The organism is Bradyrhizobium sp. GCM10028915 (assembly GCF_042666195.1).
GTDB lineage: Bacteria > Pseudomonadota > Alphaproteobacteria > Rhizobiales > Xanthobacteraceae > Bradyrhizobium > Bradyrhizobium canariense_D.
Map to the genome: position 1 here is coordinate 196,203 of NZ_JBHTFN010000043.1, position 57,386 is coordinate 253,588.

General features: G+C 65.1%; 48 protein-coding genes (2 of these 48 cut by a window edge). 28 read left to right on the plus strand and 20 right to left on the minus strand.

Annotation, left to right across the window (positions count from 1 at the left end):
• A protein-coding gene (gene moaB, locus ACFQX9_RS19175; RefSeq protein ID WP_018454917.1) for a molybdenum cofactor biosynthesis protein B crosses the window boundary here: on the plus strand, positions 1-218 show its final stretch. It extends 346 nt beyond the left edge of the window; 218 of the gene's 564 nt are visible here — the last part of the coding sequence; the start codon falls outside the window, past its left edge; the stop codon is at positions 216-218.
• Positions 219-462: 244 nt separating this feature from the next.
• On the opposite strand, the gene ACFQX9_RS19180 is transcribed toward moaB, so the two are convergent.
• The 4 genes from ACFQX9_RS19180 to ACFQX9_RS19195 form a co-directional block, all read right to left on the minus strand.
• On the minus strand, positions 463-1,389 hold the full coding sequence (locus ACFQX9_RS19180) for a GNAT family N-acetyltransferase (protein ID WP_377790079.1): 927 nt from the start codon (positions 1,387-1,389) through the stop codon (positions 463-465).
• 63 nt (positions 1,390-1,452) lie between these two features.
• Positions 1,453-2,028: a glycosyl transferase gene (locus ACFQX9_RS19185; protein ID WP_204513849.1), complete on the minus strand. Its 576-nt coding sequence runs from the start codon at positions 2,026-2,028 to the stop codon at positions 1,453-1,455.
• 338 nt (positions 2,029-2,366) lie between these two features.
• A complete protein-coding gene (locus tag ACFQX9_RS19190; RefSeq protein WP_354263412.1) occupies positions 2,367-3,551 on the minus strand; it encodes an acetate/propionate family kinase in 1,185 nt (394 codons plus the stop codon).
• A gap of 8 nt (positions 3,552-3,559) precedes the next feature.
• Positions 3,560-5,974: a phosphoketolase gene (locus ACFQX9_RS19195; RefSeq protein WP_377790182.1), complete on the minus strand. Its 2,415-nt coding sequence runs from the start codon at positions 5,972-5,974 to the stop codon at positions 3,560-3,562.
• A gap of 211 nt (positions 5,975-6,185) precedes the next feature.
• Between ACFQX9_RS19195 and ACFQX9_RS19200 the strand changes: the two genes are divergently transcribed.
• The 4 genes from ACFQX9_RS19200 to ACFQX9_RS19215 all read left to right on the plus strand — a co-directional run bounded on the left by ACFQX9_RS19200 (position 6,186) and on the right by ACFQX9_RS19215 (position 10,370).
• Positions 6,186-7,349: a PA0069 family radical SAM protein gene (locus tag ACFQX9_RS19200; protein ID WP_018454912.1), complete on the plus strand. Its 1,164-nt coding sequence runs from the start codon at positions 6,186-6,188 to the stop codon at positions 7,347-7,349.
• 23 nt (positions 7,350-7,372) lie between these two features.
• Positions 7,373-7,828, plus strand: a complete 456-nt coding sequence (locus tag ACFQX9_RS19205; RefSeq protein ID WP_018454911.1) for a VOC family protein — start codon at positions 7,373-7,375, stop codon at positions 7,826-7,828.
• Between the two features lie 77 nt (positions 7,829-7,905).
• On the plus strand, positions 7,906-8,763 hold the full coding sequence (locus ACFQX9_RS19210) for a ribonuclease HII (protein WP_377790082.1): 858 nt from the start codon (positions 7,906-7,908) through the stop codon (positions 8,761-8,763).
• A gap of 98 nt (positions 8,764-8,861) precedes the next feature.
• On the plus strand, positions 8,862-10,370 hold the full coding sequence (locus ACFQX9_RS19215; RefSeq protein WP_377790083.1) for a glycosyltransferase family 39 protein: 1,509 nt from the start codon (positions 8,862-8,864) through the stop codon (positions 10,368-10,370).
• 124 nt (positions 10,371-10,494) lie between these two features.
• Here ACFQX9_RS19215 and ACFQX9_RS19220 read toward each other — a convergent pair whose 3' ends face one another.
• The gene (locus ACFQX9_RS19220) at positions 10,495-11,304 is read right to left on the minus strand and encodes a uracil-DNA glycosylase family protein (RefSeq protein ID WP_018454908.1); all 810 of its coding nucleotides are present in this window, start codon (positions 11,302-11,304) and stop codon (positions 10,495-10,497) included.
• A 135-nt stretch (positions 11,305-11,439) separates the two neighbouring features.
• Between ACFQX9_RS19220 and ACFQX9_RS19225 the strand changes: the two genes are divergently transcribed.
• The 3 genes from ACFQX9_RS19225 to ACFQX9_RS19235 all read left to right on the plus strand — a co-directional run bounded on the left by ACFQX9_RS19225 (position 11,440) and on the right by ACFQX9_RS19235 (position 16,148).
• The gene (locus ACFQX9_RS19225) at positions 11,440-13,101 is read left to right on the plus strand and encodes an electron transfer flavoprotein-ubiquinone oxidoreductase (protein ID WP_377790085.1); all 1,662 of its coding nucleotides are present in this window, start codon (positions 11,440-11,442) and stop codon (positions 13,099-13,101) included.
• A gap of 331 nt (positions 13,102-13,432) precedes the next feature.
• Positions 13,433-15,235, plus strand: a complete 1,803-nt coding sequence (locus ACFQX9_RS19230; RefSeq protein WP_026232840.1) for a tetratricopeptide repeat protein — start codon at positions 13,433-13,435, stop codon at positions 15,233-15,235.
• 28 nt (positions 15,236-15,263) lie between these two features.
• Positions 15,264-16,148, plus strand: coding sequence for a 4-(cytidine 5'-diphospho)-2-C-methyl-D-erythritol kinase (locus ACFQX9_RS19235; protein ID WP_018454905.1), 885 nt, complete (start codon positions 15,264-15,266; stop codon positions 16,146-16,148).
• Between the two features lie 27 nt (positions 16,149-16,175).
• Here the strand turns inward: ACFQX9_RS19235 and ACFQX9_RS19240 are convergent, their stop codons facing one another.
• The 5 genes from ACFQX9_RS19240 to ACFQX9_RS19260 form a co-directional block, all read right to left on the minus strand.
• Positions 16,176-17,051: an alpha/beta fold hydrolase gene (locus ACFQX9_RS19240; RefSeq protein WP_247299542.1), complete on the minus strand. Its 876-nt coding sequence runs from the start codon at positions 17,049-17,051 to the stop codon at positions 16,176-16,178.
• Between the two features lie 7 nt (positions 17,052-17,058).
• Positions 17,059-17,691 (minus strand): LysE family translocator, encoded by a 633-nt coding sequence (locus ACFQX9_RS19245; RefSeq protein ID WP_018454903.1) that lies wholly within the window; start codon positions 17,689-17,691, stop codon positions 17,059-17,061.
• Positions 17,692-17,749: 58 nt separating this feature from the next.
• Positions 17,750-19,006, minus strand: coding sequence for a beta-ketoacyl-ACP synthase II (gene fabF / locus ACFQX9_RS19250; protein ID WP_247372696.1), 1,257 nt, complete (start codon positions 19,004-19,006; stop codon positions 17,750-17,752).
• Between the two features lies 1 nt (position 19,007).
• Positions 19,008-19,523: a helix-turn-helix domain-containing protein gene (locus ACFQX9_RS19255; protein WP_018454901.1), complete on the minus strand. Its 516-nt coding sequence runs from the start codon at positions 19,521-19,523 to the stop codon at positions 19,008-19,010.
• A 411-nt stretch (positions 19,524-19,934) separates the two neighbouring features.
• Positions 19,935-20,942 (minus strand): polyprenyl synthetase family protein, encoded by a 1,008-nt coding sequence (locus ACFQX9_RS19260; protein ID WP_007594965.1) that lies wholly within the window; start codon positions 20,940-20,942, stop codon positions 19,935-19,937.
• Positions 20,943-21,073: 131 nt separating this feature from the next.
• On the opposite strand from ACFQX9_RS19260, the gene ACFQX9_RS19265 reads away from it, so the two are divergent.
• The 6 genes from ACFQX9_RS19265 to glyS all read left to right on the plus strand — a co-directional run bounded on the left by ACFQX9_RS19265 (position 21,074) and on the right by glyS (position 26,734).
• On the plus strand, positions 21,074-21,301 hold the full coding sequence (locus tag ACFQX9_RS19265) for a DUF2007 domain-containing protein (protein WP_007607161.1): 228 nt from the start codon (positions 21,074-21,076) through the stop codon (positions 21,299-21,301).
• Complete coding sequence (locus ACFQX9_RS19270; protein WP_377790090.1) at positions 21,294-22,064, plus strand: tRNA1(Val) (adenine(37)-N6)-methyltransferase; 771 nt, start codon at positions 21,294-21,296, stop codon at positions 22,062-22,064. Before ACFQX9_RS19265 ends, ACFQX9_RS19270 begins: the two co-directional genes overlap by 8 nt.
• A gap of 211 nt (positions 22,065-22,275) precedes the next feature.
• Positions 22,276-23,184 carry a S49 family peptidase gene (locus ACFQX9_RS19275; RefSeq protein WP_317244894.1) on the plus strand — a complete coding sequence of 303 codons (909 nt, stop codon included), beginning with the start codon at positions 22,276-22,278 and terminating at the stop codon, positions 23,182-23,184.
• 118 nt (positions 23,185-23,302) lie between these two features.
• The gene (locus tag ACFQX9_RS19280) at positions 23,303-23,494 is read left to right on the plus strand and encodes a hypothetical protein (RefSeq protein ID WP_085352613.1); all 192 of its coding nucleotides are present in this window, start codon (positions 23,303-23,305) and stop codon (positions 23,492-23,494) included.
• A gap of 193 nt (positions 23,495-23,687) precedes the next feature.
• A complete protein-coding gene (locus ACFQX9_RS19285; protein WP_377790092.1) occupies positions 23,688-24,623 on the plus strand; it encodes a glycine--tRNA ligase subunit alpha in 936 nt (311 codons plus the stop codon).
• Positions 24,623-26,734 (plus strand): glycine--tRNA ligase subunit beta, encoded by a 2,112-nt coding sequence (gene glyS / locus ACFQX9_RS19290; protein ID WP_368508446.1) that lies wholly within the window; start codon positions 24,623-24,625, stop codon positions 26,732-26,734. Before ACFQX9_RS19285 ends, glyS begins: the two co-directional genes overlap by 1 nt.
• 268 nt (positions 26,735-27,002) lie before the next feature.
• Here glyS and ACFQX9_RS19295 read toward each other — a convergent pair whose 3' ends face one another.
• Positions 27,003-27,356: a DUF1236 domain-containing protein gene (locus tag ACFQX9_RS19295; RefSeq protein ID WP_018454893.1), complete on the minus strand. Its 354-nt coding sequence runs from the start codon at positions 27,354-27,356 to the stop codon at positions 27,003-27,005.
• A gap of 220 nt (positions 27,357-27,576) precedes the next feature.
• Here ACFQX9_RS19295 and ACFQX9_RS19300 point away from each other — a divergent pair, with 220 nt between their 5' ends.
• The 3 genes from ACFQX9_RS19300 to ACFQX9_RS19310 all read left to right on the plus strand — a co-directional run bounded on the left by ACFQX9_RS19300 (position 27,577) and on the right by ACFQX9_RS19310 (position 32,717).
• Positions 27,577-27,732, plus strand: a complete 156-nt coding sequence (locus ACFQX9_RS19300; RefSeq protein WP_007594951.1) for a DUF3096 domain-containing protein — start codon at positions 27,577-27,579, stop codon at positions 27,730-27,732.
• A gap of 96 nt (positions 27,733-27,828) precedes the next feature.
• Positions 27,829-30,783 carry a pyruvate, phosphate dikinase gene (gene ppdK / locus ACFQX9_RS19305; protein ID WP_247299533.1) on the plus strand — a complete coding sequence of 985 codons (2,955 nt, stop codon included), beginning with the start codon at positions 27,829-27,831 and terminating at the stop codon, positions 30,781-30,783.
• A 479-nt stretch (positions 30,784-31,262) separates the two neighbouring features.
• The gene (locus tag ACFQX9_RS19310; RefSeq protein WP_018454891.1) at positions 31,263-32,717 is read left to right on the plus strand and encodes a cell wall hydrolase; all 1,455 of its coding nucleotides are present in this window, start codon (positions 31,263-31,265) and stop codon (positions 32,715-32,717) included.
• A 4-nt stretch (positions 32,718-32,721) separates the two neighbouring features.
• Here ACFQX9_RS19310 and nadC read toward each other — a convergent pair whose 3' ends face one another.
• From nadC to nadA, 3 genes are read right to left on the minus strand one after another with little or no spacing between them, the layout of a single operon-like run.
• Complete coding sequence (nadC, locus tag ACFQX9_RS19315; RefSeq protein WP_377790096.1) at positions 32,722-33,600, minus strand: carboxylating nicotinate-nucleotide diphosphorylase; 879 nt, start codon at positions 33,598-33,600, stop codon at positions 32,722-32,724.
• Between the two features lie 11 nt (positions 33,601-33,611).
• Positions 33,612-35,213: an L-aspartate oxidase gene (locus ACFQX9_RS19320; RefSeq protein WP_377790098.1), complete on the minus strand. Its 1,602-nt coding sequence runs from the start codon at positions 35,211-35,213 to the stop codon at positions 33,612-33,614.
• A 9-nt stretch (positions 35,214-35,222) separates the two neighbouring features.
• Entirely contained in the window at positions 35,223-36,329 is a 1,107-nt protein-coding gene (gene nadA / locus ACFQX9_RS19325; RefSeq protein ID WP_377790099.1) for a quinolinate synthase NadA, read from the minus strand.
• 328 nt (positions 36,330-36,657) lie between these two features.
• On the opposite strand from nadA, the gene ACFQX9_RS19330 reads away from it, so the two are divergent.
• From ACFQX9_RS19330 to ACFQX9_RS19370, 9 genes are all read left to right on the plus strand, one after another.
• Positions 36,658-37,911 (plus strand): MFS transporter, encoded by a 1,254-nt coding sequence (locus tag ACFQX9_RS19330; RefSeq protein ID WP_377790101.1) that lies wholly within the window; start codon positions 36,658-36,660, stop codon positions 37,909-37,911.
• Between the two features lie 40 nt (positions 37,912-37,951).
• Positions 37,952-38,938, plus strand: a complete 987-nt coding sequence (locus ACFQX9_RS19335) for an MDR family oxidoreductase (protein WP_085352604.1) — start codon at positions 37,952-37,954, stop codon at positions 38,936-38,938.
• A gap of 112 nt (positions 38,939-39,050) precedes the next feature.
• Positions 39,051-39,650: a hypothetical protein gene (locus tag ACFQX9_RS19340; protein ID WP_026233672.1), complete on the plus strand. Its 600-nt coding sequence runs from the start codon at positions 39,051-39,053 to the stop codon at positions 39,648-39,650.
• A gap of 159 nt (positions 39,651-39,809) precedes the next feature.
• Entirely contained in the window at positions 39,810-40,061 is a 252-nt protein-coding gene (locus ACFQX9_RS19345; RefSeq protein ID WP_007594936.1) for a DUF6894 family protein, read from the plus strand.
• A 51-nt stretch (positions 40,062-40,112) separates the two neighbouring features.
• Positions 40,113-40,238, plus strand: a complete 126-nt coding sequence (locus ACFQX9_RS19350; protein WP_377790104.1) for a hypothetical protein — start codon at positions 40,113-40,115, stop codon at positions 40,236-40,238.
• A gap of 29 nt (positions 40,239-40,267) precedes the next feature.
• Positions 40,268-42,001 (plus strand): methyl-accepting chemotaxis protein, encoded by a 1,734-nt coding sequence (locus ACFQX9_RS19355; RefSeq protein ID WP_240543332.1) that lies wholly within the window; start codon positions 40,268-40,270, stop codon positions 41,999-42,001.
• Between the two features lie 416 nt (positions 42,002-42,417).
• Complete coding sequence (locus ACFQX9_RS19360; RefSeq protein ID WP_247363582.1) at positions 42,418-44,487, plus strand: methyl-accepting chemotaxis protein; 2,070 nt, start codon at positions 42,418-42,420, stop codon at positions 44,485-44,487.
• 206 nt (positions 44,488-44,693) lie between these two features.
• Entirely contained in the window at positions 44,694-46,664 is a 1,971-nt protein-coding gene (locus ACFQX9_RS19365) for a methyl-accepting chemotaxis protein (protein WP_026233670.1), read from the plus strand.
• A 281-nt stretch (positions 46,665-46,945) separates the two neighbouring features.
• A complete protein-coding gene (locus tag ACFQX9_RS19370; RefSeq protein ID WP_377790107.1) occupies positions 46,946-48,634 on the plus strand; it encodes a methyl-accepting chemotaxis protein in 1,689 nt (562 codons plus the stop codon).
• 3 nt (positions 48,635-48,637) lie between these two features.
• Here ACFQX9_RS19370 and ACFQX9_RS19375 read toward each other — a convergent pair whose 3' ends face one another.
• From ACFQX9_RS19375 to ACFQX9_RS19400, 6 genes are all read right to left on the minus strand, one after another.
• Positions 48,638-51,346: a DUF2339 domain-containing protein gene (locus tag ACFQX9_RS19375; protein WP_377790109.1), complete on the minus strand. Its 2,709-nt coding sequence runs from the start codon at positions 51,344-51,346 to the stop codon at positions 48,638-48,640.
• A 49-nt stretch (positions 51,347-51,395) separates the two neighbouring features.
• A complete protein-coding gene (locus ACFQX9_RS19380; protein ID WP_085352597.1) occupies positions 51,396-52,364 on the minus strand; it encodes an NAD regulator in 969 nt (322 codons plus the stop codon).
• Positions 52,365-52,569: 205 nt separating this feature from the next.
• Complete coding sequence (locus ACFQX9_RS19385) at positions 52,570-53,076, minus strand: tyrosine phosphatase family protein (protein WP_007607206.1); 507 nt, start codon at positions 53,074-53,076, stop codon at positions 52,570-52,572.
• A 144-nt stretch (positions 53,077-53,220) separates the two neighbouring features.
• A complete protein-coding gene (locus ACFQX9_RS19390) occupies positions 53,221-53,835 on the minus strand; it encodes a YfbR-like 5'-deoxynucleotidase (RefSeq protein WP_085352596.1) in 615 nt (204 codons plus the stop codon).
• Positions 53,832-54,458, minus strand: a complete 627-nt coding sequence (locus ACFQX9_RS19395) for a DNA-3-methyladenine glycosylase I (RefSeq protein WP_085352595.1) — start codon at positions 54,456-54,458, stop codon at positions 53,832-53,834. Before ACFQX9_RS19395 ends, ACFQX9_RS19390 begins: the two co-directional genes overlap by 4 nt.
• Positions 54,455-55,336, minus strand: a complete 882-nt coding sequence (locus ACFQX9_RS19400; RefSeq protein ID WP_085352594.1) for a folate-binding protein YgfZ — start codon at positions 55,334-55,336, stop codon at positions 54,455-54,457. Before ACFQX9_RS19400 ends, ACFQX9_RS19395 begins: the two co-directional genes overlap by 4 nt.
• Positions 55,337-55,437: 101 nt before the next feature.
• Between ACFQX9_RS19400 and ACFQX9_RS19405 the strand changes: the two genes are divergently transcribed.
• Positions 55,438-56,775, plus strand: a complete 1,338-nt coding sequence (locus ACFQX9_RS19405; RefSeq protein WP_018458826.1) for a dihydroorotase — start codon at positions 55,438-55,440, stop codon at positions 56,773-56,775.
• Positions 56,776-57,386 carry the 5' portion of a sulfurtransferase gene (locus ACFQX9_RS19410; protein WP_354263441.1) on the plus strand. 259 nt of this gene lie beyond the right edge of the window, so the window shows 611 of its 870 coding nt (coding positions 1-611); it begins with the start codon at positions 56,776-56,778; its stop codon lies beyond the right edge, outside the window.

A 57,386-nucleotide genomic window follows, 5' to 3' on the forward strand; every position in this document is an offset into this window, starting at 1 on the left:
TCGGAACGTCGACGATCCAGAGCCGCGCCACGGCCGGCGTCGCGGGCGCAACCTACATCTTCTGCCTCCCAGGTTCGCCCGGTGCCTGCCGCGACGGCTGGGACGGCATTCTCAAAGCCCAGCTCGACTACCGCACCCGCCCCTGCAATTTCGTCGAGATCATGCCACGGCTGGACGAGCATCTGCGCCGGCCGAAGGCCCAGGGCGCGACGGTGTAGTTGGACATTTCTTCTCCGCTCATGTCGGCCGAAGCTTTAGCGAAGGCGGATGCGGGGAAGGTGGCATAGGCCGCCTTCGGCCGCCCGTCCTTAAAGAATGCCGAAGCGAAGCTTGGGTATCTATCGGCACGGAGTGCTCGGAGACATACCCCTCGCCCTAGTGAGTGTGCGTCTGGCAGCATCGCTGCCCTCTCCCACAAGGGGCGAGGGCGCATACATGCGCCTCTCGCTCGTTGCGAGAGTTCTACAGATCCCGCTCCCACGTTTCCCCAAGCAGATCCTGCCCGAAGCTGTGATGCGGCTCGCTCTTCACGAGCTTGAAGCCTGCGCTTTGATAGATGCCACGCGCGGCGACCAGGATGCTTTGCGTCCACAGCGTCATCTTGCTGTAGCCCCTCTCGCGCGCACCCTGGATGCATTGGTCGACCAGCGCGCGGCCGACACCGAGTCCCCGCGCTTTCTTTTCCACCTGCAACAGGCGCAGCTTGGCGATCTGGTCCGTGGCCTTGACCAGAAAGATAGAGCCGACCGGCTCTCCGCCCACTTCCGCAATCCAGCAGTGCTCGCGGGCGGCGTCATAGTTCTTGATGAACTGTGCGCAGATCTCGGCGACCAGGGCCTCGTAGCTGATATCCCAGTTGTAGTCGGCCGCATAGGCGGCGGCCTGCCGGGAGATGACCCAGCCCATGTCGCCGACGCGATGGCTGCGCAGCATGAAAGCCGCGGGGTGGCTTCGATGCTCCAGCACGGCCTCGATGGTCGCCATAGCCTGCGTGAGCCGCGTTGCATCGCTGATCGAAAGCTGAGCCAGCATTGCGGCGACCTCATTTTGCGAGCCCAGGTTCAGCTTGGCAAAGGCCTGGCGCCCCTTGGCGGTGAGGCTGAGCTGGTATTGCCTGCGATCCGCGGGCAGGGCCCTGCGGGTGATCAGGCCCTTTTCGTCGAAGCTTTGCACGATCCGGCTGAGATAGCCGGGGTCGAGGCCAAGCTCGTTGCCGATCTCCTTGGCGGCAAGGTCGTCCCGTTGCGCGAGCTCGTAGAGCACGCGGGCCTCGCTGAGCGAGAACGGGCTCTTGCCAAGGTGCTGGTCGAGCACGCCAAGCTTGCGGGTGTAGAAGCGGTTGAAGGCGCGGACCGCTGCGATGTGGTCGTCGGTAGGATTGAACGACATGGGTCACCTCCGATATTTGCCATTGTCAAATAATTATTTGACCTTGGCAAGTATCGAGGTGCCTCAGCCGACCATGACGATCCGGCTGCGCAGCATGATCCGCGACGAGCGGCCGAGCCGCCGGAGCAGCCGTGCCTCGGAGTGGCGGGCTTGGGGCGGGTAGCCGCCAATGCGGTCGTAGTGATCACGCGCGATCAAAAGTCCCTGATCGCCGAAGGGACCGACGAGCTTGCGCATCAGGGCCCGGAGGATGTGGCGGAAGCCGGCATCGGCGTAGGGCGAGCGCGCATAGCGGAAGACGGCCGCACGATCCCGGCCGCTGGTCGAGACGGACTGGATGAACTGGGTGGTTTCCTCGATCCAGCCGGTTTCCAGCACGGCGCCCGCGGGCAGGAACATCAGCCAGGACGAACGGGCCTGGAGTGCGCCGGCGGCGAGCGCGGCGCCTTGAGTGGATCCTTCGAAGCCGATGAAACGGCAGCCCGCGACGTCGGCAACGCGCTCGATGACGCCATTGCGGGTGCCGTCGACCAGGAGCACTTCCCGGATGACGCCTGCGGCGGCACCGGGTACCAGCGCGGCCAGAGTTGCGACGGCCGTCTGCTCGACGCCTTCGGTCGGAATGATGACGCTCAGCATGATGGAAGCTTCACTGTCCACACTTCGGGAGAAGCGTAGCTCATTATGAGGGCGTCATAAAACATGGCGCTGCCGAGTGCAACTTTCCGGCCGCGCCTCGGCAGACGATGGTAAACCGCTGCAGCCCTCGCATCCAAATATGTCCCGTACGGGGCGGCGATATTGCCGAATGTGTCGCCCCAGCCTGTCCTGTCCGTATTAATCCGGAGGTGAGCGGCAATATTGCGCGGCGCGCCGGCCGTTCGCAATCATGCAAGAGGAGGATGCGATAGCGGACGAGCGCGAGGACGGGAAAACGTGCAACCACGCTGCTGACGAGGGCTTCGAATGAACGCCGGTCAACTCGCTGTTCGCAGCACCGCCGCACAATGTCGTGCGATCATCAGTTCCTCATTCGTTGGAATGACGAAGACATCGACTGCGCTATCGCCATCGTTGATGCGCTCGCGCGCCGCATCATTCGCAGCGGCATCGATGCGCACGCCGAGCCAGTCGAGACGCTCACCGATCGCGCTGCGGATTTCGCTGGCATGCTCGCCGATGCCGCCGGTGAAGACCAGGCAGTCTAGCCCTGCAAGCGTTGTCGCCATCGCCGCCACCTCCTGCGCGGCGCGGAAGGTGAAGAGCTCGACCGCCTCCCGCGCCGCAGCTTCGCGGCTCGCAAGCAGCATGCGCATATCCGACGCGATGCCGGAGACGCCGAGCAGGCCCGATTCGTGGTAGAGCAGGTGCTGGACATCTTCGACCGACATCTTCTCGTACTGTTGCAGATAGAGCAGCACGCCCGGGTCGAGCCTGCCGCAGCGCGTGCCCATCACCAGCCCGTCGAGCGGCGTCAGTCCCATCGTGGTGTCGATGCTGCGGCCGTCGCGCAAGCCGCACAGGCTCGCGCCGTTGCCGAGATGCGCGATCACAGTGCGCTTCGCCACGAGCTGCGGCGCGATTCGGGCGAGCCGTCCCGCGACATATTCGAACGAGAGGCCATGAAATCCGTAGCGCCGGATGCCGCGCTCTTCATAACGTCGCGGAATGGCGAAGCGGCTGGCGGGCGGCGCAATGCCGTGGTGGAAAGCGGTATCGAAGCAGGCGATCTGCGTCAGGTCGGGCCTGATCGCCGTGATAGTGCGGACCGGAGCCAGGCAGCGCGGCTGGTGTAGGGGCGCCAGCGGCGTCAGCGCTTGCAGCTTTGCGGTGACATCCTCCGTCAGCTCGACCGGAGCGGAATAGTCCGGACCGCCATGGACGACGCGATGGCCGACGGCGCGCAAGCGATGGTCGCCGAAACGATCCTCGATGAAGCCGAGCACGTCGGCGAACAGATGATCGCTGGCCGCATCCGATGCTTCCCTCCGTTTCTCGAACAGGTCTTCGCCCGCGGGACTCTTCACGACGAGCCGCGGCTTCGTCTCGTGCTCGTCAAGCAGGCCCTTGCAGAGCAGGGCGGGCTCGGCCGCCGAGATATCGAACAGGCCGAATTTGATGCTCGACGATCCCGAGTTGAGAACGAGAACCGTGTTCGACATGGCTCCCCTCAGTCGCCTGCCTCTGCCGGCGTGTTGCCGCCGGCGCTGTTCTGCCAGACCCATTCCTGGATTTCCGGCATGTCCTCGCCGTATTCGCGCACATAGCGCGAATGCTCGATCAGCTTGTCGCGGAATTGCTGCTTCACCTGCGCCGCCCTGGTCGCGAGCCCCGGCACGCGCTCGATCGCCTCGATCGCGAGGTGATAGCGGTCGAGCTCGTTGAGCACGACCATGTCGAACGGCGTCGTCGTGGTGCCTTCCTCGGCAAAGCCGCGGACGTGCATGCCGGCGTGGTTGGTGCGGTTATAGGTCAGCCGGTGGATCAGATAGGGATAGCCATGATAGGCGAAGATCACCGGCTTGTCGCGCGTGAACAGGCCGTCGAAGTCGCGGTCGGACAAACCGTGCGGGTGCTGCTCCCTGGGTTGCAGCGTCATGAGGTCGACGACGTTGACGACGCGGATCTTCAGCTCGGGCAGAGCCTTGCGCAGCAGGTCGACGGCAGCGAGCGTTTCCAGTGTCGGCACGTCGCCGGCGCAGGCCATCACGACATCGGGCTCGCCATTCGTGTCTTCCGTGCCGGCCCAGTTCCAGATGCCGATGCCGGCATCGCAGTGCGTGGCTGCCTCCTGCATCGACAGCCATTGCGGCGCCGGCTGCTTGCCGGCCACGATGACGTTGATGCGGTCATAGGTGCGCAGGCAATGATCGGCGATCCACAGCAGCGTGTTGGCATCCGGCGGGAAGTAGATGCGGACGATGTCGGCCTTCTTGTTGGCGACGAGATCGACGAAACCGGGATCCTGATGGCTGAAGCCGTTGTGGTCCTGACGCCAGACATGCGAGGTGAGCAGATAGTTGAGCGAGGCGATCGGTCGCCGCCACGGCAGATGCCGGGTCACCTTCAGCCATTTGGCGTGCTGGTTGAACATGGAATCCACGATGTGGATGAACGCCTCGTAGCAGGAGAAGAAGCCGTGTCGGCCCGTGAGCAGGTAACCCTCTAACCAGCCCTGGCAGAGATGCTCGCTCAGGACTTCCATCACGCGTCCGTCCTGGGCGAGATGCACGTCGTAAGGTTTTGTCGGCTCCATCCAGACGCGTTCGGTGGCCTCGAACACCGCATCGAGCCGGTTCGACGCAGTCTCGTCCGGGCCCATGATGCGGAAGTTGCGGGCCTCGGTGTTGAGGCGGATGACGTCGCGCAGGAATTTCCCGAGCTCGCGGGTTGCCTCCGCCACGACGCCGCCCGGCTGCGCTACTTCGACGGCGAAACTGCGGAAGTCCGGCAGCTTCAGCTCCTTCTTCAGAAGGCCGCCATTGGCGTGCGGATTGGCGCCCATGCGGCGATTGCCTTCGGGCGCGAGCGCCTGGAGCTCGGCAATGAGCGCGCCGTTCGCGTCGAACAGCTTTTCCGGCTCGTAGCTGCGCATCCAGTCTTCGAGAATCTTCAGATGCGCCGGGTTCTCGCGACAGTTCGCGACGGGCACCTGATGCGCCCGCCAAAAGCCCTCCACCTTCTTGCCGTCGACTTCCTTGGGGCCGGTCCAGCCCTTCGGGCTGCGCAGCACGATCATCGGCCAGCGCGGACGTTCGACGCTCTTGCGGCCGTCGCGGGCGTGCTGCTGGATCGACCGGATGCTGACGAGCGCGACGTCGAGCGCGTCTGCCATGGCCCGGTGCATCAATTTGGGATCGTCGCCCTCGACGAACAGCGGCTCGTGGCCGAGCCCGCGGAAGAGATCGCGGATCTCGTCGTCGCGCATCCGGCCGAGCACGGTCGGATTGGCAATCTTGTAACCGTTGAGATGCAGGATCGGCAGCACCGCGCCGTCATGCGCAGGATTGAGGAATTTGTTTGAGTGCCAGGACGCGGCGAGCGGGCCGGTCTCGGCCTCGCCGTCACCGACGACACAGGCGACGATCAGGTCGGGATTGTCGAAGGCCGCGCCATAGGCATGCACCAGCGCGTAACCGAGCTCACCGCCTTCGTGGATCGAGCCCGGCGTTTCCGGCGCCGCGTGACTCGGGATGCCGCCGGGGAAGGAGAATTGCCTGAACAGCTTGCGCAACCCCTCGGTATCGCGCGCGATATCGGGATAGAGCTCGCTGTAGCTGCCTTCGAGATAGGTGTTGGCGACCATGCCGGGGCCGCCGTGCCCGGGACCGCAGACATAGATCACGTTCAGGTCCAGCGCGCGGATGACGCGGTTGAGATGGGCATAAATGAAGTTCAAACCGGGCGTCGTGCCCCAATGGCCGAGCAAACGCGGCTTGATGTGCTCGGGCCGTAAGGGCTCGCGCAGCAGCGGATTGTCGAGGAGATAGATTTGCCCAACGGAGAGATAGTTCGCGGCGCGCCAATAGCGGTCGAGCAGATCGAGGTTGCTGCTCGCTGCGGCCAATTGTTGTTGATTTGTCATGTTCTTGCCGACCTTCACCCAACGATCGTCATCAACCATGTTCCGCGACGATCGATCCCTCCCGTGACCAAACGGAATCGTGGTCACGCTGGTGTTGCGTGAAGTCAAAAACCCCCGCCCGAAATTTGGGCAGCTCGACTGTGCATGGGGTTGTTTTCACGTTTTTTGTTTGTGTTCTTGATTTGTTCCTTTGACATGCTATCTTGGCTTCATGAGTCCAGCATCCTCTCATGCTCTCAAGCACCCGCCGGTCACGGCGCCCTCCGAGCCGGCGGGTGCGCCTTCTGACTTCCCTGAGCTGGCGGTCGCCATCGACCGCCAGCGCAGGCGAGGCCGGGGCGCGCAGTCCAACGCCAGCGGCCGGTTTGAGGCCGAGGCGCGCGTCGCATTCGACGATGGCTGGCAGAGCCTTGAAGAACTGCCCCCGTTCAAGACCACGGTCGGGATCGACACCTCGCGCAAGGTGATCACCCGCAACGAATCTCCCGACATCGGCTTCGATCGTTCGATCAATCCCTACCGCGGTTGCGAGCACGGCTGCGTCTATTGCTTCGCGCGGCCGACGCATGCCTATCTTGGCCTGTCGCCGGGGCTCGACTTTGAGTCGAAGCTGTTCGTGAAGCCCGAGGCGCCGGCGTTGCTCGAGAAGGAGCTTGCGGCGCCGGGCTACGAGCCGCGGATGATCGCGATCGGCACCAACACCGATCCCTATCAGCCGATCGAGCGCGAGCGCAAAATCATGCGCGGCATTCTGGAGGTGCTGGAGCGCGCCGGCCATCCCGTCGGGATCGTCACCAAGTCGGCGCTGGTCGTGCGCGACATCGACATTCTCGCGCGAATGGCCAAACGCAACCTCGCCAAGGTCGGGATCTCCGTGACCTCGCTCGATCCGAAACTAGCGCGCACCATGGAGCCGCGGGCGTCCACGCCGCCGAAGCGGCTGGAGGCACTGAAGCAGCTTTCCGAGGCTGGCATTCCGACCACCGTCATGGTCGCGCCCGTGATCCCCGCGCTGAACGATTCCGAGATCGAGCGCATCCTGGATGCCGCCGCCCATGCCGGCGTCAAGGAGGCCTCCTACGTGTTGCTGCGGTTGCCGCTCGAGGTGCGCGATCTCTTTCGGGAATGGCTGATGGCGAACTATCCGGACCGGTATCGCCACGTCTTCACGCTGATCCGCGACATGCGCGGCGGCCGTGACTACGATGCGAAATGGGGCGAGCGCATGAAGGGCACCGGCCCGATGGCCTGGACCATCGGCCGCCGCTTCGAGATCGCTTGCGACAGGCTCGGGCTGAACAAACGGCGCGCCAAGCTGACGACGGATCATTTTGCCAAGCCGAAGCGGAACGGCGATCAGCTCAGCCTGTTCTGAGGGACGAAGTGAGAGAGGCGTCTATGAGTAAGGAACCGCCAGCTCCTATCCCGCGGCTGACCGTCATCACGCTGGGCGTGAACGACATCCGCGCCAGCATTGCCTTTTACGACGCGCTCGGTTTCTCGCGCCGGCTCAAGGTAACCGGCGAGACCGTTGCGTTCTATGACACCGGCGGTCCGGTGCTCGCGTTGTTTCCCTGGGATCAACTCGCGGTCGACGCCAAATTGCCTGATCATCCGAGGCCATCGACGTTCCGCGGCATGACGCTCGCCTGGAATTGCCGCGCGCGTGAGGAGGTGGATGCGGTGCTGGTCTTCGCCGTCAGCAAGGGAGCCGCGTTGCTGAAGGCAGCACATGAGACCGACTACGGCGGCTATTCCGGCTATTTCGCCGATCCTGACGGCCATCCCTGGGAGGTCGTGGTCGCGCCCGGCATCGACGTCGGCGAGGACCGGCGGGTGCATCTGGCGGAATAGGGCGGCTGGCTTGAATAACGGGAATTGTTCGAGGTTCCCGATTGCGCAGGCCATGCCGCTTGCGCACGATCCCGGCCATGATTCGGGATCAATCCGCAAAGAAGCCGGCCAAAGGCGCGCCCAAAAAGGCTGCGCCTAAGAGCGAGAAGGCTGCGCCTGAGAACAAGAAAGCTGCGCCCAAAAAAATCGCCAAGGCGCTGGCCGGCACAAAGAGCGCCATCATCGTTGCCCCAAGCTTCCGCCGTGAGCGCGCGCTGATCAAGCGCGGCGTTTGGCCGGTAGCGGGCTGCGATGAGGAGGGCCGCGGGCCACTGGCCGGTCCGGTGGTGGCGGCGGCGGTGATTCTCGATCCCGACCGCATCCCGCGCGGCATCGACGATTCCAAGCGCCTGACGGCCGAGGAGCGCGAAAGGCTGTTCGGCAAGATCTGCGCGACCGCCCAGGTCTCGGTGGCCGTCGCCTCGCGCTCCCGCATCGACCGCGACAACATCCTGCGCGCCTCGCTGTGGGCGCTGAAGCGCGCCGTGGTGGCGCTGCCCCAGCAGCCGCGGCACGTCTTCGTCGACGGCCGCGACCGGCTCGACACGGAATGCGATTGCGAGGCCGTGATCGGCGGCGACGGCATCGTCCTGTCGATCGCAGCGGCCTCGATCATCGCCAAGGTAACGCGGGACCGCCTGATGTGCGCGTTGGCGCAGGACTGTCCCGGCTACGGTTTCGAGCAGCATAAGGGCTACGCCGTGCCCGAGCACCTCGACGCGCTCAACCGCCTCGGTCCCACCGTCCACCACCGCAGCTTCTTCGCCCCCGTCGCCGCCGCACGCGCCAAGCACATGCCCTGGACGGTCGAGCCGGCGCAGGATCTGCTTGCGGTGACCGAGATCGAGCTGCAGGTGGACGCGAGCCTGGAAGTCGACGCGTCGGCAAATCTCTAGACGAGACTCAGTTGCCACGACGCGTCACGCCCTTTATCAAAACAGTCGTGAGCGAATAGGGCCGGCTTCACGGGTTGGCTGCATCTTTCGGACGTTGCATGCGGTTTACCTCCCTGGTCATCGAGCTCATTCGCGCGCGGCCGCGGCTGATCGTCTGGATCGCCGTGCTGCTCCAGGCCGCGATGTGGCTGTTCGTGGCGCTGGTGTTTTATCGCAGCCCGCCCGGCAGTCTCGCGACCCTGCTGGCCTTCGGCCGCGAATACCAGGTCGGCACCGATCTCGGGCCGCCCTTGCCGGTCTGGCTCGCCGACATCGCCTATCGCGCTGCCGGCGGCCACCTGTTCGGTGTCTACGTGCTGGCCGAGCTCTGCGGGATCGCGACGTTGATCACGCTCTATCATCTGTCCCGCGCGGTGGTCGGCCCCCAGCAGGCAGTGCTGGCCGTGCTGCTGACCATGACGCTGCTGGCCTTCTCCTCGCCCACACTCGACTTCGGCCCTCTGGTGCTGGCGCGACCGCTCTGGGCGCTGCTGCTGCTGCATTCCTGGCAGATCATCGGACAGCGCCGCGGCAACGCCTGGTTTGCCTGGTCGATCGAGGCCGGCCTCTTGCTGTTGACGACGCCGGCTGCGATCTTCCTGCTGCTGCTGATCGTCGTCTTCGCGCTCGCAACCGCGGACGGCCGCCGCACGTTGCGTGCCTTCGACCCGCTGTTTGCGCTGGTGGTCGTCGCCGTGCTGGCATTGCCCTATGCCGTCTGGCTGACGCGCGCCGAGGCGCTCGTCCTGCCGGCCCTGCCTGAGGTCGCCCAGCTCAATGCCCGTGCGCTGCACGCGGCCTGGCTGCTCGGGGGGCTCCTGCTCGGTGCGGCGGCGATCCCGGCGCTGACCGTCCTCAACACCGGCCTGTTCGTGCCCAAGAGCGAGGAGGCGCCGATCATCTACCGCCCGCCGGTCGAGCCGCTCGCACGTAGTTTCGTCTATTTCTTCGCGCTGGCGCCGGCGCTCGGCGCGGTGCTGATCTCCGGCCTGCTGGGCCTCGACGCCGTCGTCGGCGGCGCCGGCGTCGTGCTGGTGTTGTCGGGGCTTGCCGTGGTCGTGGGGGCCGGCGATCTCATCGCGATGCGCCGCGCGAGGATGCTGCGGATGGTCTGGGCGGCTGCCGTCGTGGCGCCCGCAATCGGCGTCGTGCTCGCCGTCCTGCTGCTGCCGTGGACCGGTGCCAACGAGATCGCGACCTCGATGCCGGCCCGCGCGATTTCGGACTTCTTCGACGAGAGCTTTGCCCGCCGCACCAATCATCGCCTGCGCGCGGTCGCCGGCGAGACCCAGCTTGCGAGCTTGATCACGCTGCATTCCGGCCGGCCGCATCTCTTCATCGATGCCGAGCCCGCGCGTACACCCTGGATCAATCAGGCCAAATTCAGCGAGACCGGCGGCGTCGTGGTCTGGCGCGCTTCCGATACCGCCGGCACGCCGCCGCCGGACATCCTCGCGCGCTTTCCCGGCATCGTGCCGGAAGTCCCGCGCGCCTTCGAATGGCTGGTGACCGGACGCCAGCAACTCCTGCGCATCGGCTGGGCCATCGTGCGGCCGAAGGGGACTTAGTTGCTCGCTCTTTCGGTGGTCATTGCGAGGAGCCCTTGCGACGAAGCAATCCACAGCCCCTCCGCGGAAAGATTCTGGATTGCTTCGCTGCGCCCGCAATGACGGCGAAAGGCTGTACGGCCCCTCACGCCTCCGCCAGCACCTTCGCGATCGCGCGCAGATCCTGCCAGGCCAGCCGCTTGTACGACGGCGAGCGCAACAGATAGGCGGGATGGAAGGTCGGCAGCGCGCGAATGGTGCGCCCGCCCGTCTCGTAGTCGAACCAGCGGCCGCGGGTACGCATGATGCCTTCGCGGGTCGACAGCAGCGTCTGCGTCGAGGGATTGCCGAGTGTCACCAGCACCTCCGGATTCACCAGCTCGATCTGGCGCTGGATGAACGGCAGGCAGATTTGCGTCTCCTGCGGCGTCGGCGTGCGGTTGCCGGGCGGCCGCCAGGGAATCACGTTGGCGATGTAGGCCGTGGTGCGGTTGAGGCCTATGGCTCCTATCATCAAATCGAGCAGCTTGCCGCTGCGCCCGACGAAGGGCAGCCCCTCGATGTCCTCGTCGCGGCCCGGTGCCTCGCCGACGAACATGATGCGTGCCTGCGGATTGCCGTCGGCGAAAACCAAACGTGTCGCCGTGTGCTTCAGCGCGCAGCCGTCAAAGCTCTGCATCAGCTCGCGCAGCGCCTCCAAGCTTGGCGCGGTGCGTGCGGCCTCGCGCGCCGAGGCGATCGCGATGTCGGGCGCAGGTGCCGCCTCGCCGCGCATCACCGCGGGCGCGGCGACCGGCCGTGGGGCCTCGACTGGAGGTGGCGCGCGCGGGGCCGGAGGTGGAACATCCAATTCCGCCAGGCGGTCGATCGGTTCCTCCGCGAGCGTGCAATCGACTCCGGCCTCCAGATAGAAGGCGAGCAGCTCTCGGACCGTGGGTGCGGGTTCTGGGATCATCGGAAAGTCTGACTATTAGTCCAGTTTGGGGCGCCTTGCACCCCGGCGAAACGCATTTCCGAGGTTGTCCTACCCGGAAAAATCGGAAACAAGAGGGCGCAATCGACCAAGGACCGTCTCAAGGGCTGAGATCAGATGAGCACCGAAGAACTTCCCCCGCGCGAATCCATGGAATTCGACGTCGTCATCGTCGGCGCCGGTCCCTCGGGCCTGGCTGCGGCGATCCGGCTGAAGCAGATCAATGCCGATCTCAATGTCGTGGTGGTGGAGAAGGGCTCCGAGGTCGGTGCGCATATTCTCTCCGGCGCCGTGATCGATCCGGCCGGGCTCGACAAGCTGATCCCGGACTGGCGCGAGGATTCCGATTGTCCGCTTAAGACGCAGGTCAAGGACGACCGCTTCTTCTGGTTCACCGAGACCAGCGCGATCAAGCTGCCGAACTTCATCATGCCGCCGCTGATGGACAATCATCACTGCTATATCGGCTCGCTCGGCAATGTCTGCCGCTGGCTGGCGCGCAAAGCGGAAGCGCTAGGCGTCGAGATCTATCCCGGTTTTGCCGCGGCCGAAGTGCTCTATGACGACAATGGCGCGGTGCGCGGCATCGCCACCGGCGACATGGGGATCGGCCGGGACGGCAAGCCGAAGGACTCCTTTACCCGTGGCATGGAATTGCTCGGCAAGTACACGCTGTTCGCCGAAGGTGCGCGCGGCAGCCTGACCAAGCAGCTGATCTCGAAATACGCGCTCGACACCAAAAGTGAGCCGCCGAAATTTGGCATCGGGCTCAAGGAAGTCTGGCAGATCGATCCGGCCAAGCATCAGAAGGGCCTCGTGCAGCACGCGGTTGGCTGGCCCTTGAACAACAACACCGGCGGCGGCCTGTTCTTCTACCATTATGACGAGAACCTGGTGTCGATCGGTTTCGTCGTTCATCTCAACTACAACGACCCCTATTTGTCGCCATTCGACGAATTCCAGCGCGTCAAGAACCATCCGGCCGTCCGCGCGACGCTTGAAGGCGGCAAGCGGCTGGCTTACGGCGCGCGCGCCATCACCGAAGGCGGGTACCAGTCGGTGCCGCGGCTGAGCTTCCCGGGCGGTGCGCTAATCGGCTGCGCGGCCGGCTTCGTCAACGTGCCCCGGATCAAGGGCGTGCACAATGCCATGGGCACCGGCATGCTCGCGGCCGAACATGTTAACGTGGCTCTCGCTGCGGGCCGCGCCAATGATGAGCTGGTCGAATACGAGAACGGTTGGCGCGATTCCGTCGTCGGTAAGGACCTCTATCCTGTCCGCAATGCCAAGCCGTTGTTGTCGAAGTTCGGCACCTTCATCGGCGCCGGGCTCGGCATCTTCGACATGTGGTGCAACACGCTGTTCGGCGGCTCGCTATTTGGCACCCAGTCGCACGCGAAGCCCGATCGCGCGACGCTCGATCCGGCCAAGGCCCACGCGCCGAGAACCTACCCGAAGCCGGACGGCAAGATTTCCTTCGACAAGCTCTCGTCGGTGTTCCTGTCCAATACCAATCATGAGGAGGACCAGCCGGTCCATCTCAAGGTCACGGACATGAACCTCCAGAAGACCTCCGAGCACGACGTGTTTGCCGGTCCCTCGAATCGCTATTGCCCGGCCGGCGTCTATGAGTGGATCGAGGAAGGTTCGGGCCCGCGCTTCCAGATCAATGCCCAGAACTGCGTTCACTGCAAAACCTGCGACGTGAAGGACCCCAACGGCAACATCACCTGGGTTCCCCCGGAGGGCGGCGGCGGTCCGAACTACGAGGCCATGTAGGCTGGGGTCAGCAAGTCACGATCCATGTGACCGAGGCCAATGTGACCAGAGTTGCGTGATCTTCGCCCTGTGACGCACGTTCGCGTGAGAACCCGGCCGCGGTCCCCGTGGTCACGATAAGGCCATACTGGCGGCGTCTTGGGGCGCTCTTGACGGGTCACTTGGCCGATTTGTGCCGTGCGGAGGGGATCGCCCGGCCCGAATCCTTGCGGTGAAGCGCCAAAAGCGGCATTGTCGGCCTGACGGTTCCGGGTCCCCATGCCACCGGCCGCGTTCGCTTGCGATACGGCCTTCTGCAAACCCAGGCACTACCAACTCAAGGCGAGCCCCGATGCTTTCAAATCGTTTCAACCGTTGGACTGTTGCCGCCATTGCCCTCATGGGCTCAGCGATGGCGACGGTCCCCGGCGCGGTCCGGGCGCAGACGCCGGACCATCCGTCCGACACGGCGGCGCAGTTTCCGACCCGAAACGATCTGAAGGCGCTGACCACCTCCGGCAGCTATCTCGCCGCCCGCCACGCCAGCGTCGAGCGCGACGCGGCCTCCGCCGCTGCATTCTATCGCTCGGCCCTGCGCACCGACCCCAAGAACAACGAGCTGCTCGACCGCGCCTTCATCTCCTCGGTCGCCGACGGTGACATCGACGAGGCTGTCAAGCTCGCCGAGCGCATCCTGACCATCGACAAGACCAACCGCGTTGCACGGCTCGTCGTTGGCGTGCACGATCTCAAGTTCAAGAAGTACGCGACCGCGCAGACCAACATCAACCAGTCGATCCGCGGTCCGATCACCGATCTCGTCGCCACGCTGCTGTCGGGCTGGGCCGCCTATGGTGCGGGGGATGCCAAGGGCGGCGTCGCCACCATCGACAAGCTGGCCGGTCCTGAATGGTATCCGCTGTTCAAGGATCTCCATGCCGGCATGATCCTCGAACTCGCCGGCAAGGAGAAAGACGCTGGCACCCGGTTCGAGCGTGCCTACAAGCTCGACGATTCCATGTTGCGTGTCACCGAGGCCTATGCGCGCTGGCTATCTCGCAACAAGGACTCGGCCGCCGCGACCACGGTCTACCAGGCTTTCGACAAGAAGCTCGCCCGCCATCCGCTGATCGTGGAAGGGTTGCGCGACACCAAGGCCGGCAAGAAGATGCCGCCGCTGGTCGATAGCGCGCAAGCCGGCGCCGCAGAAGCACTCTACGGCATCGGCGCCACACTGACCCGCCGCGGCGGCGAGGATCTGGCGCTGGTCTACCTCCAGCTCTCGCTCTACCTGCAGCCCACCCATCCCCTGGCGCTGCTCTCGCTCGCCGATCTCTATGAATCGGTGAAGCGGCCGCAGATGGCGATCAAGGTCTACGAGCGGGTGCCGTCGTCCTCTCCACTCAAGCGCAACGCCCAAATCCAGCTCGCCATCGATCTGGATTCCGCCGACCGCACCGACGAGGCGATCAAGATCCTCAAGGGCGTCACCACTGAGGATCCCAAGGATCTCGAAGCCATCATGGCGCTCGGCAACATCGAGCGCGGCCGCAAGAAGTTCGGCGAATGCGGCGCGACCTATTCGCAAGGCGTCGACGTGCTGCCGGCCGGCAACGATAAGGCCAACAGCGTCTGGTATTATTATCGCGGCATCTGCGAGGAGCGCTCCAAGCAGTGGGGCAAGGCCGAAGCCGACATGAAGAAGGCGCTCGAGCTGCAACCCGACCAGCCGCACGTCCTCAACTATCTCGGCTATTCCTGGATCGACCAGGGCATCAATCTCGACGAAGGCATGAAGATGATCAAGCGGGCAGTCGAGCAGCGCCCGGATGACGGCTACATCGTCGACTCCCTTGGCTGGGCCTATTACCGCATCGGCAATTACGAGGACGCGGTGAAGAACCTCGAGCGCGCCATTGATCTCAAGCCCGAGGATCCCACTATCAACGATCACCTTGGCGACGCCTATTGGCGCGTCGGCCGCACGCTGGAAGCCAAGTTCCAGTGGGCCCACGCCCGCGATCTCAAGCCCGAAGCGGATGAGCTTCCGAAGATCGAGGCCAAGATTGCAAACGGTATGACCGACGACAATTCGAACTCCTCGGCTGCGCAGGCGGAGAAGGAGAAGAAGAAGGACGACGGCAAGGGCGGCTGAGTGAGTTGAAGTTGGGGGCGTGTCGTCAATGCCGGCGTTGATTGAAGAAGGGCGCGCGAAGGTCAATCTGAGCCTTCGCGTGGTCGGCCGTCGTGCCGATGGCTATCATGATCTCGAAAGCGTGGTCGCCTTTGCCGACTGCGCCGACCGGCTCACGCTGGAGCCCGGCGGCGAGCTGAAGCTCACCACGACGGGGCCGCTCGCCGCGGCCTGCGGCAATATGGCCGACAACCTCGTGTTCAAGGCGGCCAAGCTCCTGGCCGAAGCCGTCCCGAACCTGAAGCTGGGCGCCTTCGCGCTCGACAAGGTGCTCCCGGTCGCCGCCGGCATCGGCGGCGGCTCGGCCGACGCCGCGGCGGCGCTGCGGTTGCTGGCGCGCCTCAACGATCTGTCGCTCGACGACGCCCGCCTCCAGAAGGTTGCGCTTGCGACCGGCGCCGACGTGCCGGTGTGTCTGTTCTCGCGCGCCTGCGACATGACCGGTGTCGGCGAGCAGCTGCTGCCCTTGATGCTGCCGAGCATGCCCTGCGTGATGGTCAATCCACGCGTGCCGGTCGCGACAAAGGACGTGTTCCAGGAGCTGGGCCTGCGCAACGGCGAACTCCTGGTCGGCGCCACGTCCGTCTTCGACGGCCCGGCCTGGCCAGGCGAGGGCGCCTCCATCGCCGACTGGATCGATACTCTCGAGACCGTCGCCAATGATCTCGAAGCGCCTGCGATGCGCATCAAGCCGGTGATTGGCGACGTGCTGGAAGCCTTGCGTGGCTCCGCCGGCGTCAAGCTCGCCCGCATGTCCGGCTCGGGGGCGACGTGCTTTGCGATCTATGGCGCATCTGCCGAGGCGCATGCCGCCGCCGAGAATATCCGCAGGGATCATTCCGGCTGGTGGGTGCACTCGGGAACGCTGAGCTAGATCTGCAATGACGCGGATGTTGCGGAGCTAGCCCGCAGCGTCCTCGCCAAGCCCGAGAAACCGCCGGATCTCACCCAACACCTCCTGCGGCTTGTCATGCTGCAGCCAGTGTCCGGCCCCTGCAATGGTCTCGACGCGCGCCTGCGGAAAGTAGCGCTCCAGCCCCGCGGCCCTCGCGCCAGCCAGAAAGCTTTCGCCGGCATTCAAGAGCAGCGTCGGACAGGTGATGCGCGACCACAGCGCGATGTGATCGTCCGGCCAGAGCCGGTGCGGCGCAGAGGCGCGCTGGTAGGGATCGAACTTCCAGCTATAGGTGCCGTCCTCGTTCTGCCGCGCGCCGTGGGTGGCGAGGTGCAGCGCGAGCTCGCGAGACAGCCGCTTGTTGTGAAGGACCATCTGCGCCGCCGCGTCTTCGAGGGTCGAATAGCGGCGCGGTGCGCGGTCGTGCAACTTGTCGAGCTGACCGATCCACTTGCCGATCCGCTCATGCACCGGCGGTTTTGGTGTATCCGGCAACATCGTCACGCCGTCGAGCACGACCAGCTTCGAGACCTGTTCGGGGAATGCCCCTGTAAAGATCAGGCTGACCATGCCGCCCATAGAATGGCCGATGAGAGTGACTTGAGGCGCCGCGATGGCACGGACGAGCTGGGCCAGATCGTACACATACTCCGTCAGCGCGTAGCTGCCGCCCCTGGTCCAGTCGGAATCGCCGTGACCGCGCAGGTCCGGTGCGAGCACGTGAAAATGCGGCTGCAGCGACCGGGCGATGACGTCCCAGCTCCGGCAGTGATCGCGGCCGCCGTGAACCAGGATGGCGACCGGCGCGCCGTCGTTGCCCCAGTCGGCATAGTGCAGCCGCAGGCCGTGAGACTCGTAAATGCGGCTTTGCGGGGCGGGCATGGTGGCGCTATCCATTCACGGGCCGCCGCGCCAGTGCGAGCGACAGGCCGAGCCCTGCGATGAAGACGCCGGAGCCCTGGGTGAGACGTCGCATCAAATGCGGGCGTCCGATCAACTGCGTACGTGTCGCGGAGGCCATCAGCACCACCACGATATCGGCGAGCGTGTTCAGCGTCACCGAGAGCGCGCCCAACGTGATGAATTGCAGTGTCGGGTTCGATCCCGCCGGGTCAAGGAACTGCGGAATGAAGGCGAGGAAGAAGGCGGCGGTCTTCGGGTTCAGCGCCTCGACCAGCACGCCGTCGCGAAAGGCGCGCTTGTCGCCGACGGGCTTGCTGTCGAATGACGGCGCGCGGCTGGCGCTGCGAAAAGTCCTGATGCCGAGCCAGACGAGATAAAGTGCGCCGACGAATTTCACGGCGGCAAACAGCTCGGCGCTGGCAAGAATGATCGCGGAGATGCCGAAGCTGCCCGCGACCACATGAACCAGCCCGCCGAGTGCGGTGCCCGCGGTCGATGCAAAACCGCTGCCGCGCCCTTCCGATAGGGTCCGTGCCGCGACGTAGAAAATGCCGGGGCCGGGAACGGCGGCGATGAGACAAGCGGCGGCCAGGAACAGCCAGAAATTCGTGTTGATCATCCTGCTTTGGTAGCGATGCTTGCCGCGATTGCAAGGCCCGTCGACTAAGGCCCGTCGTTCAGCCCATCCGGCGGAAGATCACGCTGGCATTCACCCCGCCGAAGCCGAACCCGTTCGAGATCGCGTGCTGCATCGGCATCGGTCGCGCCACACCGGCGACGATGTCGATGCCGTCAGCGGCGGGATCAGGGTTTTCGAGATTGAGCGTCGGCGGCGCGATCTGGTCGCGCAGGGCGAGCGCGGTGAAGACCGCTTCGAGGCCACCGGCGGCGCCGAGCAGATGCCCGGTGGCCGATTTGGTCGCGCTCACCGCGATGCCGCGGTGGCGGCCGAATAGCGCGGCGATGGCGCCAAGCTCGCTCTCGTCGCCGGCCGGCGTCGACGTCGCATGCGCGTTCAGGTGCTGTAAATCCGCGGGCGCAAGCTTGGCCTGCCGGAGCGCGATCTCCATGGCGCGCCGGGCGCCGTCGCCGTCAGGCGGACCCGATGTCATGTGATAGGCGTCCGCGGTCGTACCGTATCCGACGATCTCCGCGATCGGCCTCGCGCCGCGCGCCAATGCATGCTCCAGCTCCTCGATCACCAGGATGCCGGCGCCTTCGCCCATGACAAAACCGTCGCGGTCGCGATCGAACGGGCGCGAGGCGCGGGCGTCATTGAATCCGCTCGACAGTGCGCGGGCCGCCGCAAAGCCGCCGAGGCTGACGATGTCGATGCAGGCTTCCGCGCCGCCGCAGATCGCCACATCAGTCTCGCCCGCGCGGATCATGCGCGCGGCATCGCCGATCGCCTGAACGCCGGCAGCGCAGGCCGTGACCGGTGTGCCCAGCGCTCCCTTGTAGCCGTATTTGATCGAGACGTGGCCGGCGGCGAGATTGGCGAGGAAGGAGGGGATCGTGAACGGCGACAGCCGGCGCGGGCCGCGCTGTTCGGTGATGCGCACCGCCTCCGCCATTGCCGGAAAACCGCCGACGCCGGAGGCGATGATCGTCGCAGTTCGTTCCTGCGCCGCCGCGTCCTGCGGCGTCCAACCGGCCTGCGCAACCGCTTCCGCGGTGGCGAGCAGCGCGAACAGGATGAAGCGGTCCATCTTGCGCTGGTCTTTCGGCGCGGCGGCCTGCGCGGGATCGAAGCCGCCCTCCGCGTCATCGGCCTTGTCGGGCACGAGGCCGGCAATACGTGCGGGCAGCGCCTGCGACCATTCCGGCAGCGGGCGCAGCCCGCTTTGGCCGGCCAGCAGCCGGCGCCACGAAAGTTCGACACCGCAGCCAAGCGGCGACACCGCGCCCATTCCCGTCACGACGATACGACGCATGTCAGTCTCCAGCCGGCGCGACGGCCGGGTTCATGGCTTTGAGCGAGGTCAGCCGTTTACGCATGACACGGCTGGCGCGGGGGCCTGCGACGACGACCGCATTGGTGAGCGTGATCGGCTGCATGTCGGCGGCATCGACCACGACCGGATTGAACGGACGACAATCGTGCCGGTTCGCGAGCAGGATCGCTTCGCCCATCGGTGCGAGATGCTTGTTGCCCCAAGCGAGCAGGGTTGCGACCACGGGGAAGAAGTCCCGGGCCTTGTCCGTCAGCACATATTCGTAGCGCGGCGGCCGTTCATTGTAGCGGCGGCGGACGAACATGCCGCTTTCGGTGAGATGGGCCAACCGCCGCGACAGGATGTTCGGCGCGATCCCGAGGCTTTGCGAAAATTCGTCGAACCTCGTTGCGCCCTGGAATGCATCCCGCAGGATCAAAATGCTCCACCATTCGCCGACCGTCTCCACGGCGCGGCCGACCGGACATTCCTGAATGGAGGGGGATTTGGGCTGCATGAGGGGAAGGTAGGTGAGTAGCTTGCAAAATGCAAGTTAGTAGGCGAACCGTTAGAACACTCCGACGGAGGTGTGCCGCAAGATGGCGCACAGGATTTGAATGCAAGTTGGAAGGCGGCCCTCGCACACCTAGCTCGTCATTGCGAGCGAAGCGAAACAATCTAGAGTCCCTTTGCGGGAAGATTCTGGATTGCTTCGCTGCGCTCGCAATGACGCTGTTAATGCGGTGGTGGCGCGTATCTCAACGATGTCGTCCCGGCGAAGGCCGGGACCCAATAGCCACGACTGTTGTTGTGGTGCACGATGGTTGCTACAGGCGCTAAGACAACGCTGACCGAGGTAATGGGTCCCGGCCTTCGCCGGGACGACACTGAGGGTGTGGCTACCAGCAAGCGCTAAGGATGCAGGTAGCTAATGCGACCGAGCCAGGCAGAACGCCACGACCTGCTCCAGCGCGCTCTTCATCGGCGAGGACGGGAACAGCGCCAGCGCGTCCACGGCCATGGCGCCGTAGTGCTGGGCGCGGCTGCGCGTGTCTTCGAGCGCGCGATGCTTGTTCATCAACCCGATGGCGTGGTCGAGGTCGGTGTCGCCGATCTCACCGCGCTCCAGCGCGCGGATCCAGAAGGCGCGCTCGGTGTCGTTGCCGCGGCGGAAGGCGAGCACGACGGGCAGCGTGATCTTGCCCTCGCGGAAATCGTCGCCGGTGTTCTTGCCGAGCTTGGCGCTCTTGCCGCCATAGTCGAGCACGTCGTCGACGAGCTGGAAGGCGATGCCGAGATTCATGCCGACCGAGCGGCAGGCGGTCTGCTCCGCCTTCGGGCGGTTGGCGATCACGGGCCCGACCTCGCAGGCGGCCGCGAACAGCTCGGCGGTCTTGCCGCGGATTACGGCGAGATATTCGTCTTCGGTGGTTGCGGTGTTCTTGGCGGCGGCAAGCTGCATCACCTCGCCCTCGGCGATGGTGGCGGCGGCCGCGGAGAGAATGTCGAGCGCGCGGAGCGAGCCGACCTCGACCATCATGCGGAAGGCCTGGCCGAGCAGGAAGTCGCCGACCAGCACGCTCGCCTCATTGCCCCAGAGCATGCGCGCCGACAGCTTGCCGCGGCGCATCTCGCTCTCGTCGACGACGTCGTCATGGAGCAGCGTGGCGGTATGCATGAACTCGACGCTGGCGGCGAGTTTGATATGGCCGTCGCCGGTGTAGCCGGCGAGGTTGGCCATGGCCAACGTCAGCATCGGCCGCAGGCGCTTGCCCCCGGAGGAGATCAAATGGTTGGCGACCTCCGGGATCATGGTCACGTCCGAACCGGTCCGCGACAGGATCGTGGCGTTGACGCGCTCCATGTCACCGGCGACAAGGGCAACCAGCTCTTCGATCGACGCGCCGGGAGTTTCGAAAGGTACGATGACGGCCACGTCGGTCTCCAATATTTGCCCCGGAAGGGCTATTCTGATGGAAAGACAATAGAAACTGGACGGGGATGCGGCAAGGGCAGTGGAACCATTGACATTTGGCGCTTAGTCCCCGTCAGGCAGGAGGCTGTGTTTTGCGAGAACTGGTTCGGACCAACGATATGGTGCTGGTGTCGGCGATCGGCGCGCTGCTCGACGGCGCCAACATCCATCATCTGGTGCTGGACCAGAACATGAGCATCATCGAGGGCTCGCTCGGCATTTTGCCGCGGCGGATCCTGGTCCACGAAGACGACGCCATCGAGGCCCGGCAGCTTCTGACCGAGGCCGGCCTCAGCCACGAACTGCGCGGCGATGAGTGAAGCCCTGGCAGACCTCACCGAGGACGCCTTCCTCGGCGGGCAATTGCGGCTGAAGCAGAAGCGGTCTGGCCATCGCGCCGGGCACGATGCCATTCTGCTCGCGGCGGCGACGGAGGCGAGGGCGGGCGACCGCGTGGTCGATCTCGGCGCAGGTATCGGCACGGCCGGGCTTGCGTTGGCGCGGCGCGTCGCCGGGATCAGGCTCGGCCTGGTCGAGATCGATCCCGAGCTGGCGGAGCTTGCGCGCGCCAATGCGGCAGCGAATGCGATTGCCGCCGAGACGATCGTGCTCGACGTCACCGCGGACGCGCAGGCCTTCGCGGCCAGCGGGCTCGCGCCCGACAGCGTCGACGTCGTGCTGATGAACCCGCCCTTCAACGATCCCGCTCGCCATCGCGGTTCGCCCGATCAGGCGCGCCAGATCGCGCATGTGGCGACGGATGAGACGCTGAATGCCTGGGTGCATGCGGCGCGGCGCATCCTCCGATCGCATGGCGCGCTGACATTGATTTGGCGCGCAGATGGGATCGCTGAGGTTTTGGCGGCGCTGTCGCGCGGCTTCGGCAGTCTCGCGATTCTGCCGGTTCACGGTGAAGCCGGGCGGCCCGCGATCCGCGTGCTGGTGCGCGCGGTCAAGGGCGGCAGGGCCCCGGCGCGATTGTTGCCGGGCCTCATGCTCAACGAGGAGTCACGCGTGTCGAAAAAAGAGGTGATGGATATTCTGGAGGGAAGGGCGGTTCTACCCCTGGTGGAACCGTGCTGAGCTATTGCGGAAGCGATTCCGACTGCTGCTCTTGCGGAGTCGTCAGGCGGATCGCCATGAACAGCGCACCGATCAGCAGCATCAGCAGATAGATTTTCATGGTGTTCTCCGCTGGCCCATTGCAGCCTCTCAACGGGTTTTCTGCAAAACACGTTCCGGGCCCTTCCAATGACAGTCGCGTGATAAGAAACGGTTAATCAGAGGTAACGGCATGGCCGAAAAATTGAACGATCGTGAGAGTTCCGGCCTGGCCGACAAGCTCATGCAATATCTGCCGGCGCGCTTCCGTCCCGGCACGGCCGTGGTGCCGGTGGTGCGGCTGTCCGGTGTGATCGGCGCAGTGACGCCGCTGCGCCCGGGCATGACGCTCGCGACGGTTTCGCGGGTTCTGGAGCGGGCGTTTTCGACGCGCAACGCCAAGGCGGTGGCGCTGGTGATCAATTCGCCCGGCGGCTCGCCGGTGCAGTCGCGCCAGATCTATCTGCGCATCAAGCAGCTTGCGGCGGAGAAGAAGCTGCCGGTGCTGGTGTTCGTCGAGGACGTGGCGGCCTCGGGCGGGTACATGATCGCGTGCGCCGGCGACGAGATCATCTGCGATCCGTCCTCGATCCTCGGCTCGATCGGCGTGGTCGGCGGCAGTTTTGGTTTCCAGGAGGCGATCAAGCGGCTCGGCATCGAGCGGCGCCTCTACACCGCCGGCGCGCACAAGGCGATGCTCGATCCGTTTCTCCCTGAAAACCCCGACGACGTCGCCAAGCTCAAGGCGCTCCAGCGCGAGATCCACCAGATCTTCATCGCGCTGGTGAAGGAGAGCCGCGGCGCGCGGTTGAAGGGCTCCGACGACACCCTGTTCACGGGCGAATACTGGGCCGGCGAGAGTTCGATCGCGCTGGGGCTCGCCGACAGCATCGGCGATCTCCGCTCAACTCTTCGTGCCCGCTATGGCGAGAAGGTTCTCACCCCCGTGATTGCCCAGCCGACCGGTCTGCTCTCCGGCCTTTTGGGCCGGAAATCGCCCGGCGCGGGGCAGCTTTCCGCCATGGAATCAATGGCCAGCCTGCCGGACGACCTGATCTCGGCGGTCGAGACGCGCGCGATCTGGGCGAAATTCGGGTTTTAGACGGAGCCCCTCCGCGCCATTTGGCCCCAAGGAGACTTGAAGCCGTGCCAATTGCGGCGCGGCCCGGTCTGCGCAAGAATGCGCGTGGGGGCTGAGCATTGTGAACAAGGAACGACCGATGCCGCCGTTCGTCGCATTCGCGGGCGTCCTGGGCGGGCTTGCCGTGGTCCGCTGGGCCTACAAGACCGCCGTCAGGATCAACCAGGAGCTGGAGGAGATGCGCCTCTCGCGCGTCGCCGAAGCCGCCCATATGGGGGCCGTCCAGACGCTGAAGCAGGATCCCGTCACCGGAGCCTATCGGCCGGGTTAGTTGCTGCAGACGTCATGGCCGGGCTTGTCCCGGCCATCCACGCCTTGTCTCACCGCACGAAGAACGTGGATGCCCGGGACAAGCCCGGCCATGACGGAGAACTAGGCCCGAATCACCCCTTCACCTTGATTCCCACCCCTGCCGTCGATACGGTCCCGCGCGATTCAACCCCCCGCGAGAGCCCGATCTGACGATGGACGCCTCCTTGCCCGCCCATATGCGCCCGGAACGCTCGTTCCAGGGCTTTATCCTCGCGCTCCAGCGGTTCTGGGCCGAGCAGGGCTGCGTGATCCTGCAGCCCTACGACATGGAGATGGGTGCGGGTACCTTCCATCCGGCGACCACGCTGCGCGCGCTCGGGCCAAAGCCCTGGAATGCGGCCTACGTGCAGCCCTCGCGGCGGCCCAAGGACGGCCGCTACGGCGAGAATCCGAACCGGCTGCAGCACTACTACCAATTCCAGGTGATCATGAAGCCGTCGCCGGCGAACCTTCAGGAGCTGTACCTGAAGTCGCTCGCCGCGATCGGCATCGATTCCGCCGTGCACGACATTCGCTTCGTCGAGGACGATTGGGAGAGCCCGACGCTGGGCGCCTGGGGCCTCGGCTGGGAGTGCTGGTGCGACGGCATGGAAGTCAGCCAGTTCACCTATTTCCAGCAGGTCGCGGGTGTCGAATGCGCGCCGGTCGCCGGCGAGCTCACCTACGGGCTCGAGCGCCTCGCGATGTACGTGCAGGGCGTCGACCGGGTCTACGACCTCAACTTCAACGGCCGCGACGGCGACGCCAAGGTCACCTATGGCGACGTCTTCCTGCAGGCCGAGCGGGAATATTCGAAGCACAATTTCGAAGTGGCCGACACCGCGATGCTGTTCGAGCAGTTCAAGATGGCGGAAGCCGTCTGCCGGAAATACCTCGATGCGGGTTGGAAAGATGGCAAGCGCGAGGCGCATCTGATGTCGCTTCCGGCCTATGACCAGTGCATCAAGGCAAGCCATGTGTTCAACCTGCTCGACGCGCGCGGCGTGATCTCCGTGACGGAGCGGCAGAGCTACATTCTTCGCGTGCGCGAACTGGCAAAAGCTTGCGGCGAGGCCTGGATACATACTGAAGCGGGCGGAGCGACCTGATGCCCGATCTTTTGCTTGAACTTTTCTCGGAAGAAATCCCCGCGCGCATGCAGGCCAAGGCGGCGGACGATCTGCGCCGCATGGTCACCGACAAGCTCGTCGCCGAGGGTCTCGTCTACGAAGGCGCGAAGGCGTTCGCGACGCCGCGCCGCCTTGCGCTTACCGTGCACGGCATCCCTGCGCGCCAGCCTGACCTGAAGACCGAACGCCGCGGACCGAAGATCGGTGCGGCCGACGCGGCCGTGCAGGGTTTTCTGAAAGCGACGGGTTTGACGTCGCTGGACGAGGCCAAGATCCAGCGCGATCCGAAGGGCGACTTCTACATCGCGCTGATCGAGAAGCCCGGCCGCGACGCCATCGACGTGCTCGCGGAAATCCTCCCCGTGATCATCCGCACTTTCCCTTGGCCGAAATCGATGCGCTGGGGCGCGCGCTCCGGCAAGCCGGGCTCGCTGAGCTGGGTGCGTCCGCTGCACGCGATCACCGCGACGTTCGGGCTCGAGACCGAAGAGCCCGATGTCGTCAAATTCTCGGTGGACGGCATCGAGGCCGGCCAGACCACTTACGGTCACCGCTTCATGGCTCCTAGCGCGATTTCCGTCCGCCGCTTCGAGGACTACGAAGCGAAGCTGAAGGCCGCAAAAGTCATCCTCGATCCGCAGGCGCGCAAGGACATCATCTTTGCCGACGCCAAGGAGCTGACCTTTGCGCAAGGGTTCGAACTGGTCGAGGACCAGGTGCTGCTCGATGAGGTTTCGGGTCTCGTCGAATGGCCCGTCGTCATGATGGGATCGTTCGAAGCGGAGTATCTCGCGATCCCCGACGAGGTGATCCGCGCCACCATCCGCAACAACCAGAAGTGCTTCGTCGTCAAAGATCCCGAGACGGGCAAGCTGACCAACAAGTTCGTGCTCACCGCCAACATCGAGGCGCCTGACGGCGGCAAGACCATCGTCGCCGGCAACGAGCGTGTGATCCGTCCGCGCTTGTCGGATGCGAAATTCTTCTACGAGACGGACCTGAAGACGAAGCTGGAAGACCGGCTGCCGAAGTTCGAGCAGATCGTGTTCCACGAGAAGCTCGGCACCCAGGCTGCGCGCATCAAGCGCATCGAGCGTCTCGCCGCAGAGATCGCGCCGCTCGTCGGCGCCGATGTCGCCAAGGCGACGCGCGCCGCGCATCTGGCGAAGGCGGATTTGCTGACCGAAGTCGTCGGCGAATTCCCCGAGGTGCAGGGCCTGATGGGCAAGTACTACGCGCTGGCCCAGGGCGAGGACGCCTCCGTCGCTGCCGCCTGCGAGGAGCACTATAAGCCGCAAGGGCCTGCCGATCGCGTGCCGACCGATCCGGTCAGCGTCGCAGTCGCGCTCGCGGACAAGCTCGACACGCTTGTCGGCTTCTGGGCGATCGACGAAAAGCCGACGGGATCGAAGGATCCGTATGCGCTGCGCCGCGCGGCGCTGGGCGTGATCAGGATTGTGCTCGAAAATCAGACTAAGATTAGTTTGCGAGAACTCGCTTGGGGGCACTTAGAGCGCTCGTACGACAAACAATACTTGGAAGTTGCAGAAAAGCTTGATGATCTGATGGTCTTTTTCGAAGACCGGCTTAAGGTCCAATTGCGAGATCAGAAGGCGCGTTACGATCTCGTCGATGCGGTTCTCAACGCTGGTTCGTTGGTGCAAGGGCATCCAATAGTGGCGGTCGTCCGCCGCGTCGAAGCACTCGGAAAATTCCTCGATACCGACGACGGCAAGAATCTGCTGGCAGGCACCAAGCGCGCCAGCAACATTCTCTCGATCGAGGAGAAGAAGGATAAGCGCTTATTCGACGGCGCACCCGATGCCTCGCTCTACGCTCTCAGCGAGGAGAAGGCGCTGGCCCGCGCGATCGATGAAGTGACGGCCGAAGCCCGTGCCGCCGTCGCCGGGGAAGACTTCGCTGCCGCGATGAGTGCGATGGCCAAGCTGCGTCCGCCGGTCGATGCGTTCTTCGAGAAAGTTCGCGTCAACGACGAGGATGCGAAGGTGCGTGAGAACCGGCTAAAACTGCTTAACGAGATCCGCAGCGCCACGCGTGCGGTGGCGGATTTCTCGAAGATCCAGGATTGAGCGCGTCTTGGCGCAACTGGACACCGTCATGCCCGGGCTTGTCCCGGGCATCCACGTCCTTCTTCGCTCGCGGAGAGGCATGGATGGCCGGGACAAGCCCGGGCCATGACGACGGAGTTGGTGGCCGCAATTGCTGTGCGCGAAGAGTGCCCACACAAAAAGCCCCGCCCGGCGGGGGGAGGACCGGGCGGGGCCTGATGTCCGACTATACTGCTCGCGTCAGCCTGATTGATGTGACGCGCCGGACACCTAGTTGATACCGGAAACGTTAGTCCATCACCTCGACGATGCGCCGCGAGCGCGGCTCAACCAGCACGGTCTCGCCGTTTACGACGGTGTAGCGATAGGTGGTGGCGCCGAAACGTTGCGGCACGTCATAATAGGTGACGCCGCTTTCAGGTAAGGTGGCACCGACCACCACGCGATCCGGGATGCGGAAAGCCGGCACACGTTGTTCGACGACATAGTCGCGGAAAGCCGGCCGCTGCTCGACCGCAATGGTCGGGCCGCTCTCGACGACGACGGGCGCGCGTCCCACGGTGACGCTGCTTTGCGCCTGCGCCGCAAGGGGCGAGCCGATCGAGGCCGCGAGCGCTGCAAGAGCAAGAATCCTGTTCCGCATGGGCAACTCCTTCGAGAAGGTTTTCGGGAAGCGCCACTGGCGCGACCGGTTGCCAATGCATGCGTCTCCGCGATGTTCCGGAAAACGCCCGCCGCATTCGCGGCATTTTCGGGCAGTTTTCGCGAAGCCGGGAACTCGCGCGCCCCCGGTGCGTCTCTACCCGCGGAACCCAGTCCGCTATGATCCCGCCGCGATTCGCCCCACCCACGGAAGAAAATTCATGCACATCACCGTCGCCCACATCTCGCCGATCCTGTCGCTGCTTGCGGGTGTGCTCATCCTGATCATGCCGCGCCTCCTGAACCTGATCGTCGCGATTTTTCTCATCATAAATGGTGCGATCGGGCTCGGATTGTTGAAGTGGCTCCATCTCTAGGCCTTCATTCTAGGGAACTCTTCGACTTGCGCGGACCTGCCCAAAGTGGTGTAAGGCGCGCAATTACCCATTCCTCTCGCAGGTTGTGTGCAAGCTATGGCCAAAGCCGCCTCGAAAACTCCAGCGAAAATTCCAGCGAAATCAAAGTCCTCCGCCAAGGCGAAAGCCGCGCCGGCGGCCCGCAAGGCACTTGCCAAGCGCGCCCCGAAGCCCGTGGCCAAGGCCGCTGCCAAGCCGGCTGTGAAGCCTGCCGCCAAGTCGGTTTCCAAGGCTGTTGCAAAGGCAGCGACGAAGCCGGTTGCGCCGAAGGTCGCCGCGAAGCCGGTACCGAGCAAGACTGCTTCAACCAAGGCTGCGCCTGTTGCGGCCAAGGCCGGCAAGTGGGTGTTCACCTTTGGGGACGGCAAGGCCGAGGGCAAAGCGGAGATGCGCGATTTGCTCGGCGGCAAGGGCGCCAACCTCGCCGAGATGGCCAATCTCGGCCTGCCGGTGCCTCCGGGCTTCACCATCCCGACCTCGGTCTGCACCTATTTCTACGCGCATGACAAATCCTACCCGAAGGAATTGAAGTCGCAGGTTGAGAAGGCGCTCGACCATGTCGGCAAGTTGACCGGCAAGATCTTCGGCGATTCCAGGAATCCGCTGCTCGTTTCCGTGCGCTCCGGCGGCCGCGCCTCGATGCCGGGCATGATGGATACCGTGCTCAATCTCGGCCTCAATGACGAGACCGTGGAAGCGCTGTCGGAACTGTCAGGCGATCGCCGCTTCGCTTATGACAGCTATCGCCGCTTCATCACCATGTATTCGGACGTGGTGCTCGGGTTCGAGCATCATCATTTCGAGGAAATCCTCGACACCTTCAAGGACAGCCAGGGCTACACGCTCGACACGGATCTCACCGCCGACGACTGGGTCGATCTGGTCGGCAAGTACAAGGACGCGGTCGCGCGCGAAACCGGCAAGGATTTTCCGCAGGATCCGCACGACCAGCTCTGGGGCGCGATTGGCGCGGTGTTTTCATCCTGGATGAACGCCCGCGCGGTGACCTACCGCAGGCTGCACGACATTCCGGAATCCTGGGGCACCGCGGTCAACGTGCAGGCCATGGTGTTCGGCAACATGGGCGAGACCTCGGCGACCGGCGTTGCCTTCACGCGCAATCCCTCGACCGGCGAGAGCAAGCTCTACGGCGAGTTCCTGATCAACGCGCAAGGCGAGGACGTGGTCGCGGGCATCCGCACGCCCCAGGACATCACCGAGGAAGCGCGCAAGGACTCCGGCTCCGACAAGGCGTCGATGGAATCGGCGATGCCGGAGGCGTTCAAGGAGCTGACGCGGATCTACACGCTGCTCGAGAAGCACTACCGCGACATGCAGGACATGGAGTTCACGGTCGAGCAGGGCAAGCTCTGGATGCTCCAGACCCGCGGCGGCAAGCGTACTGCCAAGGCGGCGCTGCGCATCGCGGTCGAACTCGCCAATGAAGGCCTGATCACCAAGAAGGAAGCGGTGACGCGGATCGACCCCGCCTCGCTCGACCAGCTGCTGCATCCGACCATCGACCCCAACGCCAAGCGCGACGTGATCGCGACCGGCCTGCCGGCCTCGCCGGGTGCGGCCTCCGGCGAGATCGTGTTCTCCTCGGACGAAGCGGCCAAGCTTCAGGCCGACGGACGCAAGGTGATTCTGGTCCGGATCGAGACCAGCCCCGAAGACATCCACGGCATGCACGCCGCCGAAGGCATTTTGACCACCCGCGGTGGCATGACCTCGCATGCTGCGGTGGTCGCGCGCGGCATGGGCAAGCCCTGCGTCTCCGGCTGCGGCACCATCCGCGTCGATTACGGCCGCGGCACCATGAGCATCGGCTCACGCACCTTCAAGACCGGCGACGTCATCACCATCGACGGCTCGCTCGGCCAGGTGCTCGCCGGCCGCATGCCGATGATCGAGCCCGAGCTGTCCGGCGAGTTCGGCACGCTGATGAAATGGGCCGACCAGGTCCGCAAGATCGGCGTGCGCGTCAACGCCGACACGCCGGAGGACGCGCACACTGCGATCAAGTTCGGCGCGGAAGGCATCGGCCTCTGCCGTACCGAGCACATGTTCTTCGAGGAGACGCGCATCCGCACGGTGCGCGAGATGATCCTCTCCGAGGACGAGCAGTCGCGCCGCGCTGCGCTGGCAAAACTGCTGCCGATGCAGCGCGCCGACTTCGTCGAGTTGTTCGAGATCATGAAGGGCCTGCCCGTCACGATCCGCTTGCTTGATCCGCCGCTGCACGAGTTCCTGCCGCACACCCATGCCGAGGTCGAGGAAGTGGCGCGCGCCATGAACACCGACCCGCGGCGCCTGGCCGACCGCGCGCGGGAGCTGTCGGAGTTCAATCCGATGCTCGGCTTCCGCGGCTGCCGTATCGCGATAGCCTATCCCGAGATCGCCGAGATGCAGGCACGTGCGATCTTCGAAGCGGCGGTCGAGGCCGAGAAGCGCACCGGCAAGGCCGTCGGCCTCGAGGTGATGGTGCCGCTGATCGCCACCAAGATGGAGCTCGACCTCGTCAAGGCGCGCATCGATTCCACCGCGAAGGCGGTGATGCGCGACACCAACACCAAGCTGACCTATCAGGTCGGCACAATGATCGAGCTGCCGCGCGCCTGCCTGCTCGCGGCCGAGATCGCGGAGAGCGCCGAGTTCTTCTCATTCGGTACCAACGACCTCACGCAGACGACGTACGGCATCAGCCGTGACGATGCCGCAAGCTTCCTCGGCACCTACGTGTCCAAGGGCATCCTGCCGATCGATCCCTTTGTCGCGCTCGACCAGGAAGGCGTCGGCGAGCTCGTCAAGATCGGCGTCGCACGCGGTCGCAAGACGCGCCCCTCGCTCAAGGTCGGCATCTGCGGCGAGCACGGCGGCGATCCCGCCTCCGTCGCCTTCTGTCACGCGATCGGCCTCGACTACGTCTCCTGCTCGCCCTACCGCGTCCCGATCGCCCGCCTCGCCGCCGCGCAAGCCGCGCTCGGCAAGGCGATCGCGAGCCAAGCGTAAGGTAAGCGGCGAGTTGAATGTTGAGAGCGAAAGAGGCGGGGCCAAAACCCCGCCTCTTTCTTTTGAGGCGACGTTCTTGCCACACATTCAGTGTCATCGCCCGCGTAAGCGGGCGATCCAGTATTCCAGAGGCGGTGACGTGATAGGGAAGGAGCCGCGGCGTACTGGATGGCCCGCCTTCGCGGGCATGGCGGCTGTGGTCGAAGTGGCGATGGAACCGCGCGCGTCCCGTAATGACACGTGCGCGCAAGAGTTCCTTCACCATTCGCGTTGACCAGTTGTTTACCCCTTCGCGTGAGGGCGCATTTACCAAGGCGCATCATCGCCCCGTGAAAACACCTGCGATTGCTTGCGTGTGCCGCATGCTCAACGCCGATTAACGCCCCAGCAACCTAAATTAGATACTCACGATAAAGATCGAATTGCACGGATGTACTGCGGCTCGATTTTTCTAGCGTAAGCGTAGCGTGAGCGTATCGATGTTTTTGTTGCGTACCCATCCGAAGGGCGCGCGGTTCGCGTCCTTCGGCATCGGTCTCTGCATCTTCGCATTGATGCCGAGAGAGACCGGCTATCAGGACATTGCCTCGCTGCTGGCGCGCCAACCCGGCGTCGCGGAGCGTTGGCAGAAGCAGGTTTTCTCTGCTGCGTCCTCCATACAACTGGCCACTTACAGTTTTTCCCGGCCGATCGGCACTTCGGCTCCGCAGAGCGCGATGGTTCGTCTCGCGAGCCTCGACGGCCGCGACGTCACCGGCGCGATCAGCCGCAATCCGGCGCTGCAGGCGCCGCCCCGCTACCAGGCCGCCGATTTTCCCAAGGTCGATCGCTCCATGAAGGGTGACCGCCTCGCAACGGTCACACCGACGCAGGCTCCCGAAGCGGGCGCGCCGACGGCAGCGCCGACGCAGGAGGATCCCGCGACGTCGAACAGCTCGGTGTTCGGCGCCAAGACCGTCGCGCTGCCGCAGGCGATGTCGCCGGAATCCGCGGCCGCGCTGGATCCCGAACTCGCGGAGGCGCTGCGTGCGCCGCCGCTGCCGCAATACACCAATGCGCCACAAGCCAGCGACGCTGCGCGCTCGCTCGCGCTCCAGCCGCTCGAAGCGCTGAAGCAGGCCACCATTCCGGCTGCACCGCCGCGCGATCCGTTCCGGGTCAAGACCTCGAGCCTGTTCTTCGGCAGCTCCTCGCTCGGAGGCAACGTCGAGAGCATCGAGAGCTGGCAACCCGGTGCGGAGCCGCTGATCGTGATGCCCGACCCCGACATGAAGGTGACGGCGTCGCTATCGCCGCCGTCGGAGGATATTGCGAAGGATATCGAAAGCGGCGAGAGCGTCGCGCCGAAGGGTGAGGTCAACGTCGACAATCAGCGCGCCAGATCGCCGGCGGAACGGCTCGCGCTCGACGACAAGTCGCGCGCGAAGTCCGAAAAATGCCTCGCGGAGGCCGTCTATTTCGAGTCCCGCGGCGAGGCCGTGCGCGGTCAGATGGCGGTTGCGCAGGTGGTGATGAACCGCGTGTTCTCCGGCAAATACCCGGACACCGTGTGCGGCGCCGTCTATCAGAACAAGCACCGCCATCTCGCTTGCCAGTTCACCTTTGCCTGCGACAACAATGCCGACGTGATCCGCGAGCCCGAGATGTGGGACCGTGCGAAAAAGATCTCGAAGGCCATGCTCGACGGCCAGATCTGGCTGCCCGAGGTCGGCAAGTCCACGCACTACCACGCCTATTGGGTGCGCCCGTCCTGGGTCGCCGAGATGAAGAAGATGTACAAGACCGGCGTCCACACCTTCTATCGCCCACGCGCCTGGGGCGATGGCAGCGAAGAGCCGAGCTGGGGCACCCCGGCGCAGACCGCCGCGCTCTCCGCCGAGCTCACTCAGCAAGCCAAGAGCTCCGCCGAGATGGGCGCGACCGAGCGGCGGTAGCGCCTCACGCCTCGATATCCAGCGCGCAGTCGAAATTTGGCGCCGAATGCGTCAGCGCACCCGCCGACGCGTAGTCAACGCCGGTCGCCGCGATGGCAGCGATCGAGTCCAGCGTGACACCGCCGGATGCCTCCAGTTCGAGGCGTCCCTCGTTGATCCCAACGGCTTCGCGCAGCGTCGCAATATCCATGTTGTCGAGCAGCACGGCGTCGGCAAGGCCGGTGTCGAGCACCTCGCGCAACTGCGGAAGCGTGTCGACCTCGATCTCGATCTTGACGAGATGGCCGGCCTGGGCGCGGGCGCGCTCCAGCACGGGACGGATGCCGCCGGCGACCGCGATGTGGTTGTCCTTGATCAGGATCGCGTCGTCGAGCCCGAAGCGGTGATTGAAGCCGCCGCCGCAGCGTACCGCGTATTTCTCCAAGGCGCGCAGCCCCGGCGTGGTCTTTCGCGTGCAGCAGATTCTCATCCGGGTGCCCTCGGTGCGCGCGACATAGTCCGCCGTGAGCGTCGCAACGCCCGACAGGCGGCCGACGAAATTCAGCGCGGTCCGCTCCGCCGTGAGGATGGCGCGTGCCGGCCCCGAGATCGTCAGCACCTGCTGCCCGCGGGCGACGCGCGCGGCGTCGCGAACATGTGCGCGTATCTCGATGTCGGGCGAAAGCTTTTGCAAGGTGGCGAGCGCCAGTGGCAAGCCGGCGATCACGCCGGACTGCCGCGCGACCAGGATTGCTTGCGCCTTCGTTGCTTCGGGGATCGTCGCAAGTGAGGTGATGTCGCCGGCGCGGCCGAGATCCTCATCGAGCGCGCGCAGCACGGCCTCGTCGATCGCGAGCGGGGAGAGGAAGGCGTCGGGATAAAGCAGAGAATTCGGGGTGATCATGGCAGACTCCGTCAGGCGGTCATCGGTTGCGCCGTGCGCGGTGTCGGGCGTTCGCACAGGCTGTCCGCGATCTCGCGCACTGCTGCGAGCGTCGTCATCGTGCGTTGCGCGAGGGGGGGCACGTCCGCCGCATGGTCGGAGCGGAAGTGCGCGCCGCGGCTCTCGCGCCGGTTCCAGGCTGACGCCACCACGAGCAGGGCTGCCGTTGCCATGTTGCGGACCGCGATGCTCGTGGCCTCGCGTTCGAGCGCGGCGAAGCTGCGAACCGCGTCCGCAAGCCCGTCACCATTGCGGATCACGCCGACATGCGTGCTCATCAGCATCCGCAGCCGCTTCACGGCCGCAGCATCCGGCGCGCCGTCCCGCGGCGTCGGCACGTCCGCAAGACGTGCGGGCGAGGGAGTGGTGCGGCCGGCGATGTCGTCGGCGATGCGCGCGGCGTAGACCACGGCCTCCAACAGCGAATTCGACGCAAGCCGGTTCGCGCCATGCGCGCCGGTGGACGACGCTTCGCCGCCGGCCCAGAGCCCGTCGATCGAGCTGCGGCCGCGATCGTCCACCGCGATGCCGCCCATGTGATAGTGCGCCGCCGGTGCGATCGGGATGGCCTGCGTGGCGGGGTCGATCCCAGCGGCGATGCAGCTTGCATGGACGGACGGGAATCTGTCGCCAAAACGTGCGCCCAGCGCTTGCCGCGCATCGAGAAAGGCGCCGCGCCCGGCCGAGATCTCCGCGAACACGCCGCGGGCCACGATGTCGCGCGGAGCGAGCTCGGCGAGCGGATGGCGCGCCGCCATGAAATGCTCGCCACGGCCGTTGATCAGCGTCGCGCCTTCACCGCGCAGCGCTTCGGTGGCGAGCGGCGCGGGATCGCGACCGACCATGATGGCGGTCGGGTGAAATTGCACGAACTCGGGATCTGCGATCACCGCGCCCGCGCGTGCGGCGATCGCAAGGCCGGATCCGCTGGCCTCGCGCGGATTGGTGGTGACAGCATAGAGATGGCCAATGCCGCCCGTGGCCAGCACCACCGTCCGCGCGGCGAGTAGGATCGGCCGTGCGGCGAAATTGTCGGCTTCGCTCAACTGAAGGCCGGTGACGGCGCCGTCCTCGGTCAACAGCGCTTCGGCGACGAATCCTTCGATCAGCCGGATCGACGGCGTGCGCCGCACGGCATCGCTCAGCGCCGCGATGATGGCGGCGCCCGCGCCATCGCCACGCACATGTACGATACGCCGCGCCGAGTGTGCGGCCTCGCGCCCGACTGCGAGCCTGCCTTCGAGATCGCGGTCGAACGGCACGCCATAGGCGAGAAGGTCGTGAATTCGCGGTGCCGCCTCGCGCGCGATCCCGAGTGCGATGGCTTCGTCGACGATGCCGCCGCCGACCGCAATCGTATCCGCGGCATGCGCTTCCGGCGTATCGCCGTCGGCCACGGCCGCGGCGATGCCGCCTTGCGCCCATGCGGACGACGCGCCCTGTCCAAGCGGCGCAGCCGAGATCAATGTCACCGGCCGCGGCGCGAGTTTTAGCGCGCAGAACAATCCGGCAAGGCCGCCGCCGACGATGATGACGTCGTCGGAGCGGGGGAGCGTGTTGATGTTGTTTGTCATGGCTTTATCTCAATTCTTCAAATTGATCATCCGCACGACCGAGCGCCTCGCGCGTTCCGCGAGCGCGGGATCGATCGTCACTTCCTCGCGAAGCGTCAGCAGGCTCTCCAGAATGTTGGCGAGCGTGATGCGTTTCATGTGCGGGCAGATGTTGCAGGGGCGCAGCATCTCCACATCGGGCAGCTCGGCGCGGACATGGTCGGCCATCGAGCATTCCGTGATCATCACCAGCCGCCGCGGCCGCCGCTCGCGCACCCAGTTGATCATGTGCGCGGTCGAGCCCGTGAAATCGGCCTCGGCCAGCACGTCCGGCGGGCATTCGGGATGAGCGATGATCTGCACGGAGGGATCGGCCTCGCGGTAGCTGCGCAGCTCGGCGCCAGTGAAACGCTCGTGCACCTCGCAGGCGCCCTTCCAGGCAATGATCTTCACGTCGGTCTTCGAGGCCACGTAAGTGGCGAGATAGCGGTCGGGCAGGAAGATCACGCTTGGTGCGCCGAGGCTTTCGACCACCTGCACCGCGTTCGACGAGGTGCAGCAGATATCGACCTCGGCCTTCACCTCCGCGGAGGTGTTGACATAGGCAACGACAGGCACGCCGGGGAATTTTTCGCGGAGCAGGCGGACGTCGGCGCCGGTGATGCTGGCAGCGAGCGAGCAGCCGGCGCGCGTATCAGGAATAAGCACCGTCTTGTCCGGATTGAGCAGTTTCGACGTCTCCGCCATGAAGTGCACGCCGCACTGGACGATGATGCCGGCCTTCACCCTGGTGGCTTCGACCGCGAGCTGGAGCGAATCACCGCCGATGTCGGCGACGCAGTGGAAGATCTCCGGCGTCTGGTAATTGTGCGCGAGGATCACCGCGCCCCGGGCCTGCTTCAGCTCGTTGATCGCCTTGATCGTCGGGGCCATCAGCGGCCATTCGATCGGCGGGATGACACGTTTCACGCGCTCGTAAAGCGGTGCGGTGGCTCGCTCGACCTCCGGCGTCCATTCCAGTGAAGGCATCGGCAGCGAAGGTCCGGTTCGCGACTGCTTGGCCTGTGCCGGGGTGATGACGTGGCCCTGCGGCCGGTTGGCAAAGTCGTCGGGGCCGTAAATTCCAGTTAGCGGCATCCAAGCCTCCCGTGCATGTCATTTGTACTCATTTTGAGCATATATAAAGCCTGAGAAATCCGGCCGACAGGCCGGGGGATCATTCGATATGCTCGATATGAGCAAATATAAAATAACACGTCGTGTTGGGAGCCGCCAGATCTTGCCGCACACGTTTCCGTTAAGTCGCGCCCGGCGCGTCGGCTGAGGCCGCGAGGAAATGCAATGCTCCCGCGCCAGCTCTTCGCGGAATGCAATCGTTTTTGACTTGGGGTTTCCATGCAGATGCATTAAACGAGCTGGCTCGCGGCCGCCATTTGCGAATCCGCGACCACGCACGAGGAACAGCATGTCGATACAGATGGGTGAGCTCGGTTCGGTCTCCCGTTCCTCCTCCTGGCGCACGCCGGCGATCATCATTCTCTGCGGCTGCGCGATCGGGATGCTCGGGTTCGGCCCGCGCTCGGCGCTGGGCTTCTTCGTACAGCCGATGAGCCATGAATATGCCTGGGGCCGCGACGTGTTCGGCCTCGCGATCGCGTTTCAGAATTTGCTGTGGGGACTGGGCCAGCCCGTCGCCGGCGCGGTCGCCGATCGCTTCGGCCTGTTCCGGGTGATGTGCGTCGGCGCTCTGCTCTATGCCGGGGGCTTGCTCCTGATGCGCTACTCATCGACGCCGCTGTCGCTCAACATCGGCGCTGGTGTCATGGTCGGCTTCGGTCTCGCCGGCTGCTCGTTCAATCTGGTGCTCTCGGCCTTCACCAAGCTCTTGCCGGCCGAGAAGCGCGGCCTTGCGCTCGGCGCCGGCACTGCGGCGGGATCGTTCGGGCAATTCCTGTTCGCGCCGATCGGTGTGGCCCTGATCGACAATTTCGGCTGGCAGCAGGCGCTCACCGTGTTCGGCTTCCTGATGCTGCTGATCATCCCGTTGTCGCTGGCGCTCTCGACGCCGCCGGTCGCAAGCGCGGCAAACGCGGCGCCTGCGGACCAGCAGACCTTCACCAAAGCGCTCGCGGAAGCCTTCGGCCATCGCTCCTACGTGCTGCTGGTGCTCGGCTTCTTCACCTGCGGCTTCCAGCTTGCCTTCATCACGGTGCATCTGCCGGCCTTCCTGGTCGATAGCGGCATCTCCACGCAGATCGGCGGCTGGGTGATCGCGGCGATCGGCCTGTTCAACATCATGGGATCGCTCAGCGTCGGCTATCTCCAGAACAGCCTGCCCAAGCGCTACATCCTCTCGACCATCTATTTCACCCGCGCGCTTGCGACGCTTGCCTTCATCTCGTTTCCGATCACGCCGTTCTCGGCGATTGCGTTCGGCGCGGTCTCCGGCCTGACCTGGCTGTCGACCGTGCCACCGACCTCGGCACTGGTCGCGATCATGTTCGGCACGCGCTGGTTCGCCACGCTCTATGGCTTCGCCTTCGTCAGCCATCAGGTCGGCGGCTTCCTCGGCGTCTGGCTCGGCGGCATCGTGTTTGAGCGGTTCGGTTCCTACACGCCGATCTGGTGGCTCTCGATCCTGTTCGGCGTGCTCTCGGCGCTGATCAATCTTCCGATCGTGGAGAAACCGGTCCAGCGGGCGGTTGCGCAGCCTGCCTGATCGGCTAAACATCCCCTGAAACAAGTCAGGGAGTTTTGCTGTGGCGACGTTCAAGGCGATCCGGATCGACAAGGCGGACAAGGGCACCACCGCGCAGCTCACGCAGTTCGACGAAGCCGAACTGATGGAGGGCGACGTCACCGTCCGCGTGGAATGGTCGACGTTGAACTACAAGGACGGCCTTGCGCTCACCGGCAAGGCGCCGGTGGTGCGCCGCTTCCCGATGATTGCCGGCATCGACTTCGCCGGCACCGTCGAGCAGTCCTCGCATCCGCAATGGAAGGCGGGCGATAAGGTTGTCTGCACCGGCTGGGGCATGGGCGAGACCCATCTTGGCGCCTATGCCGAGAAGGCGCGGGTGAAAGGCGACTGGCTGGTCGCTCTTCCGCAGGGCCTATCGGCGCGCGACGCCATGGCGATCGGCACTGCCGGCTTCACCGCGATGCTGTCCGTGCTGGCGCTGGAGAAGCACGGAGTGTCGCCGAACAGCGGTCCGGTCGTGGTGACGGGGGCTGCAGGCGGCGTCGGCTCGGTTGCGACCGCCGTGCTCTCGAAGCTCGGCTATCACGTCATCGCCTCCACCGGACGTGCGTCCGAAGCGGACTATCTGAAAGAGATCGGCGCGGCTGAGGTGATCGACCGCAACGAATTGTCGGCGGCCGCCAAGCCCATCGCCAAGGAGCGCTGGGCGGGTGGCGTCGACAGCGTCGGCTCGACCACGCTCGCAAACCTGCTGTCGATGACGAAGTACGGCGGCGCGATCGCGGCCTGCGGCTTGGCTGCCGGCATGGACCTGCCGTCTTCCGTCGCACCCTTCATTTTGCGCGGGGTGTGCCTTCTCGGCATCGATTCCGTGATGTGCCCGATCGAGCCGCGGAAAGCTGCCTGGCAACGCCTGGCGTCCGATCTGGACCGGTCAAAACTAGCTGAAATTACTCACGAAATTCCGCTTTCTGAAGTTCCGGAGTGGGGCGCGAAAATCCTCGCCGGCCAGGTCCGCGGTCGCACCGTTGTAAAAATTGTCTAACGGCGTTCAGACTTTACCAACCATGCTGCTTCAATGTCGCCATGGTTAGTATGGTAAGCAGCAGGTAAAGAGATAAGGCATAGCCCGCTGCGGGGTTGGTTCGGAGTTGAGCATGCTTGCGCGTATTGTGTTGGGGGCGGTCACGGCGGTAGCGACGCTTACGCCGGCCATTGCTGGAAGCATGAACGCCGATGAGGCGCGCCGCTTCGTCGCCGGGAAGGTGTTTGCTTTCACCTGCTTTGACGGCACCCGGGGCGCGGGCCGCATCATGGACGACCTCGGCGCCGCCGGCGCCGTGCAGTTCTCGGGTGCAGGTCCGGTGAAACATCTCCGCCTGCCCGGCAACACGCTGCAGATCCGCGGCCAGAACGTCTGCGCCTCGATCAAGGGCATTCCGTTCGAGCCCTGTTTCAACCTTGAAAAGACCGACGATCGCAGTTTCCGCGGCTCGGTATCGGGGATGGGCTTCGCCTATTGCGACTTCCATCACCAGGGCGGCAACCAGATGCTGATGGCGCGGGCCGTCGCGCGGCCGCGCTCGCTGCGCACCTCGGAACACACGGGTTCGGTCGGCACGCCCAACACCGAAGTCGCCGCGCGTGTCGAGACCCCGCGCGTCGAGAGTAGCCGGCTCGAGCCGGTGAAGCCGCAAGTTAAATCGGAGCCCGCCAGGGACGACGCCCCGCTGGAGCTGCGCCGCTCGACCCAGTGAGTTGGCTGCGCGCGTCCGCGCACTTTGTCGTTGAGAGCTGCCATCAGACACGAAGCCGCCGCGCCGTAGTCATACGGACGGCGGCTTTCATGCGTTGGTAGCTGTTCGCGCCCCAGTTTAGGTACGGCCGGGGGCGCGGCCCGATAAAAGGGTTCAACGATGTCGCTGTACTTCTTCCGTATCAGCACGGGCCGCTATTCCGGTGCTGCCGACCAGCCATATGAGTTCGAGGACCGCGCCGCGGCCTGGACCGAGATGACCGAAGTCTGTGCCAATTTGCTCGGCGGCATCTCGCGCGGCCTGAAACAGGACGCCGAATGGCGCATGGAGCTGCTCGACGAGAACAAGGAGCCGGTGTTCCGGATCAGCTTGATTGGCGAGAGCCAAAAGGCCCTTGGTCGCACTGGCTAGAAATCGGGCATCCTACCGCCGCGTGTGGTTAACCTGTTAAGCGCGCGGACCGTGCCGTTTTTCAAGGGATTTTCCGATAAGTCCGGTATTTGTCCGGGGGCGATCGTTAACCAGATCACCACACCTGAAGCTCAGTTTTTAGGCAAGGCGATCAACGCCGAGGGCGGCCGACAATGACTTGGCCGCGCAACCCGGGAAACGCCCTCATGTCGAGACTCATCCAGAATCTGCAAATCGGTACCAAGCTCGCGCTCGCTTCGGCGTTCGGCGTTGTTCTCGTCGGCGCCATGATCGCGAGCCAGGTCATCGGCAACAACAACGTGCGGCATTCCAACCAGGCCGCGCTTGCGCAGCAGGAATTGGTGCGCGAGGCTACCGAAGCCAAGCTTGGGATACGCGGCTTGCAACTCGCCGTACGGGACATGCGTCTCGCCAACAATCAGGGTGACTTGCAAAAGGCGAGCGAGCTTCTGCTGGAGCGGTCGAAAGCACTGAACGGCGTTGTCGATTCCATGCTCAGGTTGTCGCACGCCCCGGAAAACCGCGCGCGGATGGAGAAGCTCAAGTCTACGTCGGCCGATTACCTGAAGGGCGCGCAGCAGAACGCCTCTGTTCGCAGCGAGGCCATTGCGGTTGCGGCCACGGACCCCGTCCGCGCCGCCAAGATTTCCGAGGAAGGCGCGCGCCAGATCCGCGAGGTGACGCTGCCGCTTGCCACACAGCTGGACAATTTGACCAGCGAGATTGCCGATTTCGCCAAGCACAAGAGCGATGAAGAAATCGCTGCCGCGAGCCAGGAGATGGCCGTGAGCGAGCGTCTCGGCATGGTGGTCGGTGCGTGCGCCGTGCTCGTCCTCATCGGTTCGTGGCTGATGTCCTTCCTGACCATCGCGCGGCCGATCCGCGCGCTCACGGTTGCCATGGACAAGCTCGCTGGTGGTGACTTCTCTGTTGTCCTGCCGGGTCTCGGCCGCAAGGACGAGGTCGGCGGTGTCGCCGCGGCCGTCGAGAAATTCAAGGTCGTGTCGGAGCAGAAGGCGCGCCAGGAAGCGGAAGCCAAGATGCGGCAGGACCAGGTGGCGGCCGAGCAGCGCAAGGCCGATATGCGCAAGCTTGCTGATAGTTTCGAAGGCGCCGTCGGCGAGATCGTCGATACGGTGTCGTCGGCCGCGACGGAGCTCGAGGCTTCGGCCTCGACGTTGACCTCGACGGCGGAGCGGGCACAGGAACTGACGATAGTTGTGGCTGCGGCCTCCGAGGAGGCGTCGACCAACGTGCAATCGGTGGCGTCGGCCACGGAAGAGCTGTCGTCTTCAATTACGGAGATTAGCCGCCAGGTGCAGGAATCGGCGCGGGTCGCGAGCGAGGCGGTTACCCAAGCCCGAACCACGACCGACCGTGTCGGAGAATTGTCCAAGGCGGCGGCTCGCATTGGCGACGTGGTCGAGCTGATCAACACCATCGCCGGCCAGACCAACCTGCTGGCGCTTAATGCCACCATCGAGGCGGCACGCGCCGGCGAGGCCGGTCGCGGCTTTGCCGTGGTGGCTTCCGAAGTGAAGGCGCTTGCCGAGCAGACCGCGAAGGCGACCGGCGAGATCGGCCAGCAGATTTCCGGCATTCAGGCCGCGACGCAGGACTCCGTCGCCGCCATCAGCGCCATCAGCAACACCATTGAAAAGCTGTCCGAGATATCGTCCACGATCGCGGCGGCCGTCGAGGAGCAGGGCGCGGCGACGCAGGAGATCTCGCGCAACGTGCAGCAGGCGGCCGAAGGCACCCATCAGGTCTCGTCCAACATCACCGACGTGCAGCGCGGTGCAGGCGAAACCGGCTCGGCATCGTCGCAGGTGCTGGCAGCCGCGCGGTCATTGTCCGGCGACAGCAACCGCCTCAAGCTCGAGGTCGGCAAGTTCCTCGACACCGTGCGCGCCGCCTAAGAACCTCGTTCCAGACAGTTCGGAAGACGCCCTGCCTCCTCAGGCGGGGCGTTTTTGCATCCTGATCTTCGCCGCGAACGTCTCGCGCATGACTTCGGCGAACGTCGGCTGCAAAAGCAAACAGTGGCGACCTCAAGCTGAAATTTACAACTTTCTGGCGAGATTATCTCTTCCATTTCAACTGTTTGGGTTGAAATCTCAGTATTTCTCCGAGCCCTCCCGTTAACCAGAATGAGTAACCCTAAGGAATAGATTCTCCGGCAAGGGCGATCAACGTCCATGCAGCCGGCAAGGACTTGGCTGCGTGTTTCCTTTGGGGGAAACGTACCATGTTGAGCCCTGCTCATCATCAGCAGGTCCGAACTCAGTCCGCCAGCGCGTGGAGTCGGCTCGGACATGTTCGGATCGGCACGATCTTGCCGATCATCATCTCTGCCCTGGTCGTGCTTGGGTTGGCCTCGGCCGGATTCATCGCCTATGAGGCCGTCCTCAAGAGGCGAGAGTCCGAGGCATTCCTGAAGGTCAATGCAGTTGCGCAACTGCTGCTGCGCAGCGCAGGACATTGGGCGATTGAACGCGGGCTGACCAACGCCGTGCTGAAGTCTCCTGATGTCGTCAGTGCCGAGCGCCGTGCGGAAATCGCAAAGGCGCGCGCGACGGCCGACGAGGCCTTTCGCCAAGCCGTCCTCGATATCAGCGCGATTTCCGAAATGACGGCGGGGCAAAGACAGATTGCGGACGCAGCGACGAAATTCGAGGCGCTGCGTCTCCTGCGTGAGAAAGCCGACGCGGGAATGTCGCGCTCGCGCGTCGAACGCGAGCCTGACCTCGTAGATGGCTTCGCGCCAACGATTACGGAGGTGATCGACGTCGCGAGCAACCGCTTGCGGCTGACGCTCGAAACACTCACCAGCCCGCCCGTGGCAAGGCTGGCCCAGCTCATCGGCTTGCGACATCTGACAGCTCAGATGGTCGAGAATGCTGGAAGGGAGCGGGCCCTGCTGGCTGGGGTCGTCGGTGCGCGCGCGAAGCTCGGGATGGAGGGCTATGAGCGCCTTTCGGCGCTGCGGGCCAAGGTCGAACTCGCATGGGACACGGTATTGCCGGTGCGGCTGCGTTCGGACCTCGCCCTGCAGATCGGCGAGGCGATGACGGAGGTCGAGAAATCCTATTTTGGTGCCTACGGTGAAACGCGGGTGACTGTGCTCGCCGGTGGCGAAGGCGGGGACTACAGAATCACGGGACCCGAGTACTTCACGCGGGCCACCGCCGGCATCAATGCAGTGCTGAAGCTCGGTGAAGCCATTGGCGCGGCCGCTGACCGCGAAGCCACGATGCAGGCAGAGGTCAGCACTCGTAATTTTGTTTTCACAGTTGTGTTGCTCTGCGCCTCGGTGATGCTCGCTGGCCTCAGTTTCTGGATCACCTTTGGCCGGATCCTCAAGCCGCTTTCAGCCATTTCGGTTGCGATGCGTGGGCTCGCCAATGGCGACTTCACGACGGTCGTGCCTGGCACCTGCCGAGGTGACGAGGTCGGCGAGATGGCGCGGACCGTTGAAGTCTTCAAGCAAAACGGCCTCGAAGTCGAACGCATGCGCGGCGATCACGCTGCGGCCGAGAGCCGGGCAGCCGAGCAGCGCAAGGCGGAGATGCGGAAGCTGGCCGACGGCTTCGAAGCCGCGATCGGGGAGATCGTCGACACCGTCTCCTCGGCAGCGACCGAGCTCGAAGCCTCGGCGTCGACCCTCACATCGACCGCGGAGCGAGGGCAGCAGCTCACGACCATGGTTGCGGCGGCCTCCGAGGAGGCGTCCACCAACGTGCAAGCGGTGGCGTCGGCCACCGAGGAGCTGTCGTCTTCTATCACCGAGATCAGCAGGCAGGTACAGGAATCGGCCCGCGTGGCCAACGAAGCTGTCGGCCAAGCGCGTGTCACCACTGAGCGCGTCAGCAAATTGTCCAGGGCGGCGACGCGGATCGGCGACGTGGTCGAGCTGATCAACACCATCGCGGGTCAGACCAATCTCCTGGCGCTCAACGCGACCATCGAGGCCGCGCGCGCCGGCGAAGCCGGTCGCGGCTTTGCGGTTGTGGCCTCCGAGGTCAAGGCACTCGCCGAACAGACCGCAAAGGCCACTGGCGAGATCGGGCAGCAGATCGCCAGCATCCAGACCGCGACCGAGCATTCGGTCGGCGCAATCAAGGACATCAGCGGCACTATCGAGAAGCTCTCGGAGATTTCCTCTACCATCGCGGCTGCCGTGGAAGAGCAGGGCGCGGCGACACAGGAAATCTCCCGCAACGTGCAGCAGGCGGCGGAAGGCACCCATCAGGTCTCGGCCAACATCACCGATGTGCAGCGCGGCGCGAACGAGACCGGCTCGGCGTCGTCGCAGGTGCTGGCGGCGGCCCAGTCGCTCTCTGGCGACAGCAACCGCCTCAAGCTCGAGGTCGGCAACTTCCTCGATACCGTGCGCGCAGCATGACGCGGTCGCCGTCACCAATCATCGATCGACTACAACCGCCGCGCGAAGACGCGCGGTGGTTCGCATGCGTTCGCAGTTGGATGTCGCGGCGCGATGAGCCGCACGGTTAACCTTCCGGAAAACCGATGCAGTCATGATCTCCGCAATATTCCGGGTGCCGAGTCGCCCTCCTCGTATTGCGTATCAATCGTATTGGAGCACATTCCATGAGTGGCCCTTCCATTCGTCTCACCCATAAGGTCATGGCGATCGGACTGTTCGGATTGTTGGGTCTCGTCGCCTTCGGCGCGATCTACGAGATCGGCAGTCTCTCCCAGGACGCCTCCCGCGAGATTGCCAACCGCGCTCGTGCGATCGCTGACCTCGACAAGCAGCTCTCGATCGAGATGCTGGAGGCCCGCCGCAACGAGAAGAACTTTCAGCAGCGCCGCAACGAGAGCTACGCCAAGGCACATGCCGAATTGATCGGGCCGATCAATCGCGACTTCGACGAGGTGGAGCGGCTGATGTCGGCCGGCGGCTTGGGCGCGCTGTCCGACCGGATGAAGCAGGCCCAGGACGGCTTCAAGCGATACGCGTCGGACTTCGGCGCATTGGTGGCCGCGGAGACCCGGCTCGGCCTAAACGAGACTCTGGGCCTCTCCGGCTCGCTCCGCGCCGCCGTGCACGACATTGAGGCCAAGCTCAAGGAGATCGACGATCCCAGGTCCACGAGCTGGATGCTGATGATGCGCCGGCACGAGAAGGACTTCATGCTGCGGCGCGACCCAAAATACATCGCCGAGATGAAGAAGGCCGCGGTCGAATTCTCCAAGGCGATAGAGGTCGTCGCAATCCCTACGGCAGTGATGAACGACATCACAGCCAAGCTGCAGAAATATCAATCCGAGTTCACGGCGTGGGTGGAGACGGCGCAGCAAACTGCGGCCCTCGACGCCAGCATGATGAAAACGTTCCGTGGGTTAGAACCGAGCATGATCGAGGTGCGCAACACAGTCGAAGACCTCTACAGGAAGGCCGACGTTGCGGAAGCTGCGACCCGCGATGCCGTGCGCATGTGGATGATGGTCGCCTTCGCCATTGCCGTCGTCGTGCTCGCCGCGGTGGGCTTCCTTCTGGGACGTTCGATCTCGAAGGCGCTTGCCGGCATGGTCGGCGCGATGACGCGGCTTGCGCGCGGCGAGCTTTCGATATCCGTTCCGGGCATCGGGCGCAAAGACGAGATCGGCGAGATGGCCGGTGCCGTCGAGGTGTTCAGGACCAATATGGCGGAGGCCGAGCGGCTGCGCACCGAGCAGGTCGAAGCTGAGGCGCGCGGGCGCCAGCAGCGCAAGGCCGACATGCACCGGCTCGCCGATACTTTCGAAGGCGCGGTCGGCGAGATCATCGATACTGTTTCGTCGGCGGCAACCGAGCTGGAGGCCTCGTCAAATACGCTGACGCAGGCTGCCGAGCGCGGCAACGGGCTTGCCACGGTCGTGGCGGCCGCCTCCGAAGAGGCCTCCGCGAACGTGCAGTCGGTGTCTGCAGCGAGCGAGGAAATGACCTCCTCGATCTCCGAGATCAGCCGTCAGGTGCAGGAATCGGCCCGTGTCGCCGACGTGGCGGTCGGGCAGGCCCAGCGCACCAATGCACGCGTCGCCGAACTGTCGAAGGCCGCCGCCCGCATCGGCGACGTGGTCGAACTGATCAACACCATCGCCGCCCAGACCAACCTGCTGGCGCTCAACGCGACGATCGAGGCGGCGCGTGCCGGCGAGGCCGGCCGCGGCTTTGCCGTGGTCGCTTCCGAAGTGAAGGCGCTCGCCGAGCAGACTGCGAAGGCCACGGGCGAGATCGGCCAGCACATCGGCGCGATCCAGACCGCGACGGAAGACTCCGCCGGTGCGATCAAGGAGATCGGCGACACCATCGCGCGGATGTCGGAGATCTCGTCAACCATCGCCGCCGCGGTCGAGGAACAGGGTGCCGCCACGCAAGAGATCTCCCGCAACATCCAGCACGCCGCGAATGGCACCTCCGAAGTCTCGGCGAACATCGGCGATGTCCAGCGTGGCGCAGGCGAAACCGGGGCGGCCTCGGCGCAGGTGCATTCGGCTGCGCAATCGCTGTCGCAGGAGAGCCACCGGCTGAAGAGCGAGGTCGCGCGCTTCCTGGATTCGGTACGGGCGGCGTGACAGCCGTCGCCTTCCGCACATTGCGTCGCAAGTGGACAGGTCGCGTCGCAGCATCAGTTGGCTGTGCAGCTGCACAGTTGGTTGCGGGAGAAATAACGACCGTCAGCGCTGTCCCGTAATTTTACGTAGGGCCCTGTTAACGCCTGCTTGCGACTATGTGTGCAATCTTACGGGACAAGAACCAGCCAGCATTGTTGAACTGACCTCCGTCTCGCCATCTTCGTGGCGGTTTGCGGCGCGGACAATTTGCGCGTTGCCAGGTAACATCGGGATTTGTCGTGATGTCGAAATTGTCGATCGTCTTCAAGCTTCTGGCCGTGTTGTCGGTCCTGGTCCTTTCGCTCGCCGGCGTTGGCGTGACGGCGATCGGCACCATGCAGAACATCAATTCCCATACGGTCGAGATCGCGGAGAGTTGGCTGCCCAGCGTGCGCGCGCTCGGCTCGCTTCGCGCCGACATTAACGAGCTGCGCGTCGCGCTCCGTCTGCATCTGATGCAGGACAGCGTTGAGGGCAAGGACGCCGCCGAGAAGCGCTTGGCCTCGCTGCGCGCGCGCATCGACCAGACCCGCAAGGTCTACGAGCCGCTGATCACTTCCGCCGAGGAGCGCTCGCTCTATGGGCAATGGAGCACGGCGTGGGCCGAGTATCTGAACGGCGTGCAGGACGTGATGGCACTGTCGCGCAAGGGCGTTGGCCGTTTCCCGGTCGACGCCAACGAGCTGCTGCAGACCAAGGTTGCGAAGATGGCCCAGGCCGCCGATCCCCTGCTCCAAAAGGGCATCGAGCTCAACAACCGCGGTGCCGAGCTTGAGACGAAGCAGGCCGCCGACAGCTACGCCATGATCTTCCGCGTGCTGGTCGGCATCATCGTGCTCTCGGTTGTAATCGCGATCGGCGCCGCCTATTATCTCGTGCGCGACGTTTCTCGCGGCATTGCCTCAATCATCCGCCCGATGCAGTCGCTCGGCGAGGGCGACCTCTCGGCCGACGTTCCGCATCGCGGCGAGAAGACCGAAATCGGTTCGATGGCAGATGCGCTGCAGATCTTCAAGGAGGCGCTGATCGCCAAGAAGGCCGCCGACGAGGCCGCTGCGCGCGACGCCGAAGTCAAGATCGAACGCGGTCGCCGCGTCGATGCCATCACCCGCAAGTTCGAAGCCATGATCGGCGAGGTGGTCGGGACCGTCTCCTCGGCCTCGACCGAGCTCGAGGCCTCCGCCTCGACGCTGACCAACACCGCGCAGCGCGGACAGGAACTCGCGACCGTCGTCGCAGCCGCCTCCGAGGAAGCCTCGACCAACGTCCAGGCGGTGGCATCCGCTTCGGAGGAGCTGTCGTCCTCCATCACCGAGATCAGCCGCCGCGTGCAGGATTCGGCGCGGATGGCGGCGGAGGCCGTCGAGCAAGCGGCGCGGACCAACGACCGTGTCAATGCGCTGTCGCAGGCGGCGTCCCGCATCGGCGACGTCGTCGAGCTCATCAACACCATCGCGGGCCAGACCAATCTGCTGGCGCTGAACGCGACCATCGAGGCCGCGCGTGCCGGCGATGCGGGCCGCGGATTCGCGGTCGTCGCCTCCGAGGTCAAGGCGCTGGCCGAGCAGACCGCGAAAGCGACCGGTGAGATCGGGGCGCAGGTCTCGGGTATCCAGGCGGCGACGCAGGAATCGGTCATTGCCATCCAGGAGATCGGCGGCACCATCGAGCGGCTCTCCGAGGTGGCTGCGGCCATTGCCGCCGCCGTCGAGGAGCAGGGCGCGGCCACGCAGGAAATCTCGCGTAACGTGCAGCAGGCCTCGGTCGGCACGCAGGAGGTCTCGTCGAACATCACCAACGTGCAGCGCGGTGCGATCGAGACCGGCGAGGCTTCGACCGAGGTATTGTCGGCGGCGAAATCGCTGGCGACCGACAGCACCCGTCTCAAGGTCGAGGTCGCGCAGTTCCTGGAATCGGTTCGCGCGGCCTGACGCTCACGTGCTCGTCTGCGGAGCCGGCGGCGGTGCGATCTGCCGCCGGAACAGGATACGCTGGTAGAGCCAGCCGATCGCGACCAGCACGATGCCGAGGCACATGAACGATAGCGCGCGGTAGACGCCCGTCAGCGTCGACATGTCGATGACGAATGCTTTCAGGATCGTCAACGCGATCACGACGGCCGATGCCAGCCGCGCCCGCTCCGAATTGACGAGAATGCCGACGCCGAGCAGCACCACGCCGAAGCCGAGCCAGCCGATCGAATAGGTATATTGCTCGGCGCCCGTCGTCGCCCCGGAGGAGAGGATCGGGCCGTGATAGAAGCGGCGGATCTCCAGCGTGACATAGGTCAGCGCGAACAGCAGCGCGCCGCCTGCAATCGTGTTGGCGTAGGCCTTGCCGCGTTCGCCGGCCACGGCATAGGACAAGAGCAGCATCAGCACCGCCGGCAGCGCGTAGCCGAGCAGCAGCAGGTTGAACACGGCGCCACCGACGTCGGTGCGCCATAGCAGCGGGTTCTCCAGGAGCAGGAGGCCGAACACGCCGACGAGCCCGCCGATCACCGTGAGCACGACCGCGCCGACATTGTGCACGACGCTGCGGCTGCGCAGTCGCAGGCGCTCCAGCCCGATCGCCAGGGCGAGCGTGATGCAGACCTGGAGGGCGAATTCGAGCAGAGAGGGTGCTGACGTCATGTTGCCGCCGGTCGCAAAATGGCGGATCTCCATGAAGGCGAGCAGCGCGGTGAACAGGATCGCGGCGCTCTCGAGCATGCGCAGCGGGGCGTCGTCGGCGCGGCGGCGCAGGAACAGGCTCGCCGCCCAGAACGATGCCGCCGGCAGGCCGTAACCCCACAACAGCCAGTTGAAGATCGGCGTGGTTCCGACGGCGTCGCCGACGATGCGCGGATCATAGCCGATCCGAGCGGTGACGAGGCCGGCGAAGATCGCGGCGAGCCAGCGCAGGAACGGGATCGGCCGCTGCATCGAGATCCAGGCGGTGCCGAGCGACATCAGCGCCAGTGCGATCGTGAGCCAGCCCTTCTCCAGCGCAAACGTCAGCGCCAGGGCCAGCGCACCGAGCGTGCCGGTCGCGAACAAGGCCGTGGAGATCATGGCGCCCGGCCGGGTCTCGCGGCGCGCAAGCGCTTCGGTGGCGGCGCCGAAGGCGGCGGCGAGCAGCACCGCGAGGATGGCGAACGGGATCGAGCGATCGAGATGCGCGATGCGTGCGTAGAGCGCGACCAGGATCGCGATCGGCGTCGCGACCCCCGCGACCGACCACACCACCGGAATGATCGCCGAGTTCGAACGTCCCTGCGCGAGGAAGCCCGCGATGCCGAAGCCGGCGGCGAAGATCGCCGCCATCACCAGATGCAGCGTCACCGCGCTATCGATCGCCGTCGGTGCGATGCCGGCCATGGGACCGCCCGGCAGCACGAGCATGTCAGGATTGGCGCGCACCGCCCATTCGGCGAACACGACGAAGACGGTCGCGGCGGCGGCGCCGAGCGCGCCGGTGGCCGCCGGCGCGCGCCAGGCGACAAGCAGCGTCGCGCCGACCAACAGCGTGAAGGCCATCAGCGCCAGGTCCGCATGGGCGCTCGACAGCACGATCAGCATCGCGCCGAACAGATAGGCACCGAGTGAGCCCGACGAGACCGGCTCGATCTCACCGTCCTCGATCGTCGGGCCGAACATGAAGCCGCAGACCACGAGAAGAGCGGCAAGAACGAATCCTGCGATCACATGGAAAGCGTGCGGCGCGACCTGCAGGTCGCTGGTATCGAGCCCCGGAAAGATCCAGAGCACGGCGAAGGCGATTGTCGTGACCGCAAGCCAACGCCACAGCCGGATACGGGCAAGGCCGAAGCTCGCGGCGGTGACGACGGCGAGATAGATGTAGAGCGCCCAATAGTCCGGCTTGCCGCTGGAGACGAGGATCGGCGTCACGAAGGCGCCGACCACGCCGAGGCCGGCGAGCGCGGGCCCGTGCAGGAGCGCGGCAGCCAGCGTGCCGAGCGCGACGAGGCCGAGCAGGACGAAGGCGGTCGCGGGCACGAGGAAGCCATAGAGCGCGTACGCCGCGTAGATGGTCGCAAATGCCACCGCCGTACCGGCTGCGGTGAGGATAGCGGGAATGTTGGCGATCGGCAGCGCGGCGATGTTGGAGATGCTCTCCTTGCGCCGTGACCATTCGCCGGCGCCCAGCAGCGCCAGCGCGAACACGCCGCCAAGGAACACGCGCACGCCGGGGCCAAGGAGGCCAGCCTCGATCGAATAGCGCACCATGAAGAAGCCGCCGAGCGCGAGCGCCAGGCCGCCGATCCAGACTACCCAGCGCGTGCCGAGCCGTTCCTCGAACCCGGGCGCGGGTGCGGGCAGCGGCGGCGTCGCGTCGGCCTCGGTGCTCGCTTCGAGCGGAGGCGGTGAAATATCTTCGGTGACGAGCGGGGGCGGCGCCTCGGCTTCCGGTTCGGCTTGGGGCACAAGCGGCGGCGGCGCTGCGGAAGTTGTGGGGGGCGCGTCAGCCCACACATCTGCGGGGATCAGCGGCGGCTGCACGGGCCGTTGCGCGCGGAACATCTCTTCGAGCGAGCTTAGCCGTCGTCGCAGTTCAGCCGCCTGGCTGGAAGCCTTGATCGCGATGATGAAGGCGATGATCGCAATGATCAGCGCGAAGACGTCAAACGGGCCGTCAGACATAAAGCCTCCAGGCAACCGGCGGGCAGGGGCCGATCACGCATATCTCGGGTTAGCGCCGGGAGCGTACGCGCAAGCCCGGCGCGGGTCGCTCCTGAAGCACGTCGCGACGGAAGCGGTAGAGCGCCGCCGGACGTCCGCCCGTCTGTGTCGACATCACCCCGGTCGGTTCGACCAGGGCTTCCATTTCGACCAGGCGGCGGAAATTTTGTTTGTGCAGGTGTCGGCCGGAGATCGCCTCCACCGTATACTGCAATTCGGTAAGTGTGAATTCGGCGGGCAAAAGTTCAAAGACCACAGGACGATACTTCAGTTTTGCACGCAGTCGCGCGACCGCTGTCGCAAGAATCCGGCGGTGGTCGAAGCGCATGGATGTGCCGAGCGCGGACAGCGCCTTGCGCGCTAATGCCGCAGGGCGACCGTCGCGCCGCGCTTCCTCGACCAGCCCTGCCTCGTACAGGAGCTCGTAGCGGTCGAGCACGCGCTCCTCGTCCCAGGACGCGCCGTCGAGACCGAAATAGAACCGCACCCGATCCTTGCGCGGCAATGCGCGCGTCGTCTCCGGCGTCTCCTCTTCGGCCCAGCCGGTCAATGCCGGGATGATGTCGTCCGCGATGATCGCGGGCGGCCCCTCGCGCCAGTCCTCCCAAGGCAGGAAGCGATACCACGGCGCGAAGCTCGCACTCGTGGCTGCCAGTTCGCCGCCGAAGGCGCGCGTCAGTGCGAGATAGCCGATCGACACCATGTGCGCGCCGGTGTCGCCAGCCTCGGCATGCCGGCCGCGATCGCCGAACGTGTAGAGCTGCTCGACATAGCCGAGCCGCAGGCCCGTCTGTTCCTCGACCCACGCCCGCAGCCCGATCTCGAAAGTGCGATGGCTCGGCGCATCGAACGGGCCGAACGGCAGGCCGGCCAGGCCGTCACTGTCGCGCGCGGTGAGGATCAGCGGTTCGTGATCCTCGATCGCGACGATCGCGGCGGTCAGGCCGATCTCGATCGGCGTCAGCAGCTTTTCGCTCATGCGATGGCGATCGCCGGTGCGGCCGTGAACTGGTCATGCCCGGGCTTGTCCCGGGCATCCACGTTCTTCGTGCCGCAGCAAAGGTCGTGGATGGCCGGGACAAGCCCGGCCATGACGATGTGGAGGCGTCTGCGTAAAGGCTCGCATGCGATTGCTCTGCTCGCAAGCGGGAGAGGGGGCACACCTGTGCTGTGGTGCGCAACTGTCATTCGAGCTCGATCACGAAGGGGCGGCCCTCGACCATCATCGCGCCCGGGCCCATCTCGTCGAGTGCGCGCAGCATGCGGCCGTTGCGCCCCAGCGCACGGTCGGCAAGGCCGACGATGCGGCGGTTCGGTGAGGCGATCGGGGACGCCGCCCGGATCTTCTTCGCGATCTCGGTCTCGTCGCGATTCGGATTGAGTGCGCACACGGCGGCAAAGGCGCTCGCGGTGGAGCGGCTGATGCCGGCATAGCAATGCACCACCAGCGGCGCGTCGCGGTCCCAGCCGCGCACGAAGTTCAGCACCTGCTCGATATGCGTTTCCGACGGCGCGACGAAGCCGTCCATCTCCTCGGTGATGTCGTCCATCGACACCTTGAGATGGTTGGCCGGCAGCACCGACACCGGCCGCGCCACCTGTTCGACATTGGCCATCACGGTCAGCACGTGGCTGGCCTTGGTGAGGCGGACGGTTTCGGGAAGGGCGGCGAGGGAGCAGACGTGGATCATGGCGGACCTTTTTCCGCAGATTATAGCGAGCGTTGGCGGGGTGGGCAAAGCGAAGCGTACCCACCACTTTCGTCTCATTGCGCAAAACAGTGGGCGGCAAGGGCCCCTTTGCCCGCCCTGCAGGACTCTAACCCACGACAACGATCACGCAAACACGGCGCCAAACCGCTCCAGAAACTGCTTCTCGGCCCGGGCAGCCGTCCAGGGGGTGAGATAGTCGCGCCGGACGCTGTCGGACAGGCCGGGATCCTTGCCGAACAGGCGCTTGGCCTCGCTCTCGCTGAAGCCGGCAAGCGTCGTTGCCTCCAGATAGGCCGCGCCGCGATCGGCGGCCTTGATCGCCAGCGTGATCTCGTCCGGCAGTACCGGCGGCAGGCCAAAGCGGATGTGAATCGCGCCGAGCAGACGTTTCTCGACCGCCTTGTAATGACCGTCGAGCACGGCCTTGAACGGCGAGATCATGTCGCCGATCACATATTCGGGCGCGTCATGCAGCAGCGCGGCAAGCCGCATGCGCTGATCCACGCGGGGATTCTCGTGCCGCATCACGGTTTCGACCAGCAGCGTATGCTGCGCGACAGAGAAGATGTGTGCGCCGATGGTCTGGCCGTTCCAGCGGGCAACACGCGCCAGCCCATGCGCGACGTCGGCGATCTCGATATCGAGCGGGGAGGGATCGAGCAAATCGAGCCGCCGGCCCGACAGCATGCGTTGCCAGGCGCGGGTGTCGGCGCCGCGGTCCGTCTTCTTCGCGCTCATTTGGCCTTGAGGCGCGGCTTGCGCTGCGACTTGCCGCAGCTCGCGTGACAATGGCAGTCGACGAGATGATCGTTGACCATGCCGGTCGCCTCCATGAAGGCATAGACGATGGTCGGGCCTACGAATTTGAAGCCGCGCGAGGCCAGCTCCTTGGAGATCTGCATGGAGAGCGGCGTCGAGGCGGGCACGCTCGCGGTGGTCTTGAAATGATTGACCTTGGGCCTTCCGTCCATGAAGTCCCACAGGAATTTCGAGAAGCCGGGGCCCTTCTCCATGATGTCGAGATAGGATTTCGCGCTTGATATCGCGCCGTCGATCTTGGCCTTGTTGCGCACGATGCCGGCATCGTTCATCAGCGCGTGAACCTTCTTCTCGTTGTAGCGTGCGATCTTTTCCGGCTGGAAATCGTCGAAGGCTTTGCGAAAATTGTCGCGCTTGCGCAGGATCGTGATCCAGGACAAGCCGGCCTGGAAACCGTCGAGGATCAGCTTCTCATAGAGCGCGCGGTCGTCATATTCCGGCACGCCCCATTCAGTATCGTGATAGGCGACGTAAAGCGGATCTTCGCCGGGCCAGGGGCAACGCGTCTTTCCGTCGGGATGCAGGCGAGGGGCACGGCTCATGCGATGGGTTGCTTCGTTGGAATGCGCACGACGTCTGGTTCCGCAAGCCTCACAGCGAGCCCACCGGCAGTCAGCGCCTGTCCCGCATCGAGCGCATCGGCGACGCGGTCGATGCGCACCAGCGCGATACCCTTTCCTTTCGCCGACGAGCCCATCGTGCCGACCGGCTTGTCGCCGGCCATGACGCTGACGCCGGGCTCAGGCGAGAGATCCTCGAGCAGCACCTTGACGCTGCGGGTGCGCGCGGTGCCGCGATGCTGCATGCGCGAGACGACCTCCTGGCCGACATAGCAGCCCTTGTCGAAATCGACGCCGGAAAGGCGGTCCATGTTGGTCTCGTGCGGGAACGCATCGCTGTAGGTGAAATCGAGCCCGCCGCGCGGCACGCCGAGCGCGATGCGGTGGGCCTCGTATGCGGCGGCGTCGACGAGTTCGGCGCCGATCAGATCGGACAGCTTCTGTTGGAGGTCTTGAGGGATCAGGATGCGATAGCCGAGGTCTTCATTGCGCGGATCGGCGAAGGCGAGGTCGGGCTGGGCCGCAGGCTTGCCGTCCCAGGCCGCGAGCACGCCGAGATCCTCGGACAGGTTTTCCACCGTGACCTTGGCGCGCAGCTTGTAGAATTTCAGCTTGGTGGCGAGGCCGTCGGCAAGCGGCTTCGGGCAATCGATCAGGAACCCGCCGCCATGGCCGGCAGGCGCTTCCGTGATCAGGAAATCCACGATGATCTTGCCCTGCGGCGTCAGCAGCGCGCCGAATCGGCCCAGGCCCGGCTTCAGCTTGTCGACATCGGTCGTGACGAGGCCATTGAGGAAGTTGCGCGCATCCTCGCCCGCGACCTTGATCACGCCCCGGTCCGGAAGAAACGCTGATTTCATACGAAAATCTCTTGCGACATGTTGCTCCGGAACGTAAGCCCGCAAGGCAAAAACGACAAGACCTCAAGCCCCGCGCTTGGGGACGAGAGAGGCCTTCAGCCATGACCCAGCGTTTCGACGTGATCCTCAAGGGCGGCACTGTCGTCAACCAGGACGGCGAGGGGACCCGCGATGTCGGCGTCGTCAACGGTCGCATTGCCGAAATCGGCGCGCTGTCGCAGGCTTCCGCCGCGGAAGTGATCGACTGCAAGGGCCTGCACATCCTGCCCGGCGTGATGGATACGCAGGTGCATTTCCGCGAGCCCGGGCTGGAGCAGAAGGAAGACCTCGAGACCGGCTCGCGCAGCGCCGTAATGGGCGGCGTCACCGCCGTGTTCGAGATGCCAAACACCGCGCCGTTGACCGTGACGGAGGCCACCTTCACCGACAAGGTGAAGCGCGCCCATCACCGCATGCATTGCGACTTCGCCTTCTTCATCGGCGGCACCCGCGAGAATGTGCAGGACCTGCCGGTGCTGGAGCGTGCGCCCGGCTGCGCCGGCGTCAAGGTGTTCATCGGCTCCTCGACCGGCGCGCTCTTGGTGGAGGATGACGAAAGCCTGCGCCGCATCTTCCAGGTGATCCGGCGCCGCGCGGCGTTCCACGCCGAGGACGAATACCGCCTCAACGACCGCAAATCGCTGCGTATCGAGGGCGACACGCGCTCGCACCCGGTGTGGCGCGACGAGACCGCCGCGCTGATGGCGACGCAGCGGCTGGTGAAGCTCGCACACGAGACCGGCAAGCGCATCCACGTGCTGCATATCTCGACCAAGGAAGAGATCGAATTTTTGCGCGACCACAAGGACGTCGCCTCCTGCGAGGCGACGCCGCATCATCTCACGCTGGTTGCGCCCGAATGCTACGAGCGGCTCGGCACGCTGGCCCAGATGAACCCGCCGGTGCGCGGCGCCGATCACCGCGCCGGGATCTGGCGCGGCATCGAGCAGGGCATCATCGACGTGCTCGGCTCGGACCACGCCCCGCATACGCTGGAAGAGAAACAGAAGACCTATCCGGCCTCGCCCTCCGGCATGACCGGCGTGCAGACGCTGGTGCCGCTCATGCTCGACCACGTCAATGCGGGTCGGCTGTCGCTGGCGCGTTTCGTCGATCTCACCAGCGCCGGCCCCGCGCGCCTCTACAACATGGCCTGCAAGGGGCGGATCGCCGCCGGCTATGACGCCGACTTCACCGTCGTCGATCTCAAGCGCAGCGAGACCATCACCAACAAATGGGTCGCGTCCAAGGCCGGCTGGACCCCCTATGACGGGTTGCGCGTCACCGGCTGGCCCGTAGGCACCTTCATCCGCGGCCGCCGCGTGATGTGGCAGGGCGAGCTCGTGACGGCCGCGCAAGGTGAGCCGGTGCGGTTTCTGGAGACGCTGAGGGAGGAGTGAATGACCGAACCGACACCCCTCATCACCACCGAGCAACTTGCAGCCCAGCTCGGCGATCCCAACCTGCGCCTCTACGACTGCACGACCTACAACGAGCCGGTGCCGCCAGGCAGCGATGTGCCCTATCGCGCCGTGCCGGGCGATAAGACGTTCGAGGCCGGCCATATTCCGGGGGCCGATTTTCTCGACCTGCAAGGCGAGTTCTCCGACGCCTCTGCGCAGCAATTCTTCATGATGCCTGATGTGGCCCAGCTGGAGGCCGCCTTCGGCCGCCACGGCCTCGATGCATCCAAATCCGTCGTGCTCTACAGCATCGGCACCATGATGTGGTCGACGCGGTTCTGGTGGATGCTGCGCTCGCTCGGCGTTGAGGCGCGGGTGCTCGACGGTGGCCTCGACAAATGGAAGGACGAGGGACGGCCGGTCTTAACAGGCGCCCCGAAGGGCTATCCGGCCACGACCTTCAAGGCCACACCGCGCGCAGGCTTCTTCGTCGACAAGAATGCGGTCAAGGCACGGCTCGGAGATCCCGCGACTGTTATCGTCAACGCGCTCGGTCCCCAGTTTCATCGCGGCCTCGAGCCGAGCCGCTACGGGCGGCCCGGCCGCGT

Excerpts from the sequence above, each read along its gene's own strand:
- ACFQX9_RS19220 (WP_018454908.1), bottom strand. The coding sequence starts at position 11,304 with ATGATCCCAGAACCCGCACCCACGGTCCGAGAGCTGCTCGCCTTCTAT.
- ACFQX9_RS19285 (WP_377790092.1), top strand. The coding sequence starts at position 23,688 with ATGGACGCCTCCTTGCCCGCCCATATGCGCCCGGAACGCTCGTTCCAG.
- ACFQX9_RS19245 (WP_018454903.1), bottom strand. The coding sequence starts at position 17,691 with ATGATCAACACGAATTTCTGGCTGTTCCTGGCCGCCGCTTGTCTCATC.
- ACFQX9_RS19370 (WP_377790107.1), top strand. The coding sequence starts at position 46,946 with ATGTCGAAATTGTCGATCGTCTTCAAGCTTCTGGCCGTGTTGTCGGTC.
- ACFQX9_RS19405 (WP_018458826.1), top strand. The coding sequence starts at position 55,438 with ATGACCCAGCGTTTCGACGTGATCCTCAAGGGCGGCACTGTCGTCAAC.
- ACFQX9_RS19320 (WP_377790098.1), bottom strand. The coding sequence starts at position 35,213 with ATGACAAACAACATCAACACGCTCCCCCGCTCCGACGACGTCATCATC.
- ACFQX9_RS19400 (WP_085352594.1), bottom strand. The coding sequence starts at position 55,336 with ATGAAATCAGCGTTTCTTCCGGACCGGGGCGTGATCAAGGTCGCGGGC.
- ACFQX9_RS19395 (WP_085352595.1), bottom strand. The coding sequence starts at position 54,458 with ATGAGCCGTGCCCCTCGCCTGCATCCCGACGGAAAGACGCGTTGCCCC.
- ACFQX9_RS19295 (WP_018454893.1), bottom strand. The coding sequence starts at position 27,356 with ATGCGGAACAGGATTCTTGCTCTTGCAGCGCTCGCGGCCTCGATCGGC.
- ACFQX9_RS19210 (WP_377790082.1), top strand. The coding sequence starts at position 7,906 with ATGATTCGGGATCAATCCGCAAAGAAGCCGGCCAAAGGCGCGCCCAAA.
- ACFQX9_RS19235 (WP_018454905.1), top strand. The coding sequence starts at position 15,264 with ATGCCGGCGTTGATTGAAGAAGGGCGCGCGAAGGTCAATCTGAGCCTT.
- ACFQX9_RS19195 (WP_377790182.1), bottom strand. The coding sequence starts at position 5,974 with ATGACAAATCAACAACAATTGGCCGCAGCGAGCAGCAACCTCGATCTG.
- ACFQX9_RS19375 (WP_377790109.1), bottom strand. The coding sequence starts at position 51,346 with ATGTCTGACGGCCCGTTTGACGTCTTCGCGCTGATCATTGCGATCATC.
- nadA (WP_377790099.1), bottom strand. The coding sequence starts at position 36,329 with ATGCCGCTAACTGGAATTTACGGCCCCGACGACTTTGCCAACCGGCCG.
- ACFQX9_RS19240 (WP_247299542.1), bottom strand. The coding sequence starts at position 17,051 with ATGCCCGCCCCGCAAAGCCGCATTTACGAGTCTCACGGCCTGCGGCTG.
- ACFQX9_RS19205 (WP_018454911.1), top strand. The coding sequence starts at position 7,373 with ATGAGTAAGGAACCGCCAGCTCCTATCCCGCGGCTGACCGTCATCACG.
- ACFQX9_RS19200 (WP_018454912.1), top strand. The coding sequence starts at position 6,186 with ATGAGTCCAGCATCCTCTCATGCTCTCAAGCACCCGCCGGTCACGGCG.
- ACFQX9_RS19385 (WP_007607206.1), bottom strand. The coding sequence starts at position 53,076 with ATGATCCACGTCTGCTCCCTCGCCGCCCTTCCCGAAACCGTCCGCCTC.
- ACFQX9_RS19300 (WP_007594951.1), top strand. The coding sequence starts at position 27,577 with ATGCACATCACCGTCGCCCACATCTCGCCGATCCTGTCGCTGCTTGCG.
- ACFQX9_RS19330 (WP_377790101.1), top strand. The coding sequence starts at position 36,658 with ATGTCGATACAGATGGGTGAGCTCGGTTCGGTCTCCCGTTCCTCCTCC.
- ACFQX9_RS19355 (WP_240543332.1), top strand. The coding sequence starts at position 40,268 with ATGTCGAGACTCATCCAGAATCTGCAAATCGGTACCAAGCTCGCGCTC.
- nadC (WP_377790096.1), bottom strand. The coding sequence starts at position 33,600 with ATGATCACCCCGAATTCTCTGCTTTATCCCGACGCCTTCCTCTCCCCG.
- ACFQX9_RS19365 (WP_026233670.1), top strand. The coding sequence starts at position 44,694 with ATGAGTGGCCCTTCCATTCGTCTCACCCATAAGGTCATGGCGATCGGA.
- glyS (WP_368508446.1), top strand. The coding sequence starts at position 24,623 with ATGCCCGATCTTTTGCTTGAACTTTTCTCGGAAGAAATCCCCGCGCGC.
- ACFQX9_RS19390 (WP_085352596.1), bottom strand. The coding sequence starts at position 53,835 with ATGAGCGCGAAGAAGACGGACCGCGGCGCCGACACCCGCGCCTGGCAA.
- ACFQX9_RS19225 (WP_377790085.1), top strand. The coding sequence starts at position 11,440 with ATGAGCACCGAAGAACTTCCCCCGCGCGAATCCATGGAATTCGACGTC.
- ACFQX9_RS19340 (WP_026233672.1), top strand. The coding sequence starts at position 39,051 with ATGCTTGCGCGTATTGTGTTGGGGGCGGTCACGGCGGTAGCGACGCTT.
- ACFQX9_RS19190 (WP_354263412.1), bottom strand. The coding sequence starts at position 3,551 with ATGTCGAACACGGTTCTCGTTCTCAACTCGGGATCGTCGAGCATCAAA.
- ACFQX9_RS19280 (WP_085352613.1), top strand. The coding sequence starts at position 23,303 with ATGCCGCCGTTCGTCGCATTCGCGGGCGTCCTGGGCGGGCTTGCCGTG.
- ACFQX9_RS19185 (WP_204513849.1), bottom strand. The coding sequence starts at position 2,028 with ATGCTGAGCGTCATCATTCCGACCGAAGGCGTCGAGCAGACGGCCGTC.
- ppdK (WP_247299533.1), top strand. The coding sequence starts at position 27,829 with ATGGCCAAAGCCGCCTCGAAAACTCCAGCGAAAATTCCAGCGAAATCA.
- ACFQX9_RS19215 (WP_377790083.1), top strand. The coding sequence starts at position 8,862 with ATGCGGTTTACCTCCCTGGTCATCGAGCTCATTCGCGCGCGGCCGCGG.
- fabF (WP_247372696.1), bottom strand. The coding sequence starts at position 19,006 with ATGCGTCGTATCGTCGTGACGGGAATGGGCGCGGTGTCGCCGCTTGGC.
- ACFQX9_RS19255 (WP_018454901.1), bottom strand. The coding sequence starts at position 19,523 with ATGCAGCCCAAATCCCCCTCCATTCAGGAATGTCCGGTCGGCCGCGCC.
- ACFQX9_RS19270 (WP_377790090.1), top strand. The coding sequence starts at position 21,294 with ATGAGTGAAGCCCTGGCAGACCTCACCGAGGACGCCTTCCTCGGCGGG.
- ACFQX9_RS19380 (WP_085352597.1), bottom strand. The coding sequence starts at position 52,364 with ATGAGCGAAAAGCTGCTGACGCCGATCGAGATCGGCCTGACCGCCGCG.
- ACFQX9_RS19180 (WP_377790079.1), bottom strand. The coding sequence starts at position 1,389 with ATGTCGTTCAATCCTACCGACGACCACATCGCAGCGGTCCGCGCCTTC.
- ACFQX9_RS19345 (WP_007594936.1), top strand. The coding sequence starts at position 39,810 with ATGTCGCTGTACTTCTTCCGTATCAGCACGGGCCGCTATTCCGGTGCT.
- ACFQX9_RS19275 (WP_317244894.1), top strand. The coding sequence starts at position 22,276 with ATGGCCGAAAAATTGAACGATCGTGAGAGTTCCGGCCTGGCCGACAAG.
- ACFQX9_RS19310 (WP_018454891.1), top strand. The coding sequence starts at position 31,263 with ATGTTTTTGTTGCGTACCCATCCGAAGGGCGCGCGGTTCGCGTCCTTC.
- ACFQX9_RS19230 (WP_026232840.1), top strand. The coding sequence starts at position 13,433 with ATGCTTTCAAATCGTTTCAACCGTTGGACTGTTGCCGCCATTGCCCTC.